Origin of the sequence: Streptomyces sp. GbtcB7 (assembly GCF_019091445.1) — a bacterium.
GTDB classification, from domain to species: Bacteria; Actinomycetota; Actinomycetes; order Streptomycetales; family Streptomycetaceae; genus Streptomyces; species Streptomyces mirabilis.
This window is the reverse complement of record NZ_JAGXJM010000005.1, coordinates 228,909-284,138: the sequence shown is the minus strand read 5'-3', so window position 1 is coordinate 284,138 and position 55,230 is coordinate 228,909. Positions and strand designations below refer to the sequence as shown.

General features: G+C 71.8%; 56 protein-coding genes (1 of these 56 cut by a window edge). 21 read left to right on the top strand and 35 right to left on the bottom strand.

The genetic code is table 11. The features are described from left to right. From KVT44_RS11570 to KVT44_RS11560, 3 genes are all read right to left on the bottom strand, one after another. On the bottom strand, positions 1-603 hold the 5' portion of the coding sequence (locus tag KVT44_RS11570; protein ID WP_099924562.1) for a ribonuclease H. It extends 117 nt beyond the left edge of the window; 603 of the gene's 720 nt are visible here — the first part of the coding sequence; the start codon lies at positions 601-603; the stop codon falls past the left edge of the window. Next, positions 584-1,639: a helix-turn-helix transcriptional regulator gene (locus KVT44_RS11565; protein ID WP_107490819.1), complete on the bottom strand. Its 1,056-nt coding sequence runs from the start codon at positions 1,637-1,639 to the stop codon at positions 584-586. The genes KVT44_RS11570 and KVT44_RS11565 overlap by 20 nt, the downstream gene beginning before the upstream one ends. Positions 1,640-1,815: 176 nt before the next feature. Then, complete coding sequence (locus KVT44_RS11560; RefSeq protein ID WP_075025912.1) at positions 1,816-2,613, bottom strand: VOC family protein; 798 nt, start codon at positions 2,611-2,613, stop codon at positions 1,816-1,818. 145 nt (positions 2,614-2,758) lie between these two features. On the opposite strand from KVT44_RS11560, the gene KVT44_RS11555 reads away from it, so the two are divergent. The 3 genes from KVT44_RS11555 to KVT44_RS11545 all read left to right on the top strand — a co-directional run bounded on the left by KVT44_RS11555 (position 2,759) and on the right by KVT44_RS11545 (position 6,104). After that, positions 2,759-3,775 (top strand): zinc-binding alcohol dehydrogenase family protein, encoded by a 1,017-nt coding sequence (locus KVT44_RS11555; protein WP_217567024.1) that lies wholly within the window; start codon positions 2,759-2,761, stop codon positions 3,773-3,775. Between the two features lie 64 nt (positions 3,776-3,839). Next, the gene (locus KVT44_RS11550; RefSeq protein WP_217566954.1) at positions 3,840-5,066 is read left to right on the top strand and encodes a PP2C family protein-serine/threonine phosphatase; all 1,227 of its coding nucleotides are present in this window, start codon (positions 3,840-3,842) and stop codon (positions 5,064-5,066) included. A gap of 96 nt (positions 5,067-5,162) precedes the next feature. After that, positions 5,163-6,104: an SGNH/GDSL hydrolase family protein gene (locus KVT44_RS11545; protein WP_217566953.1), complete on the top strand. Its 942-nt coding sequence runs from the start codon at positions 5,163-5,165 to the stop codon at positions 6,102-6,104. A gap of 180 nt (positions 6,105-6,284) precedes the next feature. Here the strand turns inward: KVT44_RS11545 and KVT44_RS11540 are convergent, their stop codons facing one another. The 9 genes from KVT44_RS11540 to KVT44_RS11500 all read right to left on the bottom strand — a co-directional run bounded on the left by KVT44_RS11540 (position 6,285) and on the right by KVT44_RS11500 (position 17,191). Further along, entirely contained in the window at positions 6,285-7,799 is a 1,515-nt protein-coding gene (locus KVT44_RS11540; RefSeq protein ID WP_308313964.1) for an MFS transporter, read from the bottom strand. Positions 7,800-8,183: 384 nt separating this feature from the next. Continuing rightward, complete coding sequence (locus KVT44_RS11535) at positions 8,184-8,579, bottom strand: nitroreductase/quinone reductase family protein (RefSeq protein ID WP_075025909.1); 396 nt, start codon at positions 8,577-8,579, stop codon at positions 8,184-8,186. A 55-nt stretch (positions 8,580-8,634) separates the two neighbouring features. Beyond that, positions 8,635-9,276: a TetR/AcrR family transcriptional regulator gene (locus KVT44_RS11530; RefSeq protein ID WP_225900195.1), complete on the bottom strand. Its 642-nt coding sequence runs from the start codon at positions 9,274-9,276 to the stop codon at positions 8,635-8,637. Next, positions 9,273-11,279, bottom strand: coding sequence for a CocE/NonD family hydrolase (locus KVT44_RS11525; RefSeq protein ID WP_217566951.1), 2,007 nt, complete (start codon positions 11,277-11,279; stop codon positions 9,273-9,275). The genes KVT44_RS11530 and KVT44_RS11525 overlap by 4 nt, the downstream gene beginning before the upstream one ends. Next, positions 11,276-13,003: an ABC transporter ATP-binding protein gene (locus KVT44_RS11520; protein WP_217566950.1), complete on the bottom strand. Its 1,728-nt coding sequence runs from the start codon at positions 13,001-13,003 to the stop codon at positions 11,276-11,278. Before KVT44_RS11520 ends, KVT44_RS11525 begins: the two co-directional genes overlap by 4 nt. Further along, the gene (locus KVT44_RS11515; RefSeq protein ID WP_217566949.1) at positions 13,003-13,896 is read right to left on the bottom strand and encodes an ABC transporter permease; all 894 of its coding nucleotides are present in this window, start codon (positions 13,894-13,896) and stop codon (positions 13,003-13,005) included. Before KVT44_RS11515 ends, KVT44_RS11520 begins: the two co-directional genes overlap by 1 nt. Further along, the gene (locus KVT44_RS11510; RefSeq protein WP_217566948.1) at positions 13,893-14,849 is read right to left on the bottom strand and encodes an ABC transporter permease; all 957 of its coding nucleotides are present in this window, start codon (positions 14,847-14,849) and stop codon (positions 13,893-13,895) included. The genes KVT44_RS11515 and KVT44_RS11510 overlap by 4 nt, the downstream gene beginning before the upstream one ends. 3 nt (positions 14,850-14,852) lie before the next feature. Next, positions 14,853-16,436 carry an ABC transporter substrate-binding protein gene (locus KVT44_RS11505; RefSeq protein WP_099924552.1) on the bottom strand — a complete coding sequence of 528 codons (1,584 nt, stop codon included), beginning with the start codon at positions 16,434-16,436 and terminating at the stop codon, positions 14,853-14,855. Positions 16,437-16,708: 272 nt separating this feature from the next. Beyond that, entirely contained in the window at positions 16,709-17,191 is a 483-nt protein-coding gene (locus tag KVT44_RS11500; RefSeq protein WP_190172059.1) for a VOC family protein, read from the bottom strand. A 158-nt stretch (positions 17,192-17,349) separates the two neighbouring features. Between KVT44_RS11500 and KVT44_RS11495 the strand changes: the two genes are divergently transcribed. From KVT44_RS11495 to KVT44_RS11485, 3 genes are all read left to right on the top strand, one after another. Next, a complete protein-coding gene (locus KVT44_RS11495) occupies positions 17,350-18,576 on the top strand; it encodes an epoxide hydrolase family protein (RefSeq protein WP_217566947.1) in 1,227 nt (408 codons plus the stop codon). Positions 18,577-18,792: 216 nt separating this feature from the next. Next, positions 18,793-19,446, top strand: a complete 654-nt coding sequence (locus KVT44_RS11490) for an ATP-dependent Clp protease proteolytic subunit (protein WP_054233834.1) — start codon at positions 18,793-18,795, stop codon at positions 19,444-19,446. A gap of 1 nt (position 19,447) precedes the next feature. Then, positions 19,448-20,050 carry a ClpP family protease gene (locus KVT44_RS11485; protein WP_054233833.1) on the top strand — a complete coding sequence of 201 codons (603 nt, stop codon included), beginning with the start codon at positions 19,448-19,450 and terminating at the stop codon, positions 20,048-20,050. 69 nt (positions 20,051-20,119) lie between these two features. On the opposite strand, the gene KVT44_RS60000 is transcribed toward KVT44_RS11485, so the two are convergent. Continuing rightward, complete coding sequence (locus KVT44_RS60000) at positions 20,120-20,593, bottom strand: helix-turn-helix transcriptional regulator (RefSeq protein WP_308313963.1); 474 nt, start codon at positions 20,591-20,593, stop codon at positions 20,120-20,122. A gap of 87 nt (positions 20,594-20,680) precedes the next feature. Further along, entirely contained in the window at positions 20,681-21,202 is a 522-nt protein-coding gene (locus tag KVT44_RS11475; protein WP_095858316.1) for a DinB family protein, read from the bottom strand. A 269-nt stretch (positions 21,203-21,471) separates the two neighbouring features. Here KVT44_RS11475 and KVT44_RS11470 point away from each other — a divergent pair, with 269 nt between their 5' ends. After that, positions 21,472-21,699, top strand: coding sequence for a DUF5133 domain-containing protein (locus KVT44_RS11470; RefSeq protein WP_217566946.1), 228 nt, complete (start codon positions 21,472-21,474; stop codon positions 21,697-21,699). 109 nt (positions 21,700-21,808) lie between these two features. Here KVT44_RS11470 and KVT44_RS11465 read toward each other — a convergent pair whose 3' ends face one another. The 5 genes from KVT44_RS11465 to KVT44_RS11445 form a co-directional block, all read right to left on the bottom strand. Then, a complete protein-coding gene (locus KVT44_RS11465; protein ID WP_308313962.1) occupies positions 21,809-23,152 on the bottom strand; it encodes a diacylglycerol kinase family protein in 1,344 nt (447 codons plus the stop codon). A gap of 213 nt (positions 23,153-23,365) precedes the next feature. Further along, positions 23,366-23,809 (bottom strand): response regulator, encoded by a 444-nt coding sequence (locus KVT44_RS11460; protein ID WP_217566944.1) that lies wholly within the window; start codon positions 23,807-23,809, stop codon positions 23,366-23,368. Then, positions 23,806-25,473: an ATP-binding protein gene (locus tag KVT44_RS11455; protein WP_217566943.1), complete on the bottom strand. Its 1,668-nt coding sequence runs from the start codon at positions 25,471-25,473 to the stop codon at positions 23,806-23,808. The genes KVT44_RS11460 and KVT44_RS11455 overlap by 4 nt, the downstream gene beginning before the upstream one ends. Continuing rightward, the gene (locus KVT44_RS11450; protein ID WP_308313961.1) at positions 25,470-26,708 is read right to left on the bottom strand and encodes a fused response regulator/phosphatase; all 1,239 of its coding nucleotides are present in this window, start codon (positions 26,706-26,708) and stop codon (positions 25,470-25,472) included. Before KVT44_RS11450 ends, KVT44_RS11455 begins: the two co-directional genes overlap by 4 nt. Positions 26,709-26,776: 68 nt before the next feature. After that, a complete protein-coding gene (locus KVT44_RS11445; RefSeq protein WP_054233827.1) occupies positions 26,777-27,229 on the bottom strand; it encodes an ATP-binding protein in 453 nt (150 codons plus the stop codon). Positions 27,230-27,461: 232 nt separating this feature from the next. Between KVT44_RS11445 and KVT44_RS11440 the strand changes: the two genes are divergently transcribed. Further along, complete coding sequence (locus KVT44_RS11440; RefSeq protein WP_217566941.1) at positions 27,462-27,989, top strand: MarR family winged helix-turn-helix transcriptional regulator; 528 nt, start codon at positions 27,462-27,464, stop codon at positions 27,987-27,989. Between the two features lie 7 nt (positions 27,990-27,996). On the opposite strand, the gene KVT44_RS11435 is transcribed toward KVT44_RS11440, so the two are convergent. Further along, a complete protein-coding gene (locus KVT44_RS11435) occupies positions 27,997-28,326 on the bottom strand; it encodes an STAS domain-containing protein (RefSeq protein WP_075025895.1) in 330 nt (109 codons plus the stop codon). Positions 28,327-28,600: 274 nt separating this feature from the next. Beyond that, a complete protein-coding gene (locus KVT44_RS11430; RefSeq protein ID WP_060899071.1) occupies positions 28,601-29,113 on the bottom strand; it encodes a MarR family winged helix-turn-helix transcriptional regulator in 513 nt (170 codons plus the stop codon). A 135-nt stretch (positions 29,114-29,248) separates the two neighbouring features. Between KVT44_RS11430 and KVT44_RS11425 the strand changes: the two genes are divergently transcribed. The 4 genes from KVT44_RS11425 (at position 29,249) to KVT44_RS11410 (ending at position 31,706) form a co-directional block, all read left to right on the top strand. Beyond that, positions 29,249-30,421 carry a PP2C family protein-serine/threonine phosphatase gene (locus KVT44_RS11425; RefSeq protein WP_308313960.1) on the top strand — a complete coding sequence of 391 codons (1,173 nt, stop codon included), beginning with the start codon at positions 29,249-29,251 and terminating at the stop codon, positions 30,419-30,421. A 126-nt stretch (positions 30,422-30,547) separates the two neighbouring features. Further along, positions 30,548-30,691, top strand: a complete 144-nt coding sequence (locus tag KVT44_RS11420; RefSeq protein ID WP_167552135.1) for a hypothetical protein — start codon at positions 30,548-30,550, stop codon at positions 30,689-30,691. Then, complete coding sequence (locus KVT44_RS11415; RefSeq protein ID WP_217566940.1) at positions 30,691-31,287, top strand: PRC-barrel domain-containing protein; 597 nt, start codon at positions 30,691-30,693, stop codon at positions 31,285-31,287. The genes KVT44_RS11420 and KVT44_RS11415 overlap by 1 nt, the downstream gene beginning before the upstream one ends. After that, positions 31,284-31,706: a PRC-barrel domain-containing protein gene (locus KVT44_RS11410; RefSeq protein ID WP_217566939.1), complete on the top strand. Its 423-nt coding sequence runs from the start codon at positions 31,284-31,286 to the stop codon at positions 31,704-31,706. The genes KVT44_RS11415 and KVT44_RS11410 overlap by 4 nt, the downstream gene beginning before the upstream one ends. A gap of 7 nt (positions 31,707-31,713) precedes the next feature. Here the strand turns inward: KVT44_RS11410 and KVT44_RS11405 are convergent, their stop codons facing one another. Further along, positions 31,714-33,012 carry a DUF6777 domain-containing protein gene (locus KVT44_RS11405; RefSeq protein WP_217566938.1) on the bottom strand — a complete coding sequence of 433 codons (1,299 nt, stop codon included), beginning with the start codon at positions 33,010-33,012 and terminating at the stop codon, positions 31,714-31,716. 164 nt (positions 33,013-33,176) lie between these two features. Here KVT44_RS11405 and KVT44_RS11400 point away from each other — a divergent pair, with 164 nt between their 5' ends. Continuing rightward, positions 33,177-34,478, top strand: coding sequence for a streptophobe family protein (locus tag KVT44_RS11400; RefSeq protein WP_217566937.1), 1,302 nt, complete (start codon positions 33,177-33,179; stop codon positions 34,476-34,478). A 39-nt stretch (positions 34,479-34,517) separates the two neighbouring features. Here KVT44_RS11400 and KVT44_RS11395 read toward each other — a convergent pair whose 3' ends face one another. The 4 genes from KVT44_RS11395 to KVT44_RS11380 form a co-directional block, all read right to left on the bottom strand. Continuing rightward, positions 34,518-35,144: a hypothetical protein gene (locus KVT44_RS11395; protein ID WP_217566936.1), complete on the bottom strand. Its 627-nt coding sequence runs from the start codon at positions 35,142-35,144 to the stop codon at positions 34,518-34,520. Between the two features lie 5 nt (positions 35,145-35,149). Next, a complete protein-coding gene (locus KVT44_RS11390; RefSeq protein WP_217566935.1) occupies positions 35,150-37,483 on the bottom strand; it encodes an FHA domain-containing protein in 2,334 nt (777 codons plus the stop codon). A 46-nt stretch (positions 37,484-37,529) separates the two neighbouring features. Further along, positions 37,530-37,862 (bottom strand): hypothetical protein, encoded by a 333-nt coding sequence (locus tag KVT44_RS11385; RefSeq protein WP_217566934.1) that lies wholly within the window; start codon positions 37,860-37,862, stop codon positions 37,530-37,532. Positions 37,863-37,987: 125 nt separating this feature from the next. Continuing rightward, complete coding sequence (locus tag KVT44_RS11380; RefSeq protein WP_075025886.1) at positions 37,988-38,398, bottom strand: hypothetical protein; 411 nt, start codon at positions 38,396-38,398, stop codon at positions 37,988-37,990. Between the two features lie 382 nt (positions 38,399-38,780). On the opposite strand from KVT44_RS11380, the gene KVT44_RS11375 reads away from it, so the two are divergent. Further along, positions 38,781-39,161, top strand: a complete 381-nt coding sequence (locus tag KVT44_RS11375; RefSeq protein WP_217566933.1) for a nuclear transport factor 2 family protein — start codon at positions 38,781-38,783, stop codon at positions 39,159-39,161. A 155-nt stretch (positions 39,162-39,316) separates the two neighbouring features. On the opposite strand, the gene KVT44_RS11370 is transcribed toward KVT44_RS11375, so the two are convergent. Continuing rightward, positions 39,317-40,246, bottom strand: coding sequence for an AraC family transcriptional regulator (locus KVT44_RS11370; protein WP_099924534.1), 930 nt, complete (start codon positions 40,244-40,246; stop codon positions 39,317-39,319). 100 nt (positions 40,247-40,346) lie between these two features. Between KVT44_RS11370 and KVT44_RS11365 the strand changes: the two genes are divergently transcribed. Next, positions 40,347-41,342, top strand: coding sequence for an oxidoreductase (locus KVT44_RS11365; RefSeq protein ID WP_217566932.1), 996 nt, complete (start codon positions 40,347-40,349; stop codon positions 41,340-41,342). A gap of 52 nt (positions 41,343-41,394) precedes the next feature. Here KVT44_RS11365 and mgrA read toward each other — a convergent pair whose 3' ends face one another. Further along, complete coding sequence (gene mgrA, locus KVT44_RS11360; RefSeq protein WP_099924532.1) at positions 41,395-42,387, bottom strand: L-glyceraldehyde 3-phosphate reductase; 993 nt, start codon at positions 42,385-42,387, stop codon at positions 41,395-41,397. Between the two features lie 127 nt (positions 42,388-42,514). On the opposite strand from mgrA, the gene KVT44_RS11355 reads away from it, so the two are divergent. The 3 genes from KVT44_RS11355 (at position 42,515) to KVT44_RS11345 (ending at position 45,543) form a co-directional block, all read left to right on the top strand. Then, a complete protein-coding gene (locus KVT44_RS11355; protein WP_217566931.1) occupies positions 42,515-43,441 on the top strand; it encodes a LysR family transcriptional regulator in 927 nt (308 codons plus the stop codon). Between the two features lie 68 nt (positions 43,442-43,509). Then, complete coding sequence (locus KVT44_RS11350; protein ID WP_217566930.1) at positions 43,510-45,006, top strand: carotenoid oxygenase family protein; 1,497 nt, start codon at positions 43,510-43,512, stop codon at positions 45,004-45,006. A 27-nt stretch (positions 45,007-45,033) separates the two neighbouring features. Further along, complete coding sequence (locus KVT44_RS11345) at positions 45,034-45,543, top strand: DinB family protein (RefSeq protein WP_217566929.1); 510 nt, start codon at positions 45,034-45,036, stop codon at positions 45,541-45,543. On the opposite strand, the gene KVT44_RS11340 is transcribed toward KVT44_RS11345, so the two are convergent. Together KVT44_RS11340 and KVT44_RS11335 are read right to left on the bottom strand one after the other, a co-directional pair. After that, positions 45,531-46,595, bottom strand: a complete 1,065-nt coding sequence (locus tag KVT44_RS11340) for an adenosine deaminase (RefSeq protein ID WP_217566928.1) — start codon at positions 46,593-46,595, stop codon at positions 45,531-45,533. The genes KVT44_RS11345 and KVT44_RS11340 overlap by 13 nt on opposite strands. Positions 46,596-46,636: 41 nt before the next feature. Next, positions 46,637-47,032: a VOC family protein gene (locus KVT44_RS11335; protein WP_217566927.1), complete on the bottom strand. Its 396-nt coding sequence runs from the start codon at positions 47,030-47,032 to the stop codon at positions 46,637-46,639. A 371-nt stretch (positions 47,033-47,403) separates the two neighbouring features. On the opposite strand from KVT44_RS11335, the gene KVT44_RS11330 reads away from it, so the two are divergent. The 3 genes from KVT44_RS11330 to KVT44_RS11320 all read left to right on the top strand — a co-directional run bounded on the left by KVT44_RS11330 (position 47,404) and on the right by KVT44_RS11320 (position 49,938). After that, positions 47,404-48,150 (top strand): phosphatase PAP2 family protein, encoded by a 747-nt coding sequence (locus KVT44_RS11330; protein ID WP_099924528.1) that lies wholly within the window; start codon positions 47,404-47,406, stop codon positions 48,148-48,150. Next, complete coding sequence (locus tag KVT44_RS11325; RefSeq protein ID WP_217566926.1) at positions 48,104-49,156, top strand: sodium-dependent transporter; 1,053 nt, start codon at positions 48,104-48,106, stop codon at positions 49,154-49,156. The genes KVT44_RS11330 and KVT44_RS11325 overlap by 47 nt, the downstream gene beginning before the upstream one ends. A 71-nt stretch (positions 49,157-49,227) precedes the next feature. Continuing rightward, on the top strand, positions 49,228-49,938 hold the full coding sequence (locus tag KVT44_RS11320; RefSeq protein ID WP_217566925.1) for a dienelactone hydrolase family protein: 711 nt from the start codon (positions 49,228-49,230) through the stop codon (positions 49,936-49,938). A 55-nt stretch (positions 49,939-49,993) separates the two neighbouring features. On the opposite strand, the gene KVT44_RS11315 is transcribed toward KVT44_RS11320, so the two are convergent. The 5 genes from KVT44_RS11315 to KVT44_RS11295 form a co-directional block, all read right to left on the bottom strand. Next, positions 49,994-50,899 carry an aldo/keto reductase gene (locus KVT44_RS11315; protein ID WP_217566924.1) on the bottom strand — a complete coding sequence of 302 codons (906 nt, stop codon included), beginning with the start codon at positions 50,897-50,899 and terminating at the stop codon, positions 49,994-49,996. A gap of 54 nt (positions 50,900-50,953) precedes the next feature. Beyond that, positions 50,954-51,844, bottom strand: coding sequence for a glycoside hydrolase family 19 protein (locus KVT44_RS11310; RefSeq protein ID WP_054233802.1), 891 nt, complete (start codon positions 51,842-51,844; stop codon positions 50,954-50,956). A gap of 256 nt (positions 51,845-52,100) precedes the next feature. Beyond that, on the bottom strand, positions 52,101-53,459 hold the full coding sequence (locus tag KVT44_RS11305; protein ID WP_217566923.1) for an aldehyde dehydrogenase family protein: 1,359 nt from the start codon (positions 53,457-53,459) through the stop codon (positions 52,101-52,103). Between the two features lie 121 nt (positions 53,460-53,580). After that, positions 53,581-54,798 carry an RNA polymerase sigma factor gene (locus KVT44_RS11300; protein ID WP_217566922.1) on the bottom strand — a complete coding sequence of 406 codons (1,218 nt, stop codon included), beginning with the start codon at positions 54,796-54,798 and terminating at the stop codon, positions 53,581-53,583. Beyond that, on the bottom strand, positions 54,795-55,151 hold the full coding sequence (locus KVT44_RS11295; RefSeq protein ID WP_099924522.1) for a YciI family protein: 357 nt from the start codon (positions 55,149-55,151) through the stop codon (positions 54,795-54,797). The genes KVT44_RS11300 and KVT44_RS11295 overlap by 4 nt, the downstream gene beginning before the upstream one ends. Positions 55,152-55,230 lie beyond the last annotated feature (79 nt).

Sequence of the window (55,230 nt, the reverse complement as noted above, 5' to 3'; positions counted from 1 at the left end):
GGCCTTGATCGTACGGGCCGACGTGCCCTGCCGGGGCGTCTTGGCGGAGGCGGCGGCCGTGGTGCGGCGGCGACCGGCGCCGGACGGGGCCGGGGTGTCGGGGGACGGCGGGGGCTCCGGGGAGCCGAGGTCGCTGCCTGCGGGCTGCTGGGCGATGGCGGCCTGGCTCGCGGCGCGGTCGGCGAAGTCGTTCAGCCGGTCGCCGTCGACCTGGTGGGCGGGGACGTAACGGAACTCCACGGTGCGGCCGTCGAGGAGTTCGTCGATGCGCGCGACCAGTTCCTGGTTGGCGACCGGCTTTCCGGAGGCCGTCTTCCAGCCCTTGCGCTTCCAGCCGGGCAGCCAGGTCGTGACGGCCTTCATCGCGTACTGGGAGTCCATCCGGATCTCCAGCGGGACGTCCGGCGCGATCGCCGTCAACAGGCGCTCCAGCGCGGTGAGTTCGGCGACGTTGTTCGTCGCCGTGCCCAGCGCTCCCGCCTCCCAGCGGGTCGGCGTCTCCGCGCCGTCGGCCACGACCCACGCCCATCCGGCCGGTCCCGGGTTTCCCTTCGAAGCCCCGTCACAGGCGGCCACCACACGTTCAAGCATGTCCCCGATCATGCCACGGTCCGGCGGCGGCTCCCCGCACGGGCAGCAGCACGCTCTCCCGCATCCGGGGGCTGGTGCCGAGCAGCCGCAGACCCAGCAGCGTCGCCGTGTGCAGGACGTACTTGCCGTCACGGTGGCTGGCGACCAGTCCCCCGTCGCGCAGCACGCCGATCTGGTAGCTGGCGCTGGGCAGCGCGATCCCCACGGCCTCGGCCACCTCGGAGGTGGTGCGGGCACTCTGTCCGGCGACCTCGGTCAGTACGGCGGCCCTGGTGCGGCCGAGCAGGCGCTCGACCCCGCCGTCCGTCCCGTCCGCGACGGCGAGCGGAGTCTTCGCCACCGGGTACACGAGCACGGGATCCAGACCGGGGTCCGCCAGCGCGGTCGGTCTGCGCCAGCAGAAGTAGGAGGGCACCAGGAGAAGTCCGCGGCCCTCCAGATACAGGTCGCGCTGGACGGGATAGTCCACCTCGAGCACCGGGGAACTCCAGCGCGCGACCGGGCGCAGGCTCTCCAGCAGTGCCTGGGTGCCGCCGTCGAGGAGGGCTCGGGCGCGCACCCCGACATCGTTTCCCACCGCCGTACGGATGTGCGGCCAGTGCGGTTCCAGGAGACCGCGGAAGTAGATCCCAAGGGAGTTCGCCAGCACCTTGAGCGCGTCGCTGCCCGGTCTGCCCAGCGAGGCGGCCCAGTTCGGGACCGGGCGCGACTCGGCCAGCCGCGACAGTTCGCGGACCAGTTGCACACGCGGTGTGCGCAGCAGTTGGTCGAGTCCGGCGGAAAGACCGCCGCCGGTGACCGGTGGGGTGAGGAAGTCCGGAATATAGCCGGTGGCGGGGATCAGGGCGCGCAGTGGGCGCAGCGCGCGGCCCAGGTTCGAGTCGCCGGAGAATCGTTGCCGAGCCGAGCGACGCCAATGTCCGAATTCCAGCGGCCCCTGGCCGGTTTCCAGACGGCAGACACTGCACATCAGTTCCCACAGGGGATCAGGCTGCCGGGCCACTCGAATGTTCTGCAGGTCGTCCGAAGTGAAGTGAATGCGGAGCATGAGGTCTCTTTCGCTCGCAATCCTTGTGGGGGGTTCGGCCGTTCGAACGTGCCGCAACCACAAGGGGGGACGAGTACCGCATGCGCATGGTTGCCCCGGAGACAAAAGGCCCGGTCCGCCCCGGAGGAATTCCGCCATTCTCCGGGGGGCCGGTCCGTGGGGGATCCGTGGTCCGTTCAGGACACGTCGGTCGCCTTGGGCATCGCGCCCTCGGTGGTCTTGACGTCGATCACGGAGAACGCCGCGCCCTGTGGGTCGCTCAGCGCGGCGAAGCGGCCGAACGGGCTGCTCATCGGCCCGAAGCGGAGAATCGCGCCCCGTTCGGTGGCCTTCGCGACCGCGGCGTCGCAGTCCTCGACGGTGAAGTACACGTTGAAGTACGGCGGGACCTCGGGCGGGAAGTCGTCCGTCATCCGCATCCGGCCGAGGACCGGATCCTCGCCGAGGTCGTACAGCCTGAAGTCGACGGCGTCGTCGTCCAGCTGCTTCATGCGGTACCCGAAGACGGCCGAGAAGAAGGTGTCCGACTTCTCGGGCTCGCGGGTGAAGACCTCGGCCCAGCAGTACGCGCCGGGCACGCCCCGGGCCTCGAAGCCCTCGTGCCGGCCGGGCTGCCAGACGCCGAAGACGACCCCGCTCGGGTCGCGGGCGATCACCATCGTGCCGAAGTCGCCGACCTGCATCGGCTCCATCAGCACCTCGCCGCCGTCGGCCCGGATCTTCTGGGCGGTGGCGGCGGCGTCGGGCGACGCGAGGTACAGGCACCAGGCGGACTGACCCTCCTGGCCGGGCATCGGCGGGACGACGGCGGCCACCGCCTTGCCGTTCGCGTAGGCCTGGGTGTAGTTGCCGTACTCCGAGGACGACTCGCCGAACGTCCAGCCGAGCACCTCACCGTAGAAACTCTTCGCTCCCTCGACATCGCTGAACATCGCGTCCGCCCAGCAGGGCGTTCCCTCGGGCTGTACGGCCATGGCGTTCCACTCTTCCTGGTTCGTTACGGTTCATTCCGGTTTCACGCTAGCCAGCCTCCGTCCGGGCCGCGCGCCGAGCGGGACGCCCTGGACGACACTGGAGAGAGGGCTCGAGTGGTCGTCGACGGGACGGGGACACGGGATGATGCACGCGTGGGAAGTGGCCAGGCCCGGGCCCATCGAGGGGGAACCGCTGCGTTTCGTCGAGCGGCCGATCCCGGTGCCGGGGGCCGACGAGCTTCTCGTCCATGTGCGCGCGTGCGGGGTGTGCCGCACCGACCTGCACGTCAGCGAGGGAGACCTGCCGGTGCGCCGGCCCCGGGTGACGCCCGGCCACGAGGTCGTCGGCGTGGTCGCGGCGACGGGCGAGGACGTGCTCGACCACGCGGTCGGCGACCGGGTGGGCGTCGCCTGGCTGCGCCGTACGGACGGCACGTGCGGGTACTGCGCGCGCGGGTCCGAGAACCTCTGCCCGGCCTCCGAGTACACGGGCTGGGACGCCGACGGCGGCTACGCGGAGTACACGACCGTCCCGGCGGCCTTCGCCTACCGGCTGCCCGGCGAGGTGGACGACGTCGCGCTGGCACCGCTGCTGTGCGCGGGCATCATCGGCTACCGCGCGCTGCTGCGGGCCGCGCTGCCGGACGCCGGACGGCTCGGCCTGTACGGGTTCGGCGGCAGCGCCCATCTGTGCGCGCAGCTGGCCCTCGCACAGGGCGCCACCGTGCACGTACTGACGCGTGACCCGGCCGCGCGGCGGCTCGCGCTGGAACTCGGGGCCGCGTCCGCCCGGGGCGCGTACGACGAGCCGCCCGAGCCGCTGGACAGCGCGATCCTGTTCGCTCCGGTCGGCGACCTGGTGCCGGTCGCGTTGCGGGCCCTCGACCGGGGCGGGATCCTGTCGGTCGCCGGGATCCATCTGAGCGACACCCCGCCGCTGCGCTACGAGAGCGACCTGTTCTACGAGAAGGAGCTGCGCAGCGTCACCTCCAACACCCGCCGGGACGGGCGGGACTTCCTGGCGCTGGCGGCCCGCCACGGCGTACGTGCCACGACGCACGTCTACCCGCTGTCCGAGGCACAGCGGGCCCTGCGGGACCTCAAGGCCGGCCGTTTCGACGGGGCGGCCGTGCTGGTGAACGACTTCCCGGCGCGCACCTGAGCATGCGCGCCCGCGACGCGCGTGCGTGGATGGAACCAGACGTGCGTGCGACGGTGGAGGTGGCATGACGGGCCGAGGCGGTGACGACGCTACGGGGGCAGGGGCGTCGTTCGCCGCGATGGAGGACGCCGTCGAAGCGATCGGCACCACCCTGGACGAGCGGACCACCTGCGAGGAGCTCGCGGAGTTCGTGTGCCGGGAGGTCTGCGACGCCGCCGCGGTGGATCTGCTGCCCACGGACGTCCCGGCCGCACAGCACGCGCACGAGCCGAACCTGACCCGTGTCGCCACGGGTGGCCGGACCGAGTTGCTCACCCCCTGGACCGCGCAGGGCGCCCGCCCGCTGTCCGTCCAGGCACTCGACGAGGGGCTTCCGATCACGGCGTCGCTCGACCTGTCCGGCACGGTCCCCCGGGAGGTCATGACGGTGCCGCTGCTGGCACACGGCCACCTGTTCGGAGTGCTGCTGGCCGTCCGGCAGGGGCGGGCCTTCAGCGACCGGGGCACCGCCGTCACGCACTACGCGGCACGGCTCGCGGCCGTCCACCTCGGCCACTCACGGCAGCACGACGCCGTGCGCGACACCGTGCTCTCCCTGCAGCGGGCGCTGCTGTCCGAACCGGGCCGACCGCATCCCAACCTCGACCTCGCCACCCGCTATCTGCCGTCCGGCAGCAGCGTCCTGGTGGGCGGGGACTGGTTCGAGACCGTACGGCTGCACTTCGGGCGCACCCTGCTGGTGGTGGGCGACGTCATGGGGCACGGGCTGGACGCCGCGGTGGACATGAACGCGTACCGCTCGATGCTGCGCTACGTCGCCTCGACGGATCTGCCGCCGCACCGGGTGTTGCGCCGCCTGGACGCGGCCGTCGCCGAGGACAGCACCCGGCGTCCGGCGACCGCTCTGCTCGTCCAGGTCGACCCGGCCCGGGGCACGGCCACGCTGGCCAGCGCCGGACATCTGCCGCCGGTCGTGTTCGCCGGGGACGGCACCGGGGAACTCCTGCGGCTGACGGTCGGTCCACCGCTGGGCACCGGCGTGGGCGGCTACGAGGCGGTCATGCGCGCGCTCGCTCCCGAGGACACCCTGGTGATGTTCACCGACGGTCTGGTGGAGCGGCGCGGCGAGGACATCGACGCCTCGCTCGCCCGGCTGGCCGGGCTGCGGCTGCCTCCCGGGATCGGTGTCGACGCGGCCCTCGACAGGGTCCTCGTAGGGCTCGACGCCCGGCACGCGGAGGACGACGTGGCGCTGCTGGCAGCCCGCATCCGCCACCGTCCCCCGGCCTGAGGCCCGACGCCGCCGTGACCGACGTAGGTCTTCCCCCTTGTGCCCCGCTGTGCTTGCCTGGGGACCCCTTTCGGCGGGCGGGGCGGGAGTTGCTTCATGCGGAGGCCGTGGATCGTGGGGGTGCTGTTGGCCGGGCTGCTGCTCGGCGCGTGCGGGGACCCCTCGTCGGGGCCGGAGCAGTCGCCGCCGGATCCCGCGGTGCCCACGGCCGCCCCGTCACCGACCACGACCACTCGCCAGCGCCCCGCCGCCTCACCCACGGCTCCCACGACTCGCACGACAGCTGACGCTGCGGCGAAGGCGCCCACCGTTCTCTACCTCGGGGACTCGCTCGCCATGGAGAGCCAGAAGGTGCTCGGACAGTCGCTCCGGGAGCAGGTGAACGCCCGGTACACGAGCGCCCCCTACTCCGGCACCACCCTCTGCGACTACCTGGAGGGGACCGGGGAGCGATCCCTCGTACCGCCCGCGGACAAGGCGGCCGCGCTGGTGCGCTCGCTGCGGCCGGACTTCGTGGTGCTCCAGTTCTGGGGCAACTCCTGGGGCTACACGCCCTGCATGGACGGCATCACGTACGACAAGGAACCGGCCACGTACTTCAAACGGTACGAGGCGGACATGAAGCGGCTGACGGAACAGATCGCGGACGCGGGCGGCGCGCGACGGCCCCGGATCGTCTGGGTGTCGCAGGGTCCGGACCCGATCACCCCCGAGCGGATCCGGACCGTGAACGCGCTCTACGAGATACGGGCCGCGGCCTCCCACGACCTGCTCGCCGACGCCGGGAGGACGGTGAGCCCGGCGACGGCCCGCTACACGTGGGCGCAGTACCTGCCGTGCACCGCGTACGAGCACGACCATCCGTCGTACTGCACCGAGCCGGGCCGTGACCGCACCGCCCTCCACCGCGACGACGACTATCTGCACTTCTGCCTGGCGCCGACCACGTCCACGCCGAAGCCCTGCCCGGTCCGCTCCCCCGGCATCGTGCGGATCACGCGCGAGATCACCCGGGTGATAGCGGACCACGTCGGCTGACGGGCCTCAGGGCTGCCCTGCCAGGGTCTTGTGGCGGGGTCGGTCGGGGTGCGGCGGCAGGTGTTCCTCGGCCCAGACCGCCAGGGCGGCGAGCGGGATGAGGAAGGCGTTGCCGTGCGGGGTGAGGGCGATGCGCGGTCTTCCCTGCCCGTCCGTCGTGGTGATGCCGGGGGGTGGGCGTCAGCCCATGTGGACCGGGGCGGCGCCTTCGGTGTGCTGCTGCCTGTCCGCGTTGATGGCGAACCCGGTGACGAGCAGACCGGCCACGAACATGGCCGCGGCGGCGACGAAGGCCATCGTGTAGCCGTGGGTCACCGCGTCCCCCGCCTTCGCCACCAGGGCGAAGTCCTTGGTGGCCAGGCCCCGGTAGAGGGAGCCGGCCGCCTCGGGCAGCTTTGCGTTCGCCGCGGAGGTGGAGATCGTCGACAGGATGGCGAGGCCGAGCGCGCCGCCGATCTGCTGGGCGGTGTTGAGCAGTGCGGAGGCGACACCGGTGTCCTGGTGGGAGACGCCGCTGACCGCGCCGAGTGTCATCGGGACGAAGCTCATGCCCAGGCCCAGGGCGGTCACGAACATCGCCGGCATCAGATGCGCGGTGTAGGAGGAGTCCGGCTCCAGGGTGGCGAACCAGAGCATGCCCACGGCCGCGACCAGCAGGCCGGGGCCGGCGATCAGGCGCGGCGCGAGGTGCGAGACCAGCTTGGAGCTGATGCCCGCGGCCATCGCCATGCCGAAGCTGAACGGCAGGTAGGCGAAGCCGGTCCTGACGGGGCTGTAGCCGAGGATCAGCTGCATGTAGAGGGTCAGGAAGTAGAACGTGGCGAACATGCCCGCGCCGATGAACAGCATGGTGGCGTAACTGCCCGACCGGGTACGGTCCTTGAAGAGGCGCAGCGGCATCATCGGGTCGGCGGTGCGGGCCTGGAGGTACAGGAAGGCGGCCAGGAGTACGGCCGCGGCGGCGAAGGAGACGAGGGTGACGCCGTCGGTCCAGCCGTGCTCGCCGCCCCGGGTGATGCCGTAGACCAGGGCGATCAGGCCGCCGGTGCCGGTGATCGCGCCGGGGACGTCGAGGCGGCCGGGGTGGCGTTCCGCCTCGACCAGGGTGCGGGTGCCCGCCAGGACGGCCAGGCCGATGGGGATGTTGACGAAGAACACCCAGCGCCAGTCCAGGACGTCGGTGAGCGTGCCGCCGAGCAGCAGGCCGACGGTGGCGCCGACGCCGCCCATCGCCGCGTACACGCCCATCGCGGTGTTGCGCGATTTTCCGGCCGGGAACGTCGTGGTGATCAGTGCCAGGGCGCTGGGGGCGGCGAGTGCGGCACCGACGCCCTGCAGGACACGCGCGCCGATCAACAGGCTCTCGTTCGGGGCCAGTCCGCCCAGCAGGGAGGCGAGGGTGAAGACGGCTATGCCGACCTGGAACATCTTCCGCCGGCCGAAGAGGTCACCCGCCTTCCCGCCGAGCAGGAGCAGGCCGCCGAAGGCCAGCGCGTAGGAGTTGACGATCCAGGCGAGGTTCGCGTCGGAGACGCCCAGGTCGGTCTGGATGGCGGGCAGGGCGATATTCGTGATCGTGGCGTCCAGGACGACCATCAACTGGGCCGCGGCGATCACGAACAGAGCCAGGCCGAGATGCCGGCCTCCGGACGAGGAGCCGGACGGATCCGGCCCCGCGGGGGCAACAGCGGTCACGCTCTCAGCAGACATGAATCAAGTACTCCAGGGAGTGCGCAGGAAACAGTGCTCCCCGACCACGCCACAGACATGAAATGCCGGTGTCGCGATCGGGGAAAAGAAAGAGTGAACGGAGTCTGATGAAACGGAACACTCGCTGTGCAATCCGAGGCCAGGGTGCCGATACGGCACGCGATCCGGACTCGGGACGAGGTTCAACCGTAGCATTCTTTCGGCACCACTCCGGGCGCGTTCGATCCCCTTGAATGTTGTCGATCTCGCGCTTGACGAACCGCCCCGGAGTGTGGGCACGGAAAAGGCACACAAGCGCGTGCCCACACTTTTCCGGGAAAGGCAAATGCGAATTCCACGTCCGCCGCGCAATTCCCCGTGCGCCGGGGATCAGTCCGTGAGATCGACGCGCACGGTCGTCAGACCGGCGCCCATCGCCCGCACCGCGGCGCTGTTGAACCGCGGCAGGGTCCTCAGTCGCGCGCGGGCGTCGTCCTCGGGCATCACATGGGCGGTCCCGGTGTACCAGCGGCCTCGGACGCGGACTCGGACCCGCGGATCCGCCTGGATGTTGCGCACGTACTGCGAGCGCCCGCCGTACTCGCTGACGAACCAGAACTCCCGCCCCACCAGCCGTCCGCCGACCGGGGTCCGGCGCGGCAGCCCCGACTTGCGTCCCGTGGTCTCCAGCAGGGTCTGGATCGGCAGGCGCTTCAGGAGCGGATTGCCGATCCACCGCTGGAACGAGGTGACGACGCGGTATTTCCGTTCGGGGTTGCGGGACATGCGAGGATCCTCCTGTTCGGTGCCGGGCACCATTGTGCGGGGCCCGGCGACCGTCTCACGACCGCCGTCGGAGTTCCGTTTCGATCAGGCGGTTGAGGTGGCGGCGCGCGTCCTCGGTGCTCAGCGGGGGTGCCTGCCGCAGCCGTTGCAGGGCGAGGCCGTCGGCGAGGGCGGCGAAGCGGACCGTGAAGCCGTCGAGGTCGTCGGAGCTGAACTCCCCTTCGGCGACGCCTCGTTCGGCCAGTTCGCGGATCTGGGTGTGCCAGGCCTCGTAGCGCTCGGCCTGGCCGCGGGCGAAGGCCTGGTCCGGGTCCTGGTCGCCCGCGTTCCAGTAGTCGAACCACATCCGCCAGTGCCGGTCGGTGTCCTCGGTGAACAGCGCGTCGACGAGCAGCCGCAGCGCCTCGGCGGCGCCGGCCGCCTGCGCGGCGGCCTCGCTGAGCGCCGCGTAGTACCGCTCGATGTGCAGCACCATCGCCTCGGAGAGGATCTCCTGCACGCTCCCGAAGTGGTAGGTGACCGTGCCGACGGACACCCCGGCCGCGGCGGCGACGTCACGCACCCCCACCGACGCGTAGCCGCGCTCGGCGATCAGCGGCACGGCGGCCTCCACGATGAGGCGGCGGCGCACCTCGGTGGGCTGGCGGGTACGGTCGGCGGCGGCGACGGCACGGCGAGGGGTCCTGGCGGCCTTCATACCGACGTCCTCGGGGTGGTGCGGTGCCATGCGCGCTTGGCCACTGTCTCTCCGTTCGCCCGTGCCTCGATGCGGCTGTCCATGATGAAGTCCGCGGCCGTGGCGCGCAGCTCGGTCCGCGTCACGATCTCCGCGTCCCCATCCTCCCCGCGCGTCAGCCGGATCGTCCATTCGGAGACCGCGGACGCGGAGAGCGGATCGTCGCGGCGGATGCGGTAGGTCTCCCGGGCGCTCTCCTCGTAGCGCAGTCCGTCGGGATACGTCCGCGATCCTCCGTAGTTGGGGTCGACCTCCAGGGTCCACTCCCCCGTGGCCACGTCGTGCGTGACCAGCCGCTCGGGCCGCGGTGCGGCGGGCTGGTCGTAGGTCACCGGGAGCGGGGGTGCCTGCTCGGGTTCCTCGAAGCGGATCGGCGGCTCGTCCCCCGGCTCCCGCACGGGAAGCAGCAGCGAGCTGCGCGCGGGTACGACGCTCAGTTCGCCGCGTTCGCCGTGCGGCCACACCCACGGCCAGTACGCGTCGGAGACCGCGACGCGGACACGGTGGCCGGGCGGGAAGGCGTACCCGATGCCGCTGAGTTCGAACTCGACGTCCTCGTACGTACCCGGCGTCCACTCCACGGCCCGATCCCGCCCGTGCCGGGAGAGCAGGTTCAGCACGCCCCGGGTGACGAGGGTGGACGAGCCGTCGGGGGCGACGTCGCAGAGGCGGGCGACGACGTTGGCGCGCGGGGTCGCGCTGTCGAGCCGGAGCCGGACGCGCGGGCGGCCGAGGATCTCGACGCGCTCCGTGAGCGGCGCCGAGTCGAAGCAGACCGAGCGGCCGTCCTCCTCGCGCTGGTCGGGCGGCAGGTCGCTCGCGTTGCCGAAGGGGAAGAAGCGGCCCGCGTCGAGGCCGGTGTGCTGGGGCGAGCGTACGAGGACCGGAGCCTCGCCCGCCCCGAGGGTCCGTTCGTCCCAAGTGACCGACGGAGAGGGCCAGTTCGTGTCACCGACCCAGCGCCCCGGCATGACGTCGTACGACGTGGCGGGCGGGACCGGGTCGTTGATCCAGGCGCGGAGCAGCGGCTCCCGCATGATGCCCGTTTCGATGCCCTTCAGGTGCTGGTCCCACCAGCGCAGGGTCTCCTGGAGGAAGCCGATCGCGGGGCCCGGGGGCAGCCCGCGGTCCGGGTACTGGTGCGACCAGGGGCCGATCAGCCCCCGTACGCGGTCGCCCGGCAGATGCTCCACCAGCCGCAGCACGGTGTCGCGGTAGGGGTCGTGCCAGCCGCCGACCGCGAGGACGGCCGCGTCGATGGCGTCGTAGTCCTCGCAGACGCTGCCGTGCCGCCAGTAGTCGTCGCGCCGCTGGTGGGCGAGCCAGGTGTGCAGGAAGGGTTCGAGGGCTTCCAGGCGCTCGCGCCACATGGGCAGCAGGCGGTCGTGGCCGACGCTCGCCGGGTCCGGCGGGCGGGAGGCGAACGCGAGCATGGTGCCGGCCCAGGCGAGCATGTCGATGCCGAGCAGGGCGCCGCCCGTGTAGTGCACGTCGTTGTCGTAGCGGTCGTCCGTCGAGCAGACGGTGACGATCGCCTTCAGCGGCTCGGGGGCGAGGGCCGCGATCTGGAGGGAGTTGAAGCCACCCCACGAGATGCCGAACATGCCGACCTTGCCGGTGCACCAGGGCTGCGCGGCGAGCCAGTTGACGACGTCGACGCCGTCGGCGAGTTCCTGCGCGTCGTACTCGTCGCCGGGCGTGCCCTCGCTGTCGCCGTGGCCGCGGATGTCGACGCGGACGGAGGCGTAGCCGTGCCCGGCGTACCAGGGGTGGCGCTGGGCGTCCCGGGGCGCGGTCCAGTCGCTCTTGCGGTACGGGAGGTATTCGAGGAGCGCGGGGACGGGGTCGGTGTCCGCGTCGACCGGACGCCAGACGCGGGCGTGCAGGCGGGTGTTCCCGTCCCGGGTGGGGATCCAGACGTCCTCGCGGACGACCTGGCGCTCGAACTGCTCGCGGTACTTCACGAAACTCCCTCGGTGGTGAGCCGGTCTGCCGGGCGCCAGCGGCGCACCCGGTGTCCCGGGCCGTGGTCCGTCCACAGGTCGTCGGGTTCGGCGGCGTCGCTCCAGTCCACGGCGCCGTCGACGAAGGGCGCCGCGTCCGGGTCGGGTTCGAGGGCGGCCGCCATCAGCCGGCGGGTGTACGGGTGTCCGGGCGAGGCGAACACCGCGTCCGTGGGCCCTTCCTCGACCACGACCCCGTGGCGCAGCACGACGATCCGGTCCGCGATGCCCCGGACGACCGCGAGGTCGTGGCTGATGAACAGACAGGCCAGTTCGCGTTCCCGGCGCAGGTCGTCCAGGAGGCGCAGCACGTCGGCCTGGACGGAGACGTCGAGGGCGGTGGTGATCTCGTCGGCGATCAGGACGTCCGGCTCGCCCGCCAGTGCCCGCGCGATGCCGATGCGCTGGCGCTGGCCGCCGGAGAGCTGGGCGGGCAGCCGGTCGGCGAGGGCCGGGTCGAGCCGTACGTCGGAGATGAGCCGCCGGGCACGGTCCGCCGCCTGTGTCCGTGTGGTGGCCGTGCCGAAGAAGCGCAGCGGACGGCGGACCGCGTCGCCCACCGAGCGGCGCGGGTTCAGGGAGGTGTCCGCGTTCTGGAAGACCAGCTGTACCCGGCGGCGCAGGGCGAGCGGCCGCTTCTGCGCGGGGCGCGCGAGGTCGCCGGACTCGTGGGTCATCGTGCCGCCGGACGGGGTGCGCAGGCCGGCCAGCGTCCAGGCCAGCGTCGACTTGCCGCTTCCCGACTCCCCGACGAGCGCGAGGACCTCGCCGCGCCGGACGTCGAAGGACACTCCGTGCACGGCGCGCGAGGACCCGTAGTCGATGGTGAGGTCGCGCGCCGAGACCGCCACCGGAGCGGCGTCCGGCACGTGTGCCTTGGGCCGCACCTCCCGCTCGCCCGCCTCGCCGACGAGCGCGAGACCGGCGTCGTCGAGCCGTGGCACGCTCGCCAGCAGGCGTCTGGTGTACGGGTCCTGGGGCATCGCGAAGAGCTGCCGGGTGGGCGCGGACTCCACGGCGCGACCGGAGCGCAGCACGGTCACCTCGTCGGCCATGTGCGCGACGACCCCGAGGTCATGGCTCACCAGCACGGCGGCGAGGCCCAGTTCGTCGCGCAGGGCGCCGATGAGGTCGAGGACGCCGCGTTGGGTGACGACGTCGAGCCCGGTCGTCGGTTCGTCGAGGACGAGGACCTTGGGGCGGGCCGCGACGGCCATGGCGATGGCGACGCGCTGCTGCTGGCCGCCGGAGAGCTCGTGCGGGTAGCGGCGGGCGAGTTCGGCGGGGCGGGGCAGCCGGACCTGTTCGAGCAGGTCGACGACGGGCACGTCACCGCCGGCCTCGGCGATCTGCCGGCCGATGCGCATGGAGGGCGTGAGCGCGTGGCCGGCGTTCTGCGCGACCATGGCGACCGTGTTCCCGCGCAGCCGCCTCAACTCCGGTGCGGACAGGGAGAAGACGTCCGAGCCGTCGACATGGACGGAGCCCGCGGTGATCCGGGAGCCGTGCCGCAGATGTCCGAGGAGAGTGGCGGCAATGGTGGATTTGCCGCTGCCGGACTCGCCGACGAGGGCGAGCGTCCGCCCTTCGGCCACCTCCCAGGACACCTCGCGCACGACGGGCACGTCACGGCCGCCCGAACGGTAGGCCACGGACAACGAGTTCACGGACACGATCGAGGTCATCAGGAGCCCTCCCTGATCCGGTCGACGCCCCACGCCTTGGACAGGCCGTCGGCGGCGAGGTTGAGTCCGACCACGAGCGTGGCCAGGGCGATGATCGGCGCGAGGCTCGCCATCGGGACGACGGTGATGGCGGTGCGGTTCTCGGCGACCATCAGCCCCCAGTCGGGGGTGGGCGGATCGGCGCCGAAGCCGAGGAAGGAGAGGGAGCTGATGAGCAGCACGACCCAGGACGCCCGCATCGCGAACTCCACGCACACGACGTCCGTGATGTTCGGCAGGACTTCGCGCCGCAGGATCGACCAGGTGCCCTCGCCCCGGGCCCGGGCCGCGGTGACGTAGTCGGCGGGCACCACGGCGAGTGCCGCGCCCCGTACGACCCGTACGACCTGGGGCACGTACACCACCGCGATCGCGAGGACGATGACCGCCGGGCCGGTGCCCAGCGCCGTGACGACGACGAGCAGGGCGAGGATCGACGGCACGGCGAGGACCGCGTCGAGGACCCGGCCCAGGACGTCGTCGAACCAGCCGCCGCGCAGGGCCGCCGCGCAGCCCACGACCGTGCCCAGGGCGACGGTCACCAGGGTCGCGGCGACGGACACGCCGAGCGCGTAACGGCCGCCGTACAGCACCCGGGCGAGGACGTCGCGCCCGTACTGGTCCGTGCCCGCCCAGTGGTCCCAGCCGGGACCGGACAGGGCGTGCGCGGAGTCGTTGGCGATGGGGTCGTAGGAGGTCAGGAGCGGCGCGAGCACGGCGATCAGTACGTGGACGGCGACGATCGCCAGGCCGATCACGGCGGCGCGCGAGGAGCGCAGGGTGCGCCAGGCGCGGGCGGCGCGCGCCGGAGCGGTCGCGGGCGGGGCCGACGGGGCGGTGTCGAGCGTGGTCATCGGGTCCTCCCGCGCGTACGGAGCTTGGGGTTGAGGGCCATGGCGCCGAGGTCGGCGGCGAGGTTGCAGACGACGTAGACGACGGCGCTGATGAGGGCGATGGCCTGGATGACGGGCAGGTCGCGGTTCTGCACGGAGGAGAGCATCAGCTTGCCGATGCCCGGGTAGTTGAAGACGTTCTCGACGACGGCGACCCCGCCCGCCAGCCAGGCCACGTTCAGCGCGATGACGTGCAGGGTCGGCAGCATGGCGCCGGGCAGGGCGTGGCGGGTGACGACCCGCCAGGTCGACAGGCCCTTGAGACGGGCGGTGGTGACGTACTCGCTCGCCATGACGTCGATGACGGAGGTCCGGGCCATCCGCACGATGTAAGCGGCCATCACCACGGCGAGGGCGAGGGCGGGCAGCCAGACGGCGGGCAGGAGTTGGCCGACGCTCGCGTCGGGGCCGTAGAGCACGACCGCGGGGAACCACGGCAGCGCGACGGAGAAGCAGAGCACCAGCACGGTGGCGACCACGAACTCGGGGACGCTCATGCCGACGAGGCTGACGGTCGAGATGAGGTGGTCGGGCCAGCGGTCGCGGTAGAGGCCCGCGAGGATGCCGAGCACGATCGAACCGGTGACGGCGAACAGGACGGTGATCAGGGCGATCAGCGCGGAGTTGCCGAGGTATGTCGAGACCTCGCCGCCGACCGCCTTCCCGGAGACCAGGGAGGTGCCGAAGTCGCCGTGCAGGGCGCCGCGCACCCAGTCGGTGTACCGCTCCCAGGCGGGCCGGTCGAGGCTCAGCTTCTCGCGCAGGGCGGCGACGGCGTCCGGGGTGGCGTCCTTGCCGAGGACCTGGGTGGCGACGTCGCCGGGCAGGGCCTGGACGGCGAGGAAGACGAGGACGGAGGAGAGGAAGAGGGTGCCGAGGGCGGCGGCGACCCGGCGCGCTATGAAGGAGACCACTGCTCAGGCTCCCTTCAGGCCGATGCCGAGGTAGTCGAACTCGAAGCCGTGCTCGGCGTATCCGCGCACCTTCCGCGACAGGCCCACGAGCCGGTCGGCGAACATCGGGGTCATCGCCCCGCCCTTCTCCACTACGAAGGTCTGCGCCTCGCCGTACAGTTCGCGCCGCCGGTTGTCGTCCGTCTCCCGTCGCGCCCGGTCGAGCAGGGCGTCGAAGTCCTTGTCGGACCAGGCGGTCTCGTTGTACGAGGAGCCGCCCCGGAAGACCTGCGTGAAGAGCTGGTCGACGGGTCTGCCGGTGTACCAGTAGGTCGCCATGAGCGGCTTCTTCATCCAGATCTGGGTGTAGTACGAGTCCGCCGCGGCCGTCTTGACCTTGATCCGGATACCCGCGCGTTTGGCCGAGTCCTGGTAGGCGAGCGCCATCGGCGTGAAGATCGGGTCGTAGGAGGAGGTGTAGAGGTCCGTCGCGAGGCCCTCGTGTCCGGCCTGCTTCAGCAGGTACCTGGCCTTCTCCGGGTCGTGCGCGGGGTGCGCGGCGATGTGCGCGGGGTCGCTGGGCGGCACGGGGTTGTCCCAGCCGGCGGTACCCGCGCCCTGGAGCGCGACCTTCACCACGTGCTCGGGGTCGTAGGCGAGCTTCATCGCCTGCCGCACCCGTACGTCCGTGAAGGGCTTCTCCGTGGTGAGCATCGGGAGCACGTACCACTGGGCGTTCTTCACGCGGGCGACGGTGGCCCGGCTGGAGGCGGCGACGACCCGTGCGGTCGCGAAGTCCAGATTGGTCTGGGAGAGCAGGTCGACCTGCCCTGCGAGCAGCGCGTTCGAGCGGGCGGACATGTCGGCGACGGAGTAGAAGGCGATCGCGTCGAGGACGGGGCGGCCCTGCCAGTGGTCCGTGTACGCGGTGACACGGCCGGGTCCCGCCGGGGCGAAGGACTCCAGCTTGAAGGGGCCCGTGCCGATGCCGGTCCGTCCGATGGAACGGGCGCTGCCGTCGGGCACGACATAGCAGTTGTAGTGCGTGAGCAGGCTCGGGAACTCCGCGTTGGGGGTCTTCAGCGGCACGACGAGGGTGTGCTCGTCGGGTGTGCGGAGCGTCTTGGGGTCGATCAGCGGGGCGAGGACGGCGGCCTGGGGCGAGGCGGTCGCCTTGTCGAGGATGTGGCGCAGGGTGTAGGCGGCGTCCGCGGCGGTGAGCCTTCGGCCGTCGTGGAAGGTGACGCCTTCGCGGATGCGGAAGGTCCAGGTGCGGGCCTGGGCATCGGGCTCCCAGGACTCGGCGAGGTCGGGGGCGAGGTCGCCGTTCGCGTCGACGCGGACGAGGCGGTTGTAGAGGGCGCCGAGGTATTCGTACGCGGAAAGGGCGCTGGCCGGATCCAGCGTCTCGGCCTCGGAGGCGGGCGGCCGGGCGATGCGGAGGGTGCCGCCGTGGTCGGGGGCGCCCTTCTTCGCCGCCGCGGGCAGCACGGGTGCGGCGGCGGCACCCGTACAGCCGGTGAGCAGCCAGGACGCACCGAGTGCCGCGGTGCTCGCGGCTCCCGCGGCGAGGAGCGATCGCCGTCCCGGGTGGTGGATGTCGGACATGGACCGACCGTCCTTCTCGCTATTCGTTCAGCGGAACGATTGAGTGAAGTGCGTGAACGATAACGAGGAGATGGTTCCGCGCCAACCCTTGGAACCCGGAAATTAACCTCGGAAACCCACTCGTTACGGGGTGGGTGAGGATGTCGAACCCGCGGACTCGGGCCGTTCGGGGGCGGTGGACGAGGCCACCTCGGCGCCGCACAGCGGTCGGCCCGCTGCTCCTCGCCCGGGGGGGAGGAGCAGCGGGCCGACCGCGTCGTGCCGTGGGTCCGTTACTCGCCCGCGTACGCCTTCTCCAGGGCCGCGATGTCCAGCTTGGACATCTTGTACATCGCCTGGGCCGTCCGGGCCGCCTTCTCGGTGTCCGGGTCGCTGATCAGGTCGATGAGCCTGCTCGGGACGACCTGCCAGGACAGGCCGTACTTGTCCTTGACCCAACCGCAGGGGCCCGCCTCGCCACCGTCCTCGACGAACTTGTTCCAGTAGTGGTCCACCTCCTCCTGGTCGTCGCAGTGGATCTGGAACGAGATGGCCTCGTCGAACGTGAACTGCGGGCCGCCGTTCAGCGCGACGAACTTCTGTCCGTTGGCCACGAAGTCGACGGCCATCACGGAACCTGCGGTGCCGTGCTCGGACTCGGAGAAACGGGCGACCCTGCCGAGCCGGGAGTTCTTGAAGATCGAGACGTAGTAGTGCGCGGCCTCCTCGGCCTGACCGTCGAACCACAGACACGTGGTGAATCCGTCGGCGGACATACGTACCTCCTGCGGCGGGAAAAGTTTCGTCACCTCTGTCGACCGATCGTCGTCCCAAAACTCATCGGCGTCGCGCGGGATCCTTCCGCCGGGGGGACGATGGCGGCCGGTCGCGCCGTTCGCCGCGCCCTCCAAGGGGCGCTATAGCATGCGCGGACATGACTTCCTCCGCTGGTTCCTCCACCGCTTCCTCCGCCCCGGACAGCGCGCGCATCGAGCCGTTCCGTATCGACTTCCCGCAGGGCGACGTCGACGACCTGCACCGACGACTCGATCGCACCCGCTGGCCCGACGAACTGCCGGGGGTCGGCTGGGCCTACGGCGTCCCGCGGGAGTACCTGCGCGAACTCGTACGGTACTGGCGGCACGACTACGACTGGCCGGCGGCGCAGGCGCGGTTGAACGCATGGCCTCAGTTCACGACGGAGATCGACGGCGCGCGGATCCACTTCGCGCACATCCGTTCCCCGGAGCCGGACGCGACCCCGCTGGTCATCACGCACGGCTGGCCCGGCTCGATCGTCGAATTCACCGACGTCGTCGGCCCGTTGACCGATCCGCGCGCGCACGGCGGCGATCCGGCCGACGCGTTCCATCTCGTCGTACCGAGCATTCCCGGGTTCGGGCTGTCCGGGCCCACCCGGGACACCGGCTGGGAGTTCCACCGGGTGGCCGCCTCCTTCGCCGAGCTCATGACGCGGCTCGGGTACGAGCGGTTCGGCGCCCAGGGCGGCGACTGGGGCGGGGCCATCTCCCGGGAGCTGGGCCGGGCGTACCCCGAGCGGCTCGTCGGTGTCCACCTGAACCTGCTGCCCGGATCGTCCGCGGCCACCGAGCCGACTCCCGAGGAACTGGCCGCGCTGAGCCCCGAGGAGCGCGAGCGCGCCCTGCTGTCGTGGCGGCGGGGTCTGGAATGGCGCCGCGAGGAGGCCGGGTACGCCGAGCTCCAGGGCACCCGGCCGCAGACCCTGGCCTACGCGCTGACGGACTCCCCCGTCGGTCAACTCGCCTGGATCGCCGAGAAGTTCAGGGCGTGGACGGATGCGAAGGACCGCCCCGAGGAAGCCGTCGACCGGGACCTGATGCTGACCAACGTGATGCTGTACTGGCTGACCGCCACGGCGGGGTCCTCGGCCCGCATCTACTACGAGCGGGCGCACGCGGACTACTGGGGCACCGCGCCCGAGCCGTCGAGGGCGCCGACCGCGCTGGCCGTCTTCCCGCACGAGCCCCTCGTACCGCTGCGGCACATCGCGGAGAGTACGAACAACATCGTGCGGTGGACGGAATTCGACCGGGGCGGACACTTCGCCGCGGCGGAGGAGCCCGAGCTGCTCGTCGAGGATGTGCGGTCCTTCTTCCGGGACCTGCGCACCGGCACCTGAGCACCGGCACCTGAGCACGGGTCGGACACCTGGGCCCCGGCCCCCCGCCGGGGCCGTCGGTGACGTCGGTGGCGCCGGTGGCGCCGGTGACGGCAACCCCGTGTCCCCTCTGCCCGTGGCGAATCTGCTGCGGGCCGAGAAAGCTGATCCGCAAAGCCCTTCGGTCCGAGAGTGGGGATCGCGGCGACGACAGCCGCGCCACCACGAGGAGGACCGATGACTCCACTCATCACCGGCCGGTACCCGGCCCACGCACCGCGCGCCGAGGACGGCGACACCCCCGCGACCCGCTTCGACGACCATCTGGCCGCCCAGCTGCTCGCGCAGCGGATCGTCCTTCTCGGCACCCAGGTCGACGAGGTGTCCGCGAACCGGGTCTGCGCCCAGCTGCTCGTGCTGTCGGCGGAGGACCCGCGCACCGACATCAGCCTGTACATCAACAGCCCGGGCGGATCGGTGACCGCGGGGCTCGCGATCTACGACACGATGCGGCTGATCCCCAACGACGTCTCGACCCTCGCCATGGGATTCGCCGCGAGCATGGGACAGTTCCTGCTCAGCGTCGGCACCCACGGCAAGCGCTACGCGCTGCCCAACGCGCGGATCATGATGCACCAGCCGTCAGCGGGCATCGGCGGCACCACCGCCGACATCGAGATCCAGGCGCAGAACCTGGAGTTCACGAAGCAGGCCATCGAACGGATCACCGCGGAGCACACCGGCCAGAGCGAGGAGACGATCTCCCGGGACGGCGACCGCGACCGCTGGTTCACGGCCGAACAGGCCAAGGAGTACGGCATGGTGGACCGGGTCGTGGAGTCGCTCGACGACGTCCGCCCGGCCGCGTCACGGCGACGGATGGGGCTCTGACATGGGTACGTACACGATTCCGAACGTCGTCGAGCGGACCCCGCAGGGCGAGCGGTCCTACGACGTCTTCAGCCGGCTGCTGTCCGAGCGGATCATCTTTCTCGGCACCGAGATCGACGACGGGGTCGCCAACGTCGTCATCGCGCAACTCCTCCATCTGGAGTCGTCGAACCCGGAGAGCGAGATCGCGATCTACATCAACTCGCCCGGCGGGTCGTTCACTTCGCTCATGGCGATCTACGACACGATGACGTTCGTACAGGCGCCGATCTCGACGTTCTGCGTCGGCCAGGCGGCCTCCACGGCGGCGGTGCTGCTGGCCGGCGGCGATCCCGGACGGCGGTTCGTGCTGGAGCACGCGCGTGTGCTGCTCGGCCAACCCGCGAGCGGCGGCCGGCAGGGGACGGTGTCCGACCTCGCCCTCCAGGCCAAGGAGATGCTCCGTATCCGCGCCCAGGTCGAGGAGGTCCTCTCCCGGCACACGCACCACGACGTGCCGACCCTGCGCGCGGACATGGACCGCGACAAGGTGTTCACCGCACAGGAGGCCGTGGCGTACGGACTCGCGGACGAGGTCCTGAGCCGACGGCTCGCGACGGTCTGAGACCCGACCACCGCCAGGGCCCGCGTCTGCGGCGTGGTCCGCCGGACAGGCCCTGGCCGGTCGTCCCGGTCAGGCGGCGAGGCACATGCCGTCGTGGTGCGAGGCCGACGGAGTGCGGTGGCGGGCGGGCCGCACCTGGGCGAGGCGGGTGAGTTCGCCCTGGGCCAGCGAGAGCAGATCGGTGAGCCCGAGGCCCAGGGCGCGCGCGGCGGCCGCGAGGACTTCGGACGAGGCCTCCTTGCGGCCGCGCTCCAGCTCCGAGAGGTACGGCATCGAGATCCGGGCCGCGTCGGCCACGTCCTTGAGCGTCCGCTCCTGCGCGAGCCGCTCGCGCCGCAGGACGTCACCCACCAGGTCGCGCCACAGCGGCTCCCTGCTCCTGGGCGCCGGTGGCGTATGCCGGGGCGCTAGGACCGGGCGGGGCCGCTGGGGCGCGTCCGCCACGGGACCGGTGGGACGGGCCGCCGGGCCGGTGACCGGAGCCGGTGCGGTCGCCGGGCGGAGGGGAATGACGCGGGCTTCGTTCGGCGCTTGGTTGCTCACCCCTTCAGCCTAGAAGCGCCGAGCCGCGAGGGAAGGGATCGGCTCGGCATTCCGCTCTCGGGGGAATCGAGCCACGTCACGCGCCCGTCACTGCCCGACCCGCCCGTCGATCCGCTCGCGCAGGAAGTCCGCGTGGCCGTTGTGCCGGGCGTACTCCTCGATCAGGTGCACCAGCACCTCCCGCAGCGCGATCGGTTCGTCGTCGTGGGTGCCGGTGATGTCGAGGTCGCGGGCCTCGTCCACGAACCGCTCGGCGAAGGCCACCTCGGAGCGCCAGGTGTCCCAGGCATCCGCCACCACCTCGGGGTCGGGCACCGCGCCGTTGAAGTCGCCGTCCGGGTCGCCGTCCGAGCGGTAGTGCCGCGGCGCGTCCTGGCCGGCCAGCACCCCGCGGAACCAGGCCTGTTCGACCCCCGCCAGATGACGCACCAGCCCGAGCAGCGACATGTTCGAGGGCTCGACGGAACGCCGGGCCATCGCCTCGGCGTCCAGACCCGCGCACTTCATCTCCAACGTGAGCCGCTGGTCGCGCAGATACCCGACGAGCGTGTCCCGCTCCCCCACGAACCCCCCGTCGGAGCGCGGATCGTCGTCCGGGTGCACGAACATGTCCCACCACCCGAAGCTCCGCTCGGACGGGGTGTTCCCGGACTGGGGAGGCTGGGGAAGTGTGGTGTCGGCCATGCCTACGAGCATCGGCGCCCCGACCACGATCCGCCACCGGTTTTCCGCCGCCCCGAAACGGTGTCAAGTCGCCCGCCAGCCCGGGAGTCGGGGCGAGACCCGGCCCGCGTAGATCGGGAGGAACCGGGTAGCCGGGGTCAGGAACGATCACCGGTCGCGACCGACCGGTCGGCCCACCCATCCGGAGGACTCCCGTGCTGATGGCCCACCCCGCGGTACTGCCCAACCTCGTCGAGCAGTACGTCACCCTGCGCACGCTGCACGCCGAGGACGGCGGTACGGAAGTCCGGCGGCGCATGGACGACATGGCCTACACACTGTGCGTCTCGACCGGTACGAGGGACGTGGACGCGGCGCTCGTCGCGGCCCGCCACCGGCTGCCCGGAGCCCGCACGATGGACGACTCCGTCCTCGCCACCTGACCCGAGGCGCGGACCTGGTGCCCAAGAACCCCTGGTGTCCGAGCTCAGTGAGTGATCCGAACCGGGTCGGGCGGCCCCACGAGCGAGCCCACCCGACCCTTCAGCCCCCTCAGCGCAGCCACTGGTCCTTCTCCGCGGGCCGGTACAGCGTCACGGCCCGTGTCACCTTGTCGAGCACCAGCCTCGGCGCCGCGACCCGGGTCACTTCGCCGTCGTACGAGAACCGCGGGTCGCCGTGCAGCACTTCCAGCCGCAGGCCGCGCACCTGCGCCGTGGTGAGGACCCGGCTGTTGTGCAGGGTGCCGGTCAGGACGGCCAGCAGCAGCCGGGTCCTGGCCAAGGGGGTGCCGGCGTCGACGGCACGGACGTCGAGCAGTCCGTCGTCGAGTTGGGTGCGGTAGGTGGGGGCGAACCCGGCGGGGTGGTAGATGCCGTTGCCCGCGAAGAGGAGCCACAGGCGCTTGGGGCGGCCGTTGACCGAGACGTTCACGGGGCTGCCCTTGGCGAGGACCCTGGCCAGCCCGACCACCAGCGCGGGCCACTTCCCGATCCGCTGCTCCAGCTTCTCCCGGGCCCCGACCAGGTCCGAGTAGACGCCGAGGCTGAAGGTGTTGAGGAACACCTGCTCCGGTCCGCCGGGGGCGCGGGCCCGCCCGAGGTCCGCGACGACCGCGTCGCCCGCCTGCACGGCTCGTACGACGTCCTCCAGGGTCTGGTTGCCGAGGTCGACGGCGAAGTGGTTGAAGGTGCCGCCGGGGAAGACCGCGAGCGGCAGCCCGAGCCGGGCGGCGATCTCCGTCGCGGCGTTGATCGTGCCGTCGCCGCCGCAGGCGCCGAGGGCGCCGCCCTCGTCCTTGGCCCGCCGGGCGGCCTGTTCCAGGAGTTCCACCAGGTCCTGGTCCTCCCGCGGCACCGTGATCCCGGCCTTGGGCAGCGCGGCGCGCAGATACGCGCTCGCGTCGGGGGTGTCGGCGCTCCAGGAGAGCCCGGAGGACGGGTTGACCACGATGTGCAGTCCGGCGCCCCCGGGCAGCGCGGGAGCGGGCCGCCGCGGGCGGGCCGCCGCGGCCGCCGCCTCCGGTTTGACCGGCCACCAGCGGGCGGTCAGCGCGGCGGCGCCGACACCGATCGCGACGCCCACGGCCACGTCGCCCGGACGCCGGTCCCCCGAGCGTGTGCGGGCCACGGTCAGTGCCGCGGCGCCGGGCACCGCGAACAGGCCGTACCGGGGCGCTTCGAGCAGGACGCCGACGGCGAACGCGGCGGCCGACGCGACCCGGCCGGCCGCGTCGAGCGGCTGCGCCTTGCGGGCCGCCGGGCGTGCCAGCACGCGGGTCACGGCCGAGGCGATGGCGACGGTGCCGATGCCGCGCAGCGCGGCCCGGCGCGCGGTCCGGTTCCCCGACGCGCCGAGGGCCGCGGCGGCGGCGCCCCACACGAGTCCACCGGCCACGGTCCGCCGCCATCCGGAGGGCCCGGCCGGTCCCGTGGCCGCCCCGCCCGGCCACCACGGCGTGCCACCGCTTGTCCCTCGCCCCGTCCCGCGCCTTCTCATCAGAGGCCCACCCTCGCGTCTCGACAACAGATCTCCTGGTCGGCAAGGTTGTGCCGCCGCTGTCCCTGTTCCCCGACTTCGCGCATTCATGGACCCCGGCCGGGGCGGGGGTCAGGTGGTCTTGGGCAGCTTCACCACGGTCACGAAGAAGTCGTCGATCTGGCGGACCGCGGCGATGAACTGGTGGAGGTCGACCGGCTTGGTCACATAGGCGTTCGCGTGCAGTTTGTAGCTGCGCAGGATGTCCTCCTCGGCGGAGGAGGTGGTGAGGACGACGACGGGGATGTGGGCCAGGTCGTCGTCGGACTTGATCCGCTCCAGGACCTGGCGCCCGTCGTACTTGGGCAGGTTGAGGTCGAGCAGGATCAGGTCGGGGCGCGGTGCCCCGGTGTGCTGGTTGGTGCGGTAGAGGAAGTCGAGGGCCTCCTCGCCGTCCCGGACGACGTGCAGGGTGTTGCGGATCTTGTTGTCCTCGAACGCCTCACGGGTCATCAGCTCGTCGCCGGGGTCGTCCTCGACGAGCAGGACCTGGATGGGTACGGCGGGGGTGCTCACGTGTGTGCTCCTTCGGGTGGGCGCGCCGCCTCCTCGACCCCGAGGTCGGGTTCCGGTCGCACCATGGGCAGGGTGAAGGTCACGCGCGTGCCCGCACCGGCGGTGCCGTCCAGGGTGATGGCACCTCCGTGATGTTCGACGATCTTGCGGCACACGGCGAGGCCGATCCCCGTGCCCTCGTACTCGTCGCGGCCGTGCAGCCGCTGGAAGATGACGAAGACCTTCTCCCTGAACTCGGGTTCGATGCCTATGCCGTTGTCCTGCACGACCAGCCGCCACTGTCCCTCCTCCGGCTCCGCCTCGCAGCGGACGGCGATCTCGGGCGGCCGGTCGGAGTGGCGGAACTTCACGGCGTTGCCGATCAGGTTCTGCCAGAGCATGGTCAGGGTGGTGACGTCGCCCGTCACGGTGGGCAGCGGCCCCTCGCGCACGACACGCGCACCCGTCTCCTCCAGGACCACGCTGAGGTTGCCGAGTGCCCGGTCCAGTACGTCGTCGAGGGCGACGGGGACCAGCTCCTCGCCGACGCGGCCGACGCGGGAGAAGGTCAGCAGGTCGTTGATGAGGATCTGCATGCGTTTGGCGCCGTCGACGGCGAAGTCGATGTACTGCTTGGCCCGGTCGTCCAGTTGGTCGCCGTACCGTTTCTCCAGGAGCTGGCAGAAGGACGCGACCTTGCGCAGGGGTTCCTGCAGATCGTGCGAGGCGACGTAGGCGAACTGCTCCAGTTCCGCGTTCGAGCGCTTCAGTTCCAGGGTCTGGGCGTCGAGTTCCTCGGCCTGCCGCTTCAGAAGGACCTCACGGGCCTTGGAGGCGGAGAGTTCCTCGACGATGCGGCGGCGCATCCCCTCGACGGCCTGGGCCACCCTCTCCAGGTCGCGCGGCCCGTCGAGCCGGATCCTGCGCTCGAACGCGCCGCCGCTGACGTCCACCGAGGCCGCTTCCAGGGCCCGCAGGGGGCGCCCCACGATCCGGTGCAGCAGCAGGGTCAGCGCGAGGCCGCTCGCCAGGAAGGCGGCGAGCATGCCGAGGAAGAGGAGGTTGCGGGACCGACGGCTGTCGTCGGCCGAGGCGCGGGTCCGGTCGCGCAGCTGCTCGATGTCCTTCTCCAGGGTGGCGAGTTGACCCCGGATCTCGTCGAACCTGGCCTTGCTCGCCTCCAGGGAGGGGGTTTTGACGCCGCCGGGCGTGCGGGCCGCCTCGATCAGCGGCTCGGCGTAGTCGCGGCGCCAGGCGTCACTGAGGCGCCCGGCTGTCTTCAGGTCCGCGGAGATCCTGGAGTGGTCGGCGAGTTGCGTCGCCAGGCGGGCCTCGAAGGTCTTCTCCTCCCGTGCTCCCGACGCGTACGGATCGAGGAAGCTGGAATCCCTGCTCAGTACGTAGCCTCGTACGCCCGTCTCCTGGTCCACCAGCGAGGTCTCCAGCTGGTAGGCGGTGGCACGGGCCGGCTGGATGCGGTCGGTGAGCAGATCGGTGCGGTCGTCGGCGCGGGCCTGGAGGACACCGCCGGACACGGCGAAGACGATCACCAGCAGCACGTTGGCGGCCAGCACCACATGGATCCAGCCCTGCACGGTCAGCCGGGCGACGCGCGTGGGCTTTCCGTCCTCGGGACGGTCCGCCGTGGCGTCGTCCGGTCCCGGGTCGTTCGGCGTACGGGTCATGACATTCCGTCCGTCGCGAGGTGCAGGACGGCCACGTCGTCGGCGAGTCCGCCGTGGGAGGCGGTCAGCGCGGCGACGTCCTCGACCACCGCGTCGACGAACGGGCGCCCGCGGAGGGTCTGGTGTTCCCTCGCCACCGCGAGCAGTCCTTCCTCTCCCAGCCGCCGGTCCGGGGCCACGACGCCCTCGAAGAGACCGTCGGTGAACAGCGTCACGGCGCTGATGTCGTGCGCGGGCAGCTCGGTCTCCGGCCAGTGGGCCCGGCCCGAAAGCAGTCCGAGCGCGGGGCCCGGGGCCGGCTCCAACAGCTCGATGCCGCTCGATGTACTCACGAGCAGTCCCGGGTGTCCGGCGCGGATCACGCTCATACGGCTGCGGTCCTTGGCGATCCGCAGGACGGTGAGGGTGGCGAAGATGTAGTCCGCGGCGCGCTCGGCGCCGATGATCTCCTCCAAGAGCTCGAGCTGGCGCGTGCCCACGCATCCGGACAGGACGGCGGCCCGCCAGGCCACCCGCAGACAGACGCCGAGGGCGGCCTCCGCCGCGCCGTGGCCGGAGACGTCCCCGATCACCGCGTGCACGGTGCCGTCCTCGCTCTCGACGACGTCGAAGAAGTCGCCGCCGAGCAGGGCGTGGTCCCGTCCCGGGCTGTAGCGCGAGGCCACCTGGCAACCGGCGCCCCGCAGCAGGGGTGTGGGCAGCAGTCCGCGCTCCAGGCGCGCGTTCTCCCGGGCCAGCAGCCGGCTCGCCTGGAGTTCGGCGCCCGAACGCTCCACCTGCTTGCGTTGCAGGGCGTACCGGACCGCGCGGCTGAGCGCCTCGGCGTCCAGGCCGTCCTTGGCGAGGAAGTCCTGCGCTCCTTCGGCCACCGCGGCGAGCCCGGCCTCGTTCTCGGCGACTCCGGTGAGCACCACGACGGCCGCGTCGGGCGCGGCGTCACGCACCAGCCGGACCGCGCTGAGTCCATGGGTGTCGGGCAGATGCAGGTCCAGCAGGACGCACACGGAGTACGGCGTGGCGTCGAGGAACACGCGTGCCTCGGCGAGGGACTTGCACCAGGTGACCTCCATCGGCAGTCCGCTGTCGACCAGCACCTCCCGCACCAGCAGCGCGTCTCCGGCGTCGTCCTCGACCAGCAGCAGTACCGCGGTGGCGTCCTGGCCCCAGCGGGGATCCGCACTCCCCTGCCGGGGCACCGCGCCTCGTTCACCTGTCCGCGGCAGGCGATCCGCCACGCTCGCCCCCCTTGGATGACCCACGCCGACCATGGTCCGCTGTGAGCCTACTGATACGTCGCTCCGGGTCAACGGCGAAGGGCGAGCCGCGCCTTGACGCACTTTCCGACCGGTACCCGCCCGACGGTCACCTCCGTCGCGAGCGCGTGCACGATCTCCAGGCCGTGCCGCCCCACGCGTTCGGGATCCCGTGGATAGCGCCGGGGCAGGGCGGCGCTGCTGTCGTACACGATGACGGTCACGGAGGTGTCGGTTCCCTCCAGTTCCAGGATGTACGGCCCATGGCTGTGCCGGTCCGCGTTGGTGACCAGCTCGCTGACGACCAGCAGGAGGTCGCCGGTGGCCTGTGCGCCGATCTCGGCACACCACTCCGAACGGAGCTGTTCGAGGAACAGCTCGGCGAAGTGGCGCGCTTCGGCGATGCACCCCGGCTCGCCGGTGTAGTGCGCCGCCCGCCGAAGCGGTTCCACGGGCACGTCGAAGCCAGTCGGTATCACCGCTCCGTCCAAGCGCTCGATCATGTGGTTCTCTCTCGGATGCCGGTATGTCGGGACATTGCGCGTCCGGACACTGCTGCACAGGGGCTCGTACCCCGTGAAGTCCTCCACAGTCACCCCGATGTTCCCCCGTCCCGGTGGCTTCCGCACACGATTCCCACAAGGGAACGGTGTCATCCCGACGCGGCCGGGCAGGGCCACCAGGCGAGGCATGACCGGTCACCGAGTTCTCGGAGCGAGCAAGGGGCGCGGACGGATGGACGGACAGGACCCCGAAGTACGGGACGAGACACCGCCCCGGGAAGGGGACGACGCCCTGCTCCAGGCCGCCGACCGGCTCGCGGTCGCGGCGGAGATCCTGGTCTCCGTGTCGGCCCGAACCGCGGTCGCGGTCGACGGCAGACTGTCGCCGCCGCTGCTGCGCGCCCTGATCCTGGTGGGCACGGATCCGGGTCTGACGCTCGCGGCACTGGCCGAGCGGGCGCAGATCAGCCGCTCCCGGGCGAGCCGGGTGTGCGACACGCTCGAAGAGGCCGGACTGCTGGCCCGCTCGCCGCGCACCGAGGACCGCAGGGGCATCGGACTGAGTCTGACCGGCCGCGGCCGGTCGGCCCTCGACCGGGTGCGGGATCAGCGCACCGCCTGGATCAAGGACGCCCTGCTGCGGATGCCGGAGTCCGATCTGAGCGGACTGCTGGCCGCGCTGCGCTCGCTCGGCCCGTCCCTGGCCCACGGGCATCCGGAGCACACGGAGACACCCGGGCCACCCGGCCGGTCCGTCTGACACGCTCTCAGACCGCATCGGCCTCCAGTGCCTCCCCCACGCCGGGGAAGACCGGAAGCACGTCCGAGACGCCGGTGATACCCAGCACCCGCTCCACGAACGGGGAGAGGGCGGCCAGCCGGAGCCGCGGGCCGAGCACCCCGTGGGCTCGCAGGACGACGTTGATCGTGGTCGAGTCCAGGAAGGTCACCGCGGCCAGATCGAGGACCACCGCGCCCGGGCAGGCCCGGCCCGCCGCCGCGAGGGCTTCGTCGAGCTCGCCCGCGTTGTCGAGATCCACCTCGCCGCGGACCGCGATCACGGTCGACCGACCGGCCTCGCGCGTGGACAGCGACATGGCCGCCTGACCTGGACTCCGGCCTGAATGCACAGCGATCCCTCGAAATGTTGTCGAATCCGCGGAGAGTGGGGTAGCCACATGGGGACGGCGCGCCACAACGCCGCGATGGAGCGGTGTCAGGCCCTACCGTAGCCGATCGTTGTCATTTGACAACAATTGCCGTCAGGCAACAATCTGGTGCCCCTGCGATCCCAAGTCCGGCGACCCGTGGGCCGGTTGTCGCAGTGATGGGGTCGCAGTGACGGGTCGCACCGAAGGGACGCAGATGGAGCTAACCGGTACCGGTCGCACGCCCGGGCGCCCGGCCGGACCCGCCGGAGCGCTCTTCGAGCTGGTCCAGCGCGGTCGCCCGGAACGCTTCGAGGCCTTCGGTGAGCCGGGCGACGTCCGCCGAGGACATCTGCTCCAGCACGGCCCGCACCTCGCGCGCACGGTGCTCCCGGAGTTCGCTCAGCACCTGCTCGCCGAGCGGGCTGAGGCCGACCTCGACCTCGCGCCGGCTCGTCGAGCTCGGCACTCTGCGGATCAGGCCGACTGCCTCCATCCGGTCACACAGACGGCTGACCGAGGAGGGACGCGAGGCCAGGGCGTCACCGAGCGAGCGAAGATTCATGGACCCGCCCTGCTCGATCACGATCAGGGCCCGTAGCTGAGAGGGCGGCACCGGTCCGGACGGCGCGGACTCCTGCCCTCGACCCCACAGGAGTTCGAGGAGCTCCGAGACGGCGTCGAGCGTGTGCGCGGCTTCGTCTCGGGAGACGGGTGGACGGATCGAGCGAGGCACCGATCCACCTTGTCATCAACTGAAGGCCATTGCCAGCCGCGCCGGTCCACCGGAGCCCTCGAAACAGACCCCTGCGACCGCGCAGACCCACTCGCACGACCACCGCACGAGAAAGTCATCACGACCGTGACCTCTGTGAACGACGTCGACAGAGCCCTGCGCGCGGCCCCGCCGCACGCGCTGCTCGACACCCTGCGCCCCCTCCTGACGGATGTCTGGGGGGCGATCGACGCCGACCTGCTGCTGGCGGACTACGGGATGACCGTGCTCCAGCCGGTCGAGGAGCCCGGCGACCCCGCGCGTGCCGTGTCCCTGCACAACACCCCCGAGAGCCGGGCCTTCGGCAGTCAGGAGCCGCACGAGGAACACCCCCGCAACACCGAACGGACGCGTCTGCATCTGCCGGTCACCGCCCGGGGCGAACGGCTGGGCATCCTCACCGTCCTGCTGCCCCCGGGGCCCGTGGACCCCGCGGTGACCGACGAACTGGTGCAGGTCGCCGATCTGCTGGGCCACGCGATCGTCGTGGCCGAACGGGACACGGACGTCTACCGGCAGGCCCGGCGGGTCGGCCGGCTGACGCTGGCCGCCGAAATGCAGTGGGAGCTGCTCCCGGGCCGGGCCTGTGCCCGCGAGGAGTTCGCCGTCGGCGCCCAGCTGGAGCCCGCGTACGCGGTGCGCGGGGACAACTTCGACTGGTCCTCGGACGCGCACCGGCTCACCCTGTCGATCATCAACGGGATGGGGGACGGCATTCACGCGTCCTTGCTGACCCACCTGGCCGTCGGCGCCCTGCGCAACGCCCGCCGCGCCGGGCTCCCGGTCGCCGACCAGGCGAGACTCGCCGACCAGGCCCTCTACGCCCAGCACCACGGCGACCAGCACGTGTCGGCGCTGCTGCTCTCCTTCGACCTCGCCACCGGCAGCGCGCTCGCGGTGGACGCGGGCTCGCCCCGGATGTGGCGCCGCCGGGGCACGGCCGTGGAGCGGATCGAGCTGGAGGCACAGCTGCCGCTCGGCATGTTCGAGGAGTCCGACTACGTGGCGCAGGAGTTCGGCGTCCTGCCCGGTGACCGGCTCCTGGTGGTGAGCGACGGTGTGTACGACGCACTGTCCCCGCTGGGCGAGGTCTTCGGGGAGCGGGCGCTGGCCCGTGCCGTGTCCGCCACCGCCCTGCTGCCCGCGGCCGACGTACCGCGCGCCGTCCTCGACGAGCTGGCCCGCTACCGCGTCACCGAGCCCCTGGACGACGCGCTGATCGTGTGTCTCGACTGGTCCGGCAGACCGGTCGGCACGCCGTCCGGCTGACGTCGCGCCCGGGTTCGGCCGCCGAAATGGCGAGGGCCACCGCGCATTCCCCCGTCCGCTCGGGGCACCCGGACCGGGCGGAATCCGGCCGACGGCGGCCGGGGCCCGAAGGCCCGGAGGTGGACGGTGGACTGGTGGATGTGGCTGGTCGTCGTGGTCGCGGCCCTGGTGCTGCTGAGCGCGGCGGCGGTCTGGGTGCAGACGAGCAGACGGTCGGGGACCGTCATCGCCGTGCGGCGCGGGCACCGGTTCGGGAAGCGGGAGGTGTGATGAGCGAGTTGATGTCCGCCCGCGACCTCGGTGGACGACCGGTGGTCACGCTCGGCGGTGAGGCGGTGGCGCGGGTCAAGGACACCGTCTTCGACGGGCCCGCGGGACGTGTCACCGGCTTCACGCTCAACGGCCGGGGGCTGCTCGCGGGCCCGCTGAAGCAGAGCCTGCCGTGGAGCGCGGTCCACTCGCTAGGCCGCGACGCCGTCATGATCCTCGGCCGGGGGGTCCTCGCCGAACCGGCCGCGGTGATCGCCCGGGGCGAGGCGGCGCACGGCCGGGTGCTGGGCGCCAGGGTGCTCACGGACGGGGGCACGGAGGTGGGGACCGTGCTTGACCTCGTCGTCGAGGCCGGTATCAGCGGGCGCGTGGTGGGGTTCCGGATCGCCGCCCGTCAGGCCCTGGAGTCCGGTTCGAAGCGCCGCCGCCGCAAGGTGTACGTCCCCCGGGGCGAGACGCTCGCCGTGTCGGGACAGGCTCTTGTCATCCCCGCGGACGCGACCCGCTTCGTCGCGGACGACCTGGCCGGTTTCGCCGCCCAGGTCGAGGCGTTCCGGCTCCGGGACACCGCCGACCGGACGGAACCCACACCGTGACGCTGTTCTCCAAGATCCGCGGCCTGCCGGTCGTCACGCTCGGCGAGGCGAACGAGCTCGGCGTCGTCAGGTCACTCACGATCGATGTCGTATCGGGGCTGGTCGGCCAGGTGCGGCTGTCGCCGGCCCGGGGTCGCAAGGAGATCGCGATCGACTGGAGCGCCTTGCACGTGATCGGCCCGGACGCCGTCCTCGTCCGGTCGGGCGCCGCCCTGGACACCGCCCCTCCCCCGGCGCCCGTGGACATCCTGGGCGTCCGGGTCCTGACCGAGGACGGGGACGAGCGCGGCACCGTGCGGGACATCGCCTTCGACCCGGTCACCGGCCGCGTCGAGAAGATGTGCACGGCCCTGGGCGACATCCCGGGCGACCGACTGATCGGGCTCGGGGACTACGCCCTGGTCGTACGGACCGGCTGAGGTCGCCTCAGTACCCAGGAGACGTCAGGGCCGACTCCGGGGCGTCGTAGGACGACGAGGTGTCCGCCGTCGTGGCAGGTTCGGAGGAGGAGGGGTACTCCGGATCCGATGACGAAGAGGTGGGCGGCGACGACACATCGGACGACAACGCATCGGACGACAACGGGGACGAAGGGGACGGAGACTTCGATGCCAGAGACTTCGGTGACGCCGACGACACGCTCACCGCGGGGGACGGCTTCGCCGGGGGGTACGTCTTCTCGTCCCGGCGGCCGTCGGAGTCGCCCTGGTGACGGCCGACCCATTCGTCGAGGTGGGGGTCGTAGATGACGAAGACGTCGATGGTGGCCGTGGCGGGCAGGACGACCACCACGTTCTGCGACCGGTACGAGGCCCAGGTGTCACCCGTCCGCCTGGGCACGGTCTGCTGCGCGACCGCCGGTGTCAACGGGTTCCCGCAGGCACAGCGCACGCGCGGCACCCCCTGGCCGTCGACAAGGACCGCCGTGCCCGTCTGGAGCACCGCCTGGTAGTTGGTGGCCGCGCCGCCCCGGTAGCCGTGGTTGGTGACGCGGGTGTCCATCCGCAGCTGTACGGGGGTGAGCGAGCGCAGGTAGGCGGGGACCGCGGGGGGCTGGACGCCCTCCACGGAGGCGAACGCCTTGTTCTTCGCCGGCTCCGCCCGGAGCGCCTTGACCTGTTTCTCCACATCGCAACTCGCGGTGTTGCGGGTGCCGCCGTAGAGCCCGGGCGTGGAACCCGACACACCGCGCGTCACATTGGCGGACTCCGGCGCGTTCGCCGCCGGGGTCACCGGCGTGGTGGAGCTTTCCTTCGCCGTCGACTCCGTGAACGGGTCGGGACCCGGTTTGTTCGCGGCCTGCAGGAACAACTCACCGCCCGACGCCGTGCCGGACGTGCCGCCCGAGCGGGTGAGGACGACACCGAGCACCACCCCGGCCACCACGACCCCGGTGATCAGCGCCATCCGCGGCGCCGACTTCCACCAGGGGTGGTCCGGGCCGCCGCCGGGACCGGGCCGGCCGCCGGGACCGCGACCTCCGGAACCGCCGCCGCCCGGCGGACCACTCGGCGGACCGGTCGGCGGACCACTCGGCGGACCACTCGGCGGACCGGTCGGCGGACCAGTCGGGGGGCCAGTCGGCGGACCGGTCGGCGGTGGCGCGAGCGGGCGGCCGATCCCGTGGGTCGGAGCATCGTCCGAGGCACCCGGCCGGGGGGAGCCCGACAGCGGTCCCGCAGGAGGTCCGGTGGGCCGGTCGGAGGACGGCGGGTCGACGCTCACTGGCTCTTCTTCCGAGCGTAGGGATCTCGCGGCATTTTCGCGCCTTTTATGCCGTTTCATTCCACAACGAGCCCATTGTGTGCTCCGGTCGGGTGTCCCCCGCAAGCCGACGCGGTCGGCCCTCCCGGCGAGCGGTGGGCCCTGGTGCTGCTTAGCGTGGCAGCGTGAGCCCGCAGACACCGTCCGACCAGGTCATCGCCGCTCCAGGCGAGCGGACGGCCGCCCGTCACGGCTGGGTCCAGGCCCTGCTGGCGGTGGTGGCCGGGGCGATCGTCATGCTCGCGGTCGCCGCCCTCGGGCTGTGGGGGGCCGGTGCGACGGGCCTGCCCGAGCACGCCTACCCACGGGTCGTCGCGGCCTCCGTCGTGACCGCGGTCGGCGGCACCATCGAGCTGGCGGGTGACGCGGGCGTGATCGCCGACACCCGGGCGGGACTGACGGTGATCCCTCTGTCGATCACGCTCGCGGGGGCCCTGGTGATCGCCGCCGGGTTCCTGCGGCCGCTGCGGCACCGGGCCGTCGCGGGTGCCGCCGAGTTGGCCGGCTGGGCCGCCAGGATCGCGGTCCTGTGGCTGCTGGCCCTCCTCGGACTCGCGCTCTACTCCCATCAGAACTTCAAGATCTCCCTCGGCACCGGGACGATCAGCGACATCGGCGACCTCATCGGGGTCTCGCCCGAGGTGGGCTTCAAGACAGCCGTGCCGGTGACGCTGCTCTACGGGGTGCTGTGGCTCGCGGGTGTCCTCGTCCTCGCCCTGCTGGTGTCGCGCGGAGCCCCGCTCCCGGCCCGGCTGCTGCGCTTCCAGGAGTCGGTGCGCCCGGCCGCGTACGCCATGGTCGTCCTGCTCCTCGCCTGCGTCGCGGCGGGAGCGGTCGTCGCGCTGGTGGTGGCCGCGACGCGCGGACACGTCCCCGAGACCTTCGCGGTGATCTTCCTCGGGCTGCCCAACCTCGCCTGGCTCGCCTTCACGATCGGGCTGGGCGCCACTTGGAGGGGGCGGGTGGACGGGCCGTTCGGGCTGCCCATGCCGCACGTCCTCGACCAGGTGCTGCGCACCCCGGACGTCTCCACGGTCAACCTGCGCACCCTGGGCGACTACGACGGCAGGGTGTGGTGGCTGCCGGTCGTCGACGCACTGCTGCTCCTGGGCGCCGCGTTCCTGATGGCCGCCCGCTCACCGGCCCGGATGCGGGCCTGGCAGCACGCCGTCCGCATGGCCCTCGCGCTGGCGCTCACGGTTCTCATGATCTGCCTGGTCGGCAGGATCTCGGCGCACTACGGCCTGTCGCTCATCGGCATCGGTGACGCCGGCGGCGGCCTCGCGGGCGAGCTCTTGCTCAAGCCGAGACTCTGGAGCGCGCTCGGACTCGCCGTCGTGTGGGGCCTGGTGACCGGGTTCCTCGGCGCCCTGCTGGCGAGGGGAGTCCGCCGAAAGGGCGAGGTCGTGCAGGACACGGTCGGCTAGGAAGGACACCGGCGGCCAGGGCGGTTGTCTCCCGCGCCGTCAGCGGTCACCCGGCTCGTCCGTCACCCCCGGGACCAGACGGGTCGGTTCATGGTCGCCGGGTGCCCGTACGACACCTGTGCGTGCCCGGCCCGGAACACTCCCGTTCCGCTCCGGGGGCGCCGCCGGTTCGTCCGCGACCGCGTACGTGCTCAGCCGCGTCCCGTCGGTGTACACCCAGCGCTCGTGCTCGGCGTCGTACAGCCAGAGGGACTCGCCGTCGACGACCACCCCGATCCGCTGCCCGCGCGTGAGGCCGCGGAAGGACGCCCCGTCCAGCCGCCCGGCCGCGAGGTCCTCGGCCGCGCTCCGATAGCGGGTGAGGGCCTGCTCGACGCGGGCGAGGAGCGGGCGCGGGTCGGCCGTTCGGGTGAGCGGGTCGCCCTCCGCGGGCGGCGGCTGCGGTACGGCGACCAGCAGCCGGCCGTCGACCCAGGCCGACCAGCCGTTGGCGCAGACGACCCGGCCCCAGTCACCGAGCCGCTCGACGAGCTGCACCGGGAGCAGCGCGTCGAGCGGCACGGTGGGCCGGGAGGGGTCCGGCGCCTCCCAGGCGGGCAGGCCGTCCGGCGGAACGACGTGCGTCGGGCGGAACTCGTCGGTCGTCGCCGGGTCGGGAGTCGTCATCGCACCTACTTCCGCATGACCTCGGGTTCGTGCCGCCGCAGCAGCCGGGCCACCACGCACCCGAAGACGATCGACAGCACGACCAGCATGCTCATGTTGACCAGCCACACGCTGGGCTCGTGCCGGAACAGCGGATCGGAGGTGACCGACCCCGGGACGATCCGGCCCAGGGCGATGGTCCCCGACATCGCGCCCAGGGCCCAGCGGGCGGGGACGAGCCAGGCCAGTTGTTCCATGCCGGGCACCCCGTGCAGTTTGAGCAGCGCGCCGCTGAAGACCACCTGGACGACGGCGATCAGCACCAGCAGCGGCATGGTGACCTCCTCCTTGGTCACCATGGCGGAGACCAGGAGGCCGAGCAACATCGCGCTGAAGGCCAGCAGGGCCACGGCCAGCGTGATCTCGAGAAGCGGCGACATGAGGACACCCTGGCCGCGGGGCGCGTTGAGGTCGACGCCGAACAGCGCGACGAGGGTCAGGACGACGGCCTGGAGAACGGTGATGGTGCCGAGGACCACGATCTTCGACATCAGGTACGCCGACCGGGACAGGCCGACCGCGCGCTCCCGCTGGTAGATGACCCGTTCCTTCACCACTTCGCGTACGGCGTTGGCCGCGCCCGCCAGGACTCCGCCTATGCACAGGGTGAGCAGCGCGTTCATCGACGTCTCCAGCGTCAGTTTGCTGCCCGCGACGGCTCGGGCCATCACGCCCATGATGCACGGCAGCGCGATCATGACGGCGAGGAAGGTCCGGTCGGCGCTGAGCACGGCCGCGTACCGGCGCACCAGGGTGCCGAGTTGCGCGCCCCAGCTCTGGGCCTTGGGCGGCGGTCCGACGGGGGCGGCCGGGCCCGCCCGGAGCAGATGAGGCTGTGGGCCGGAGCTGTCGATGTACCGGCCCTGGAGCGGCGAGCTCCGGTACTCCCCCGCCCAGTCCCGGTCCTGGTCCCGCTCGAAGGCCTCGAAGGCCTCGGGCCACTGCTCGTAGCCGAAGTAGGCGAGCGCGTCTTCGGGCGGTCCGAAGTAGGCGACCTTGCCGCCGGGAGCGAGCACCAGGAGCCGGTCGCAGACGTCGAGGCTGAGCACGCTGTGGGTGACCACGATGACCGTACGGCCGTCGTCCGCGAGGCCGCGCAGCATGTGCATCACCGAGCGGTCCATGCCGGGGTCGAGACCGGAGGTGGGTTCGTCCAGGAACAGCAGCGAGGGCTTGGTCAGCAGCTCCAGGGCCACACTGACCCGCTTGCGCTGACCGCCGGACAGACTGTGGATGGGCAGGCCGGCGCGCTGCTCCAGGCCCAGCTCCTGGATGACCTCGTCGACCCGCGCCTGGCGCTCCGCCTTCGCGGTGTCCTGCGGGAAGCGCAGCTCGGCGGCGTACGCGAGGGCGCGCCGCACCGTCAACTGGGCGTGCAGGATGTCGTCCTGCGGCACGAGGCCGATGCGCTGGCGCAGCTCGGCGTAGTCGCCGTAGAGGTCGCGGCCGTCGTACAGGACCGCTCCGCGGTCGGCGGGGCGCTGCCCGGTGAGGGCGTTGAGGAGCGTGGACTTCCCGGCGCCGCTGGGGCCCACGACGGCCAGCAGGCACTTCTCGCCGACGGGAAAGGACACCTGGTCGAGGAGGATCTTGCGGCCGCGGTCGACGGCGACGGTCAGTTCCTGGACATCGAGGGAGACCTCGCCGGTGTCGACGTACTCCTGCAACTCGTCTCCGACGAGGCGGAACGCGGAGTGGCCGATGCCGACGATGTCACCGGGGGTGATCGCGGCGCGGGTGACGGGCTGCCCGTTGAGGAACGTGCCGTTGTGGCTGCCGAGGTCGAGGATCTCGTACGTCCTGTCCGGGTGGGCCAGCAGTTCGGCGTGCCGCCGGGAGACGACCAGGTCGTCGATGACCAGGTCGTTGTCGGCGCCGCGGCCGATGCGGACGGTGCGGGTGGGCAGCGGTCGTACGGTGGTCGGCCGTTGGAAGGTGCCGCTGGCCGAGGGCCGGAATTGGCCCGAGGGCCGCTGCGGGGTCTTGCCGGCGAAGACCGCCCGGGGGCCGTCGGAGGGGCTGCCGAAGTGGATGACGCTGCCGGGTCCGACGCCCCATTCGTGGACCCGCCTGCCGTCGGCGTACGTGCCGTTCGTGCTGTTCTCGTCCTGGATCGTCCAGTGGTCCGCCTCGGACCGCAGGACCGCGTGGTGCCACGAGACCCGGACGTCGTCGATGACGATCTCGCTCGACGGGTCCCGCCCGACGTGATAGTCGCGGCTCGGACTCAGCACCGTGGAGCCCGTCTCCGTTTCGAGGACGAGTTCGGGCGCCGTCGGCGCGACCGACCGCTCTCCCATGCCCAGAATTCTAGCTATTCGGTCATATATGCGCCTGGTCGGCCGCTCATGGCCGGTGCTGTGCGAGCTCCGCGAGGCGGGTCAGGGCGGGCAGCGCCTCCGCCTTCTCCCGGCGCCGCTCGGGGGTCAACCGAGCGAGGGCGACACGTCTGTCACTCGGGACGGGACGCTGCTGCGCCAGCCAGTCCCGCGCGAGTCGGGTGACCAGCCGGGTGATGCCCGGCCGCGTCGGGGCCGCCCTGCCGTGGGGCGAGGTGGGCGTGAACGTGATCGTCGAGTCCACCGGCGTCTGCACCGACGCGGCCCGCGTCCGGGCGCACGTCGACGGCGGCGCGAGGGAGGTGATCACCGCCGTCCCGGCGACCGGCGAGGACGTCATGATCGTCCTCGGCGTGAACCAGGGCGCCTACGCCCCGCGGCGGCACACGATCGTCTCCGACGCCTCCGATGTCTCCGACCTGGCGCTGCTGGCCGGCGGGACCCCCAGGACCCACCCGGCGGCCGTCAGGCCGCGGAGCTGCCGAGGGCGGCGGCGGTCCGCTGCATGCGCAGCGCGTCGACGGATTCGGCGAGCAGTTCGTACTCGGTGGTGTCGTCGCTGGTGGCGATGCGGACGAGCTTTCCGGCGGCCAGCTCCTCGGCGACCAGCTCCTGTTGGAGGGCGTCACCGCACCAGGCACGCAGGACGCTCGGCACGTCCGGGACAGTGTCCGCCACCGGCGCGATCGAGTTCGGCGGGAAGGTGGGATCTTCGGGTTGCGGATCGAGCCGCGACGCCATCCAGGAGGCACGGTCCCGCATCCACCACAGGGCCAGCGCCAGGGTGGGCGCGCGATAGGTCCCTAACGGGACGCCGATGCGTCTACCTCCGCATATTCCGTATGCGGTCACATGGCACAGGAATTCGTCGTGCACGATCGCTCCCCCATTGCAACGCTCCCCGCCGGCCCGGCCTCGCTTTCCCTGCGGCTCGCTCACTGCTGCGGCTCGTTCGTGGTGCACGGTGGTGCTGCGCGCGTCGTGCATGGTCGTGCAGCGCGCGGGCGTGGCTGAATCGCCCTGTCACTCGAGTATCGCCACTCCTGACACTCTGTCACCATGCCATTCCAGCCAGTCTCCTGGCATATTCACCGCCGGGTTTGGCCGAAACGCGACTCGCCGCCCTTACCCGGGAGGTAATCGACGCCCTCGGGCGTCGGCGGGCATGGTTGCGGTATCGGATCCCGGCGGAAAGCCACCGCCCGGAATCCACCCACTGACCTGCAACTACCCTACTTTGCACGGAGGTTGATCCACCATGTCCGCAACCGAAGACCGTTACGAGAACGCCGTCGCCCGCTACTTCGAGGCCTGGAACGCCACTGACCGGGATGCGCTCGCCAAGGCGGTCGCCGCCGCCTGGAGCACGGACGGCAGCTACACCGACCCGCTGGCCGAGGTCCGCGGGCACGACGGGATCGCGGCGGTGATCGCGGCGGCGCACGAGCAGTTCCCGGGGTTCTCCTTCCGGCCCGCCGGGCCGGTCGACGGACACCACGACATCGCCCGCTTCGGCTGGGAACTGGTCAACGAGGCCGACGGCGCGGCGCCCGTCGCGGGATTCGACGTCATCACCCTGGACGGCGAGGACCGGATCCGCAGCGTGCACGGATTCCTGGACCGCGTGCCGACCCAGTGACGCTCCAGCGCCTCCGGTCCGTCAGCGCGGAGTTCGATGAGGATTCCCGCCTCCGGTGGTCTCTTGAGCAGGACACCCACCGGAAGCGGAGGACCACATGAGCACCATCGGCAAGGAGGAGGGCGACACCGTCACGGTCCGTCTGGAGGCGCGCCTCAGCCCGTGAGCGCCGCCCGTGCGACGTCACGGTAGCGCCGCGGCGCTACACCCGTCGTCCGCTTGAAGGCGTTGCTGAACGCGCTCTCGGACGTGTAGCCGACCCGCTGGGCCAGGGCCGACACCGACGTCTCGCCGTCCCGCAGGGCCCGGCGGGCCAGACTCATCCGCCAGTCCAGCAGATACGTCAGGGGCGGCACCCCGGCCACGGCCCGGAAGCGCTCGGCGAAGGTGGTCCGGGACATGGCCGCCGCCCTGGCGAGCTCCTCCAGCTGCCAGGGGCGGCCCGGGTCGGCGTGCATGAGCCTCAGCGCCGGGGCGATGCGCTCGTCGGCGAGGGCGCGCAGACGTCCGGCCGGGAGGGCGTCGGCGTCCGCGAGATAGGCGCGCAGGACCTGGACGAACATGAGCTGGGCGAGCTGGTCGGCCGCGAAGTCGGCCCCGGCCCGCTCGGCGGTCAGTTCGCGCAACAACTGGTCGAGCAGCCAGCGCATGACCGGCGCCTCCTCGGCGCCGGACCGGACACACAGCAGCGGCGGCAGGGCGTGCAGCAGCAACTCCTCGCCCGCCCGGCCCAGTTCGATGTGCCCGCCGACGAAGACGGCGTCCTCTCCGCCACCGTAACGAATCATGGACCCGGAGGTGTCCGCGAAGAGTGTCGCGGCGTCCGCCGGCTCCACGGACGGATCGCTCGCGACCACGAACGCCCGGCTGCCGTCGAACACGGCCACGTCGCCCGGCCCCAGCCGGGCGAACTCCGGCAGTCCGTCCAGGGACACCGACATGCCGCCCTGCACCACCGCGGTGATCTTGAGCATCCCGGGCGGCGGGAAGCGCAGCGCCCAGTCACCGCCGGCCGTGAAACCGCCGGAGATGACGCACCGGGCGTCCATGAGGCCGAGGGTGTCGGAGAGAGGATCCGCAGGCATATCCGTACTATCGCGCAAGTAATGCGGACTATCAAGCATTCATCGTACGGATGCCCGGTTCTACGGTGGTCGGGAAGGCACACACGAGGAGAGCCGAACCATGACCACCGAGCAACAGCAGCAGCCCCTCCGCTCCGGATTCGACGCCGCGTCCAGCGCCGAGGACGTCATCAAGGGCATCGACCTGACCGGCAAGGTCGCCGTCGTCACCGGCGGCTACTCCGGCATCGGCCTGGAGACCGTGCGCGTCCTGCGGGCCGCGGGCGCCGAGGTCGTCGTACCGGCGCGGGACACCGAAAGGGCGCGGGCCGCGCTCAAGGGGATCGACGGCGTCGAGACCGCGACCATGGATCTGCTGGATCCGGCCTCGATCGACGCGTTCGCCGAGCGTTTCCTCGACTCCGGGCGGCCGCTGCACATTCTCGTCAACAGCGCGGGCGTCATGGCGACGCCGCTGACGCGCGACGCCCGGGGGTACGAGGTGCAGTTCGCCACGAACCACCTCGGCCACTTCCAGCTGGTCGCCCGCCTGTGGCCGGCACTGCGCCGGGCGCACGGGGCCCGGGTCGTCTCGGTGTCCTCGTGGGGCCACCGGTTCTCACCCGTCCTGTTCGACGACCCGCACTTCGAGCACCACGAGTACGACCGCTGGGTCGCCTACGGACAGTCGAAGACGGCGAACATCCTCTTCGCGCTCGGTCTCGACGAGCGGGGCAAGGCGGACGGGATCCGGGCCTTCGCCCTGCACCCGGGAAGCATCGTCGACACCGGTCTGAAGAAGTACCTGGCCGAGGAGGACCTCAGGGCCGTCGGCGTCCTCGACGCGGACGGCCGGCCGATCCTCGACCCGGAGCGGCAGCTGAAGAACGTCGAGCAGGGGGCGGCCACCAGCGTGTGGTGCGCGACCAGCCCCCTGCTCGAGGGCAGGGGCGGCGTCTACTGCGAGAACAGCGACATCGCCCCTCCGATGTCCGCGGAGGAGGGCCGTGAGTGGTCCCTCGGGAACAGGTCGGCGAAGGCCGGCGTGGTGCCCTACGCCGTGGACCCGACGGCGGTCGACCGCCTCTGGGAGCTCAGCGAGCGGCTCACCGCCTGACGACCGGGCCGCACGGCCCGGTCGGCTTCTCCTACGGCCTGATCAGCGAGCCTCAGGCCTTGATGATCGCGTCGATCCGCGCCAGCTCCTCCGCGGTGAAGTCCAGGGCGCGGGTGGCCGCGACGCTGTCCTCCAGCTGCTGGGGGCTGCTCGCGCCGATGAGCGCGGAGGTCACCCGGCCGCCGCGCAGCACCCAGGCGAGCGCCAGCTGCGCCAGGGACTGGCCGCGGGACTTGGCGATCTCGTCGAGGGCGCGCAGCTGCCGTACCAGGTCCTCGGTGACCGTGTCGGCGCTCAGGAAGGGGCTGTCGCTCGCGGCGCGCGAGCCCTCCGGGATGCCGTCGAGGTAGCGGCTGGTGAGCAGGCCCTGCTCCAGCGGGGAGTAGGCGATGGAGCCGACCCGCAGCTCGTCCAGCGTGTCCAGGAGGCCCTCGTCCTCGGGGCGGCGGTCGAGCATCGAGTAGCGCGGCTGGTGGATCAGCAGCGGGGTGCCGAGCTCGGCCAGGATGCGGGCGGCTTCCCGGGTCTGCTCCGCGGAGTAGTTGGAGATGCCGACGTAGAGCGCCTTGCCCTGCTGGACCGCCGAGTGCAGGGCGCCCATCGTCTCCTCCAGGGGAGTCTCCGGGTCGGGGCGGTGCGAGTAGAAGATGTCCACGTAGTCCAGGCCCATCCGGGCCAGGCTCTGGTCGAGCGAGGACAGCAGGTACTTGCGGGAGCCCCACTCGCCGTAGGGGCCGGGCCACATCAGGTATCCGGCCTTGGTGGAGATGACCAGTTCGTCGCGGTGGTGCGCGAAGTCCGCCTTCAGGGCGTCGCCGAGGGCCGACTCGGCGGCGCCGGGCGGCGGACCGTAGTTGTTGGCCAGGTCGAAGTGGGTGACACCGAGGTCGAAGGCGCGGCGCAGGATCGCGCGCTGGGTCGCCACCGGCCGGTCGGGGCCGAAGTTGTGCCACAGGCCGAGCGACAGCGCGGGCAGCTTCAGTCCGCTGCGTCCGGTGCGCCGGTAGGGCATGTCCGCGTAACGGTCGGGGTGTGCGGTGTACAACGCGTACTCCTGGTAGGCCGGGAAAACAGGTCTCCACTCTCGCGCGGGCACGGTGCAGAGGTCCAACGGGAGAATCGGATGGGACTGAGCGACGGCGCTTCTCAATCGGCGACTACTGTTGTGCCCCATGGAACTGCGCCACCTTCAGCACTTCGTCGCGGTCGCCGAGGACCAGCACTTCACCCGGGCGGCGGAACGGCTGATGGTGTCGCAGTCGGGACTGTCGTCCTCCATCCGCGCCCTGGAGCGGGAGCTTCAGGCCCCGCTGTTCGTGCGCACCACCCGACGGGTCACGCTCACGGAGGCCGGTCGCGCCCTGCTCGGCGAGGCGGAGCGGATCCTCGCCCAGGTGCGCTCGGCGCAGGACGCCGTGGCCGCCGTACAGGGCGTCCTGCGCGGCACGCTCTCCCTGGGCACCGAGCAGTGCATCGCGGGCGTGGACGTGGCCAAGCTTCTCGCGGCGTTCCGGCGGCGCCATCCCGACGTCGAGATCCGGCTGCGGCAGGCGGGTTCCGAGGCGCTGGCCGAGGAGGTCGCCGCGGGCCGTCTCGACCTGGCCTTCGCCGTCAGGACGCGGGCGGACGGGGACCAGCTGCGGTCGGTCCCGCTGACCAGCGAGCCGATGACCGTGCTCTGCCATCCCACGCACCACCTCGCGACCGCCGCCGTGCTCACGCCCCAGGAGCTGGGCGGCGAGGCCTTCGTCGACTTCCACCCCGACTGGGGTCCGCGCCGCACCACGGACGCGGCCTTCGCGGCGGCGGACGTACGGCGGACGGTGGCGCTGGAGGTCAGCGACGTGCACAGCCTGCTGGAGCTGGTCCACGAGGGCCTCGGCATCGCCGTCGTTCCCCGCCACTTCGGCCACAAGCGCGAGGCCGGCGATCTCACCGCCCTCCCTTTCAAGGGCGCCTGTGAAGCCTCGTACGAGACGGTCGCCATGCTGCCGCCGCCGGACGCCACCAGTCCGGCGGCGCGGGCGCTGATGGTGCTTCTCGACACCCCGCAAGAGGGGGGTCTGACACCACCCCCGGAGGGGCTCCAGCACTCCTGACCGGGCCCGCTGCCCGGCCGCAGACTCGTGGACGTCCACGAAGGCGACTGCGAGGCTGGAGTACGGAGATGGCGGATCACACACGACGGACGGTCCTGCGCGGCACGGCGGTCGCGGCTGCGGGCGGGCTCGTCGGCGCGATGGGGGGCCGGGTGGCAGCGGCGGCTGTGCCTGGCACGGCGACACAGGGCGGGCATCGGTTCCCCTTCCTGGAGGGGGCGTTCAAGCCCGTCACCGAGGAGCTGACGGCGTTCGACCTGCCGGTCACCGGACGCGTCCCGCGCGAGCTGAACGGCCGCTTCCTGCGCAACGGCCCCAACGTCCTGGGCCTGGAGGATCCGCGCGCCCACCACTGGATGCTCGGTGAGGGCATGGTGCACGGCGTGCGGCTGCGGGACGGTCGCGCGGAGTGGTACCGCAACCGCTGGGTCCGCTCGGCCTCCGTGGCGAAGAAGCTCGGCGAGCCGTACCCCGGGCCCGTCCCGCCGGACGACTTCCCGTGCAACACCCATGTGATCGGGTACAGGGGACGGATCCTGGCCCTCCAGGAGAGCGGGCCGCTGCCGTACGAACTCGACGACGAGCTCGACACGGTGGGCACGTACGACTTCCGCGGCACCCTCGAAGGGGCCTTCACCGCCCACACCAAGTTCGACGCGGCGGCCGGAGAACTGCACGCGATCGCCTACTACCCCACCTGGGACCACGTCCGGCACCAGGTGATCGACCACACGGGCCGGGTCGCGAGGATCACGCGGATCCCGGTGGCGGACGCGCCGATGATGCACGACTTCGCGCTCACCGAGAAGTACGTCGTGATCTTCGATCTGCCCATCACCTTCGACCCCGCGGGAGCCGAGCGGGGCGACCTCGTGCCGTACGTCTGGAGCGAGAAGCACCCGACGCGGGTCGGTCTGCTGCCCCGCGCGGGGGGCGAGGTCCGCTGGTTCGAGGTGGATCCGGTCTACTACTCGCACACCCTGAACGCGTATGACGAGGGCTCGTCCGTGGTCGTCGACATGACGACCTACCCGGCGCCCTTCTACGTCGCGGGCCGCGGCTCCGACGGACCGTACGGCGCCGGCACCGCCTCGCTCGAACGCTGGACGATCGACGTGGCGCACGGCCGCGTGCGCACCAGGACGCTCGACGACCGTCCCCAGGAGTTCCCGCGTGTCCACGAGGCGTTGGTGTCCAGGCGGCACCGTTACGCCTACACGGCCGCCGCCGCGGACATGACCCTGGCGTATCTGACGCCCGACGGGAACCCGCCCGGCCGGGCCTTCGCCAACGCGCTGATCAAGCACGACCTGCTGCGCGGGACCACGCAGGTCCACCGGCTGCCGCGGGACGCCGCCGCGGGGGAAGCCGTCTTCGTCCCCTCCGAGGGCGCACGGGCCGAGGACGACGGCTACGCGATCGCCTATGTGCACAATCCCGATCGCGGGGCCGCCGACCTGGTGATCCTGGCCGCCCAGGACTTCACGGGCGAGCCGGTCGCCCGGATCCATCTCCCGGGGCGGGTGCCGCTCGGCTTCCACGGGAGTTGGATTCCGGACGCGTGAGCGACCGCGATGCGCGATGGTGGACGCATGCATGCAAAGGACATCCTCATCGACGCGTACAGCCGCATCCAGGAAGAGGTCCATGCCGCCGTCGGGGGCCTGCCGCCGGACGTTCTCAACGCCCGCCCCTCCGACGACGCCAACTCCGTCTCATGGCTGGTCTGGCACCTCACCCGCGTCCAGGACGACCATGTCGCGGACGCCGCCGGGCTCGAGCAGGTCTGGCTCGCGCAGGACTGGGAGAAGCGCTTCGGGCTCGATCTGCCGCGCCGGGACACGGGGTACGGGCACAGCTCCGCCAAGGTCGCCAAGGTGCGGGTCGACTCCGGTGACCTGCTGACCGGGTACTACGACGCCGTGCACGAACAGACGCTGGAGTTCCTGCGCGGGCTGACCGCCAAGGACTTCGAGCGGATCGTGGACGAGCGCTGGGAACCCGCGGTCACGCTGGGCGTACGGCTGGTCAGCGTCCTGTCCGACGATCTGCAGCACGTCGGACAGGCCGCCTATGTACGGGGGCTGGTTCAGAGGGCGTAGCCGGGCAGCACGACGTCCTCGATGAGGGCCTTGCGCTCGTCGAACGGGATGAACGCGCTCTTCACGGCGTTCACCGTGACCGTGCGCAGGTCCTCCACCGTCCAGCCCGCCTCCTCCACCAGCAGTGCCATCTCGCGCGTCATCGTCGTGCCCGACACCAGACGGTTGTCGGTGTTGAGGGTGACGCGGAAGCCGAGGTCGCGCAGGGCGGTGATGGGGTGCTCGGCGATGGAGATCGCGGCGCCCGTCTGGAGGTTCGACGTCGGGCACATCTCCAGGGCGATACGGCGGTCGCGCACCCAGCCCGCGAGGCGGCCGAGCTTGCCGTCGACGATGTCCTCGGTGATGCGGACGCCATGGCCGATGCGCTGGGCGCCGCAGACCTGGAGGGCCTGGTGGATGCTGGGCAGGCCGTGGGCCTCACCGGCGTGGATGGTGAACGGGACGCTCTCGCCGCGCAGGTGCTCGAAGGCGGCGAGGTGGTCGGCGGGCGGGAAGCCGTCCTCGGCACCCGCGATGTCGAAGCCGAGGACGCCGGCGTCCCGGAACGCCACCGCGAGGTCGGCGATCTCCCGGGTGCGGTCGAACATGCGCATCCCGCACAGCAGGGTGCCGACCCGGACCGGGGTGCCCGCTGCCGCCGCCTTGGCCATACCGGCCGCCAGGCCCTCCTGCACGGTCTCGACGACCTCGGGCAGGGTCAGCCCGCCGTTCACCATCAGCTCGGGCGCGTACCGGACCTCGCCGTAGACGACGCCGTCCTCGGCCAGGTCGAGCACGTACTCCTCGGCCGTGCGCAGCAGGCCCTCGCGGGTCTGCATCACGGCGAGGGTGTGCTCGAAGGTGGCTATGTAGCGCACCAGGTCACCGGAGTTGGCGGCCTCGTAGTACCAGGCGGCCAGCGCGTCCGGGTCGGTGGTGGGCAGCGTGTGGCCGACCGTCTCGGCGAGCTTCACCAGCGTGGCGGGGCGCAGGCCGCCGTCGAGGTGGTCGTGAAGCACGGCCTTGGGGAGGCGGCGGATGGTGTCGATGTCGATGCGGGGCGCGGTCATGCGTGTCGTTCCTCGGCAGGTTCTGAACAGATGGGTGGATGTCAGGCGGTGGCGGGCTGGAGCAGGTCCCAGCGGTTTCCGTACAGGTCCTGGAAGACGACGACCGAGCCGTACGGTTCGTGGCGCGGCTCTTCCAGGAAGGTGACGCCCGCCTCGCGCATGCGGGCGTGGTCGCGGGCGAAGTCCTCGGTGTGCAGGAAGAAGCCCACGCGCCCGCCGGTCTGGTCGCCGACCCGGCCGCGCTGCGCCTCGTCCTTGGCCCGGGCCAGCAGCAGTCCGCTGCCGCCGCCCTCCGTGCCCGGCTCGACGACGACCCAGCGGGAGCCGTCGGGCCGCGGCTGGTCCTCGACGAGCCGGAACCCGAGGGCTTCGGTGTAGAAGCGGATCGCCTCGTCGTAGTCGTCGACGACGAGGGTGACCAGCGCGATGCGTCGCATCGGGACCCCTTAGGTAGTTATACGTAACACGCTAGGGTACGGCATCCCACCGCATGCTCCCGCCCGCCCCGCCCATGCCGAGTCGCCAGGTGCGGCGGGGTGCGGGACCCTGGGCACACCCCGGCCCCCGTCGCCCGCCGGCGTCCGGCAAGGCCGTGGCCCAGGCACGGCGTTCATCTTTCGCGGCCGCCGCGGGAACGATCTCGGCCCGCCAATCGTCTACAGTTCTGTAGACCGTCTACAGGATTGTAGTCACCGCGGACGCGGTCTTCCGACGCGCCCGCACGCCTTTCATGGAAGGGGCCCCCGTCGATGTCCGCAGCCCTGCGCACCGCCCCGCCGTACGCGGTCGATGTCCCCCGGGCCCTGTCATGAGGCGTGCGGACGCGTCGGACCTCGCGGGATCGACCGCGGTCGGCAGCCTGGTCGCCTTCGTACTGCTGACGCTGGTCGTGACCGGCCAGGACGGCGCCCCTCTCTTCGGCGACCAGGACCTCAACACCTGGTCCGCGGACCACCGCCCGCCCGTGGCGCTGGCCGTGGCCCGCGGGCTGACCTACACGGGCACGGGCGTCCTGCCGTACCTGCTGGTCGCGCTGGCGGGTGTCGTCCTCGGTCGCACCGCACGACAGCGGATCCTCTTCGCCCTCGGCTGCGTCGGCTGTCTCGCCGCCGCCCAGGCCGTTCGGTACGGCGTGATGACCCTGGTCGCCCGCCCCCGCCCCGCGACGGTGGAGTGGGCCACGCACGCCTCCGGCTGGTCCTTCCCCTCGGGCCACACCACCACGTCCGCCATCACCGGCGGTCTGCTCGTCCTCGCGGTGCTCGCGCGGGCGCCCCGTGGCGGGCGCGCCCTCGCGGCGCTCCTCGCATGCTGGGCCGTCCTGGTCGGACTCACCAGGGTCTACCTGGGCGTCCACTGGTTCTCCGACGTGCTCGGCGGCTGGCTGTTCGCCCTGTGCTGGCTGAGCCTCAGCGTCTACGCCCTTGCCCGCATCGCCCCGCACACGTTCTCCGCCATATCGGCGCTCCGTCTCCGCCCCGGTCCCACCACGACGGAAGAGCGCCCCGATGACTCCCACCCGCACCGCGAAGTCCCCCCTCACTCGGCTCCGTGACCACCTCGGCTGGGCCGTCGGCGCGTCGTACCTCGCCGCCGCGGCCCTGCCGGCGCCGGGGCGGTGGTTGCGTCATCCGCACCTGATCGGGGCGGCCGGGATACCGCACATCGCCTTCGAGGCCCCGCGTTTCCTGCTGTCCCTGCTCCTGTTCACCGCCGGCCTGCAGGTGCCGGTCCACGCACTGCGGGAGTTGGTCAGGCGCCCCACCGCACTGCTGACCGGGCTCGTGCTCCATCTGGTCGCACCCCTGCTGATCATTCCGGGCGTCGCCTTCGCCCTGAGCCGGTCGCCCGACAGCGACGGGGGCAGCGGAATGATCGCGGCGATGATCCTGATCGTCGCGATGCCGGTGGCGGCCGGGGCCACCGTGTGGACGAGCAAGGGGGACGGCGACCAGTCGACGACCGTGGGCCTGGTGCTGGCGTCCACGATCGTCAGCCCGCTCACGATCCCGGTCACCATGACGGCCCTGTGCCCCCTGCTGAGCGGCGACTACGCGAACACGCTGGCGGGGGCCGCCCGGACCACCGGACACGCCTTCGCGCTCACGGGAGTCCTGCTCCCCTGCGGTGCCGGAATCCTGTGCCGGCTCGCCCTGTCGGACCGTGCGCTGACCCGCCTCCTCGCCGGCGCGGTCCCCACGGCGATGATCGGCTCACTGCTCCTGACGTACGTCAACGCCAGCGGTGTCCTCGGCCCCTTCCTCACGCATCCCGAACCGGTGCTGCTGGTGGCGGCGCTGGTCGTCGCCGCCACCGTCTGCGGCCTGTCGTTCGCCCTGGGCGGGATCACGGCCCGCGCACTGCGCCTGGACGCTCCGGCGGGCGCCTCCGTGACACTGGCCTGCGGGATGAACAACAGCAGCGCGAGCGCGGTCCTCATCACGACGACCCTGCCCGACCGGCCGCACGTCCTGCTGCCGGTGCTGGCGTACAGCCTGCTGCAGAAGGTGGCCGCGGGGCGCGTCGTGCGGGCCGGGGGCAGACCGGGCGCCCGCGCATGACATCGTGGAGATCAACTCGGGGCCGGCCCCGCCGGCTCCTGTCCAGCGCTGCCCCACAGGAGTTGAGTGCGATGTCCGAGCTGCCGAAGCCGACCGGAGCCCCCGCCCATCAGAACGTGACCTTCCCCAGCGCCGGGACCACGGCCCACGGCTATCTGGCGCTGCCGCCGTCCGGGCAGGGACCCGGGGTGATCGTCATCCAGGAGTGGTGGGGTCTGACCGACCACATCGCGCAGGTGGCGGACCGGCTGGCCGCGGAGGGCTTCGTGGCCCTCGCGCCCGACCTGTACGGCGGCAATGTCGCCCATGACAGCGGCGAGGCCTTCCGGATGATGAAGGAGCTGCCGGTGTCGCGCGGCGTCGAGCTGCTCTCCGGTGCGGTCGATCACCTGCTCGGGCTGCCCGAGGTCACCTCGGACACGGTGGGCGCGGTCGGCTTCTGCATGGGCGGCGGCTTCGTCCTCTACCTGGCCGCGGCCGACCCCCGGGTCAGCGCGGCGGTGCCGTTCTACGGCGTGATCCAGGGTGAACTGCCCGACTTCTCCCGCCTGAAGGCGCAGATCCTGGGTCACTACGGCGAACTCGACACGAGCATCCCGAAGGAGAACCTGGAGCAGCTGAGGGAGGCGGTCCAGCAACAGGCCGGCATCGCCGCGGACTTCCGTCTCTACCCGGCCAACCACGCCTTCTTCAACGACGGCCGACCGGAGACGTACGACCCCGAGTCGGCCGCGCGGGCCTGGGAGCGCACGGTGCCCTTCCTGCACGAGCAACTGGGCTGAGCAGGCCACCCGGGGCGGCCCGACGAGGACCGCCCCGGATGACGGCGCCCCTCGGTCACTCGCCCGGCCGATGGAGTGCGTCGAGGCGGGCCATCTCGTCGTCGGTGAGCCGCAGCGCGCCGGCGGCGACGTTCTCGACGAGGTGGTCCGGGCTGCCGGTGCCGGGGATGGCGAGCACGTGCGGGCCCTGTCGCAGGGTCCACGCGAGGCGTACCTGCGCGGGCGTCGCGCCGTGCGCACGCGCGACGGCGAGCACCTCGTCACCGTCGCTGCCGCTCGGACCCTGCGCGCCGCCCTTGCCCGCGATCGCGAAGAACGGCACGAACGCGACGCCCTGTTCCCCGCACGTGCGCAGGAGTTCGTCGGTCTCGGCGTTCGGGGAGTCGAGCCCGTACTGGTTCTGCACGCTCACCACCGGCGCGATGGCCTGCGCCTCCGCGAGGTGCCGGAGTCCGATGCTCGAAATGCCGAGGTGCCGGATCAGCCCCGCCTCGCGCAGCTCGGCCAGTGCGCCGAAGTGCTCGGCGATCGAGTCCTGGCCCGTCCGCCGCAGATACACGAGGTCGAGGTGGTCGCGGCCCAACTGCCGCAGGTTCTCCTCGACATGGGCACGGAGCTGGTCCGGCCGGGCCGGGGTGCCCCACTCCCCCGAGTAGTCGCGGAACGGGCCGACCTTGGTGGCGATGACCAGGTCGTCCGTGTACGGGGCCAGCGCGCTGTTGATCAGCTCGTTCGCTGAGCGCACCGACGAGAAGTAGAACGCGGCGGTGTCGATGTGGTCGACACCCAGCTCGATCGCGCGGCGCAGCACGGCGATCGACCGGTCGCGGTCGCTCGGCGTGCCGAGGTGGAAGGCCGCGCAGCCCGTCAGCCGCATCGCGCCGAAGCCGATGCGGCTGACGGGGAGATCTCCGAGTGTCCAGCTGCCCGAAGCTTCCGCGGTGATCGTTTCCGAGGTCATCGCGGCAGTTTCGCATACCTTTTCCGGGCCCGGGCGGCTGCCGTCGACGGCCGATCAGCAGTAGAGGTTGCCGCCGGCCGAGGTCCCGAGGATCTGCACGAAGCGCTGGTAGGCGTCCACCCTGCTCTGCACCTGTGCCGGGTTCTTGCCGTCGCATTCCAGGGAGCCGTTGATGCTGCGGATGGTCTGGCCGAATCCCGCGCCGTTGACCATGGCGTTGTGGCCCGTCATGCTGCCGGGACCCGTCTGGGTGTTCCAGTACCAGAGGCCGGTCTTCCAGGCCACGGCGGCGTCGTTCTGCACCAGGTAGGGGTTGTTGAGGAGGTCGATGCCGAGCGCGTCGCCCGCGGCCTTGTAGTTGAAGTTCCAGCTGAGCTGGATCGGGCCGCGGCCGTAGTAGGCCGACTGTCCGGCCGGGCAGCCGTAGGGCTGGCTCCAGTCGCAGTAGTGCGGGTAGTTGGCGGTGTTCTGCTCCACCACGTAGACCAGACCGCCGGTCTCGTGGCTGACGTTGGCGAGGAAGGCCGCGGCCTCCTGCTTCTTCACGGTGTCGCTGCCGGTGTTGGCGAAGGCCGGATAGGCGCTCATCGCCGCCCGCAGACCGCTGTAGGTGTAGAAGGAACTCCGGTTCGGGAACATCTGGTTGAACTGCGCCTCGCTCACCACGAAGCCGTCGGAGGGAGGCGTGGAACCTCCGTCGCAGGCGTAGGGGTCCCAGTACCAGGTGCTGATGGTGGGGTCGTAGCCCGGGTTGTCGTGCTCGGCGATGTAGGTCTTCCCGTCGGTGTAGCGGACGACGTCACCGGTGACGTACGACCTCCCGGCCACCCAGCTCGGATAGCTCGAACAGGCGGCGGCGGAGGCGCCGGCGGCCGGCAGCAGCACCGGGGTGGCGGACGCGAGGGCGAGGGCGATCAGGACTGCGGAGATGCGGCGCCTCGACACAGGTCAACTCCTTTGCGGGACACGGCCGCTCCCGGACAAGGGCAGCGCGGAGCGGAGCCTTGTGCGCACGTGCCGGCGGGGCCGGCCACGGCGTCGGGGGCGGCCGTGGTGGGGGGTGTGGAGCCACACTCAACCGCTTTGGTATGTACCAGTCAAGGGTGTAGACCAGTCAGATCTGACAACGTTGGCAGAGAGGGTCGCACAACGGTGCCCCGGCAGATCCTCGACGATCTACCGGGGCACCATCGGGGCCGACTCAGCCCAGCGGCTTCTCCAGCACCGCCTTGCGGTGGCTGAACGTCTCGATGGAGTAGCGGCCGTGGTAGCGGCCCATGCCGCTCTCGCCGACCCCGCCGAACGGCAGGTCGGAGACGGTCAGATGGGCGAGCGGCAGACCGAGGCCGAGGCCTCCGGAGGACGTCTCCTCGGCGATCCGCCCCCGGGTGGTGTCCGACTCGGTGAAGACGTAGAGCGCCAGGGGCTTGTCGCGGTCGTTGATGAAGTCGATGGCCTCGTCCAGCCCCGTCACCGTGACGATCGGCAGGATCGGTCCGAAGATCTCCTCCTGCATCACGGGGGCCTTGGGGTCGACGTCGGCGAGGACGGTGGGCGCGAGGTACTTGGTGGCCCGGTCTCCGGTAGCGCCGATGACGGTGCGCCCGGAGTCGAGCAGCGAGCTGAGCCGGTCGAAGTGCCGCTCGTTGACGATCCGTCCGTACTCGCCCGACCGCTGCGGATCGACACCGAACAGGGCCTCGACGGCGCGGGCGAGTTCGGGCTCCAGCGCGCGGGCGGTCTCCGGGTCGGTGAGGACGTAGTCCGGCGCGACGCAGGTCTGCCCGGCGTTGAGGAACTTGCCGCGGGCGAGCCGGTCGGCGACGACGGACAGGTCGGCGTCACGGTCGACAAACGCCGGGGACTTGCCGCCCAGTTCGAGGGCGACGGGGGTGAGGTGCTCGGCGGCGGCCCGCATCACGATCCGGCCGACCGCGCCGTTGCCGGTGTAGAAGATGTGGTCGAAGCGCTCCGCCAGCAGCGCGGTGGTCTCCGGAACGGCGCCCTCGACGACGGCGACCGCGTCGGTGCCGAGGTAGCGCGGCAGCAGGCGGGCGAGGGCGGCGGAGGTGGCGGGGGCGAGCTCGCTGGGCTTGACGACCACCGCGTTGCCCGCGGCCAGCGCGCCGAGCATCGGCGTCAGCAGGAGCTGCACCGGATAGTTCCAGGGGGCGATGACCAGCACGACACCCAGCGGGTCGTACCGCGTCCAGGCCGTCGCGTCGGCGCCGAGGTGGGCGGGGACCGGGGCGGACTCGGGGCGCAGCCACTCGTCGAGGTGGTCGAGGGTGTGGTCGATCTCGCGCACGGTGAAGTCGATCTCGGTGCGGAAGGCCTCGGTGGAGCTCTTGCCGAGGTCCGCGTGGAGGGCCTCCGCGAGCTCGGCGCCGTGCGTGGTGAGCAGTTCGCGCAGTCGGCGCAGCTGGGTGGTGCGCCACGCGAGGGGCTTGGTGCGGCCGGAGCGGAAGGTGGCGCGCAGCCGGGCCACGATGTCGGCGGGCTGCTCGGGGGTGCGGTCGTTCACGGTGCCTCGCTGATCGGTGCGGACCTGGCGGCCCACGGGCGGTCGTCTTGAGCCGGAGGGCTCGATGCTTGAGCCGGAGGGCTCGGTGTAAACGCCAACCTTTCATGTGGCCAAATAAATTCCGGGTACACGAAGAACACGTTCCGCGATCACGACGTCACGGACGGAGGTCGGAGTGCGGGCTCGGCGGGAGTGCCGCGCGGGCCCGTTCGAGGTAGGCGCGCTCCGGTGCACTGCCGGTCAGCGCGATGGCCGCCTCGTACGCCCGTACGGCCTCGGTGTGCCGCCCGAGGCGGCGCAGCAGGTCCGCGCGTACGGCGTGGAAGGCGTGGTAGCCGTCCAGGTCGAGCGCGTCCACGAGGGCGAGTGCCTGCTCCGGGCCTTCGACCTCGGCGACGGCGACGGCCCGGTTGAGGGCGACCACCGGACTCGGGGCGAGCGCGGCCAGCTGGTCGTAGAGCCGGAGGATCTGGCCCCAGTCCGTGGCGGCCGCGGTCGGGGCGTCGCTGTGTACGGCGTTGATCGCGGCCTGGATCTGGTACGGGCCCGGCCGGTCGCGGCGCAGACAGCGGCGTACGAGGGTCTGTCCTTCGGTGATGAGATCGCGGTCCCATCGCGAGCGGTCCTGTTCGGAGAGGAGGATCAGGTCGCCGTCCGGTGTGGCGCGGGCGGGCCGGCGCGACTCGATGAGGAGCATCAGCGCGAGCAGGCCGAGGGCCTCGGGCTCGTCCGGCATCAGCTCGACGAGGAGTCGGCCGAGCCGGACGGCTTCGGCGCAGAGGTCCTCCCTGCCGCCGTAGCCCTCGTTGAAGATGAGGTAGACGACCGCGAGCACCCCTCCCACACGGTCCGGGAGGTCCGCGTCGCGCGGGATGCGGTACGGGATGCGGGCGTCGCGGATCTTGGCCTTGGCCCTGACCAGGCGCTGGGCCATGGTGGGTTCGGGCACGAGGAAGGCGCGGGCGATCTGCGGCGTGGTCAGACCGCCGAGGAGGCGCAGGGTGAGGGCGACCTGGGCCTGGGTGGCGAGCGCGGGATGGCAGCAGGTGAAGATCAGGCGGAGCCGGTCGTCGCGCACGGGACCCTCCTCGGCCGGTTCGTCCCGGGCGTACAGCCGCTCGGCCTCGGCGTGCCGGGCCTCGCGCGTGGACTCGCGGCGCAGCCGGTCGACGGCGCGGTTGCGCGCGGTGGTGATGATCCACCCGGCCGGGCTGGGCGGTATGCCCGACTCCGGCCACTTCGCCAGGGCGGTGGTGAAGGCGTCCTGGACCGCTTCCTCGGCGAGGTCGATGTCGCCGAGGAAGCGGACGAGGACGGCGACCGCGCGGCCGTATTCGGCGCGGAACACGGCCTCGATGTCGGCGTTCGGGGTCATCCGTCCTCGGCTTCGCCCATGAAGGGCCGCACCTCGATCGGGAGGGTGGTCGCCAGCGTCGCCTTGCGGCCCCATTCGAGCGCCGCGTCGAGGTCGGGTGCCTTGATCAGGCAGATCCCGCCCAGGTACTCCTTGCTCTCGGTGTACGGGCCGTCGGTGACGAGCACGTCGCCGTCCTTGGCGCGCACCACGGTGGCCGTCTCCGGTCCGTGCAGTCCCCCGGCGAACACCCACGCACCGGCCTCGCGCAGCTCCGCGTGGAAGACGTCGAGATTGTGCATGATCTCTTTCAGGATCTCGGGCGCCGGCGGCTCACCGGACGGCTGCATCACGCTCAGCAGGTAGTACTTCATGTGTGCTCCTCGGCCGTGTCGTTCTCGGCTCGTTCTCGGGTGGTCTTTCACTGACTACACGAACCGGAGGCGGCCGGAT

What these genes read in the sequence shown, in the direction of transcription:
- KVT44_RS11495 (WP_217566947.1), top strand. Translation starts at nt 17,350, where the DNA reads ATGACTTCCTCCGCTGGTTCCTCCACCGCTTCCTCCGCCCCGGACAGC.
- KVT44_RS11370 (WP_099924534.1), bottom strand. Translation starts at nt 40,246, where the DNA reads ATGCCTGCGGATCCTCTCTCCGACACCCTCGGCCTCATGGACGCCCGG.
- KVT44_RS11445 (WP_054233827.1), bottom strand. Translation starts at nt 27,229, where the DNA reads ATGATCGAGCGCTTGGACGGAGCGGTGATACCGACTGGCTTCGACGTG.
- KVT44_RS11435 (WP_075025895.1), bottom strand. Translation starts at nt 28,326, where the DNA reads ATGTCGCTGTCCACGCGCGAGGCCGGTCGGTCGACCGTGATCGCGGTC.
- KVT44_RS11300 (WP_217566922.1), bottom strand. Translation starts at nt 54,798, where the DNA reads ATGACCCCGAACGCCGACATCGAGGCCGTGTTCCGCGCCGAATACGGC.
- KVT44_RS11555 (WP_217567024.1), top strand. Translation starts at nt 2,759, where the DNA reads ATGCACGCGTGGGAAGTGGCCAGGCCCGGGCCCATCGAGGGGGAACCG.
- KVT44_RS11490 (WP_054233834.1), top strand. Translation starts at nt 18,793, where the DNA reads ATGACTCCACTCATCACCGGCCGGTACCCGGCCCACGCACCGCGCGCC.
- KVT44_RS11390 (WP_217566935.1), bottom strand. Translation starts at nt 37,483, where the DNA reads ATGGGAGAGCGGTCGGTCGCGCCGACGGCGCCCGAACTCGTCCTCGAA.
- KVT44_RS11350 (WP_217566930.1), top strand. Translation starts at nt 43,510, where the DNA reads ATGGCGGATCACACACGACGGACGGTCCTGCGCGGCACGGCGGTCGCG.
- KVT44_RS11355 (WP_217566931.1), top strand. Translation starts at nt 42,515, where the DNA reads ATGGAACTGCGCCACCTTCAGCACTTCGTCGCGGTCGCCGAGGACCAG.
- KVT44_RS11315 (WP_217566924.1), bottom strand. Translation starts at nt 50,899, where the DNA reads ATGACCTCGGAAACGATCACCGCGGAAGCTTCGGGCAGCTGGACACTC.
- KVT44_RS11500 (WP_190172059.1), bottom strand. Translation starts at nt 17,191, where the DNA reads ATGTCCGCCGACGGATTCACCACGTGTCTGTGGTTCGACGGTCAGGCC.
- KVT44_RS11545 (WP_217566953.1), top strand. Translation starts at nt 5,163, where the DNA reads ATGCGGAGGCCGTGGATCGTGGGGGTGCTGTTGGCCGGGCTGCTGCTC.
- KVT44_RS11560 (WP_075025912.1), bottom strand. Translation starts at nt 2,613, where the DNA reads ATGGCCGTACAGCCCGAGGGAACGCCCTGCTGGGCGGACGCGATGTTC.
- KVT44_RS11365 (WP_217566932.1), top strand. Translation starts at nt 40,347, where the DNA reads ATGACCACCGAGCAACAGCAGCAGCCCCTCCGCTCCGGATTCGACGCC.
- KVT44_RS11295 (WP_099924522.1), bottom strand. Translation starts at nt 55,151, where the DNA reads ATGAAGTACTACCTGCTGAGCGTGATGCAGCCGTCCGGTGAGCCGCCG.
- KVT44_RS11565 (WP_107490819.1), bottom strand. Translation starts at nt 1,639, where the DNA reads ATGCTCCGCATTCACTTCACTTCGGACGACCTGCAGAACATTCGAGTG.
- KVT44_RS11345 (WP_217566929.1), top strand. Translation starts at nt 45,034, where the DNA reads ATGCATGCAAAGGACATCCTCATCGACGCGTACAGCCGCATCCAGGAA.
- KVT44_RS11340 (WP_217566928.1), bottom strand. Translation starts at nt 46,595, where the DNA reads ATGACCGCGCCCCGCATCGACATCGACACCATCCGCCGCCTCCCCAAG.
- KVT44_RS11535 (WP_075025909.1), bottom strand. Translation starts at nt 8,579, where the DNA reads ATGTCCCGCAACCCCGAACGGAAATACCGCGTCGTCACCTCGTTCCAG.
- KVT44_RS11415 (WP_217566940.1), top strand. Translation starts at nt 30,691, where the DNA reads ATGAGCGAGTTGATGTCCGCCCGCGACCTCGGTGGACGACCGGTGGTC.
- KVT44_RS11395 (WP_217566936.1), bottom strand. Translation starts at nt 35,144, where the DNA reads ATGACGACTCCCGACCCGGCGACGACCGACGAGTTCCGCCCGACGCAC.
- KVT44_RS11335 (WP_217566927.1), bottom strand. Translation starts at nt 47,032, where the DNA reads ATGCGACGCATCGCGCTGGTCACCCTCGTCGTCGACGACTACGACGAG.
- KVT44_RS11515 (WP_217566949.1), bottom strand. Translation starts at nt 13,896, where the DNA reads ATGACCACGCTCGACACCGCCCCGTCGGCCCCGCCCGCGACCGCTCCG.
- KVT44_RS11505 (WP_099924552.1), bottom strand. Translation starts at nt 16,436, where the DNA reads ATGTCCGACATCCACCACCCGGGACGGCGATCGCTCCTCGCCGCGGGA.
- KVT44_RS11325 (WP_217566926.1), top strand. Translation starts at nt 48,104, where the DNA reads ATGACTCCCACCCGCACCGCGAAGTCCCCCCTCACTCGGCTCCGTGAC.
- KVT44_RS11375 (WP_217566933.1), top strand. Translation starts at nt 38,781, where the DNA reads ATGTCCGCAACCGAAGACCGTTACGAGAACGCCGTCGCCCGCTACTTC.
- KVT44_RS11550 (WP_217566954.1), top strand. Translation starts at nt 3,840, where the DNA reads ATGACGGGCCGAGGCGGTGACGACGCTACGGGGGCAGGGGCGTCGTTC.
- KVT44_RS11455 (WP_217566943.1), bottom strand. Translation starts at nt 25,473, where the DNA reads ATGACCCGTACGCCGAACGACCCGGGACCGGACGACGCCACGGCGGAC.
- KVT44_RS11520 (WP_217566950.1), bottom strand. Translation starts at nt 13,003, where the DNA reads ATGACCTCGATCGTGTCCGTGAACTCGTTGTCCGTGGCCTACCGTTCG.
- KVT44_RS11330 (WP_099924528.1), top strand. Translation starts at nt 47,404, where the DNA reads ATGAGGCGTGCGGACGCGTCGGACCTCGCGGGATCGACCGCGGTCGGC.
- KVT44_RS11385 (WP_217566934.1), bottom strand. Translation starts at nt 37,862, where the DNA reads ATGACGTCCTCGCCGGTCGCCGGGACGGCGGTGATCACCTCCCTCGCG.
- KVT44_RS11320 (WP_217566925.1), top strand. Translation starts at nt 49,228, where the DNA reads ATGTCCGAGCTGCCGAAGCCGACCGGAGCCCCCGCCCATCAGAACGTG.
- KVT44_RS11485 (WP_054233833.1), top strand. Translation starts at nt 19,448, where the DNA reads ATGGGTACGTACACGATTCCGAACGTCGTCGAGCGGACCCCGCAGGGC.
- KVT44_RS11530 (WP_225900195.1), bottom strand. Translation starts at nt 9,276, where the DNA reads ATGAAGGCCGCCAGGACCCCTCGCCGTGCCGTCGCCGCCGCCGACCGT.
- KVT44_RS11475 (WP_095858316.1), bottom strand. Translation starts at nt 21,202, where the DNA reads ATGTTCGTGCACCCGGACGACGATCCGCGCTCCGACGGGGGGTTCGTG.
- KVT44_RS11440 (WP_217566941.1), top strand. Translation starts at nt 27,462, where the DNA reads ATGGACGGACAGGACCCCGAAGTACGGGACGAGACACCGCCCCGGGAA.